Source organism: Pseudarthrobacter sp. rb, assembly GCF_056389225.1.
This window is the reverse complement of sequence record NZ_JBWJAR010000007.1, coordinates 227759-275384: the sequence shown is the minus strand read 5'-3', so window position 1 is coordinate 275384 and position 47626 is coordinate 227759. Positions and strand designations below refer to the sequence as shown.

Annotated in this window: 43 protein-coding genes (1 of these 43 only partly in view); 29 read left to right on the top strand and 14 right to left on the bottom strand. The window is 62.1% G+C overall.

What is annotated here, in order from left to right:
- Positions 1 to 488: 488 nt before the first annotated feature.
- From ACWRN3_RS12150 to ACWRN3_RS12105, 10 genes are all read left to right on the top strand, one after another.
- Positions 489 to 1259 carry an IclR family transcriptional regulator gene (locus ACWRN3_RS12150; protein WP_026266071.1) on the top strand — a complete coding sequence of 257 codons (771 nt, stop codon included), beginning with the start codon at positions 489 to 491 and terminating at the stop codon, positions 1257 to 1259.
- A 518-nt stretch (positions 1260 to 1777) separates the two neighbouring features.
- Positions 1778 to 2854 (top strand): 2,3-butanediol dehydrogenase, encoded by a 1077-nt coding sequence (locus ACWRN3_RS12145; protein WP_476740772.1) that lies wholly within the window; start codon positions 1778 to 1780, stop codon positions 2852 to 2854.
- Between the two features lie 607 nt (positions 2855 to 3461).
- Positions 3462 to 4820 (top strand): ABC transporter substrate-binding protein, encoded by a 1359-nt coding sequence (locus ACWRN3_RS12140; RefSeq protein ID WP_476740771.1) that lies wholly within the window; start codon positions 3462 to 3464, stop codon positions 4818 to 4820.
- Between the two features lie 63 nt (positions 4821 to 4883).
- Positions 4884 to 5840 carry a carbohydrate ABC transporter permease gene (locus ACWRN3_RS12135; protein WP_476740770.1) on the top strand — a complete coding sequence of 319 codons (957 nt, stop codon included), beginning with the start codon at positions 4884 to 4886 and terminating at the stop codon, positions 5838 to 5840.
- A complete protein-coding gene (locus ACWRN3_RS12130; RefSeq protein ID WP_476740769.1) occupies positions 5837 to 6715 on the top strand; it encodes a carbohydrate ABC transporter permease in 879 nt (292 codons plus the stop codon). Before ACWRN3_RS12135 ends, ACWRN3_RS12130 begins: the two co-directional genes overlap by 4 nt.
- A 124-nt stretch (positions 6716 to 6839) precedes the next feature.
- Complete coding sequence (locus ACWRN3_RS12125; RefSeq protein ID WP_476740768.1) at positions 6840 to 7346, top strand: VOC family protein; 507 nt, start codon at positions 6840 to 6842, stop codon at positions 7344 to 7346.
- A gap of 892 nt (positions 7347 to 8238) precedes the next feature.
- Entirely contained in the window at positions 8239 to 10446 is a 2208-nt protein-coding gene (locus ACWRN3_RS12120) for an alpha-ketoacid dehydrogenase subunit alpha/beta (protein WP_476740767.1), read from the top strand.
- 31 nt (positions 10447 to 10477) lie between these two features.
- Entirely contained in the window at positions 10478 to 11842 is a 1365-nt protein-coding gene (locus ACWRN3_RS12115; RefSeq protein ID WP_476740766.1) for a pyruvate dehydrogenase complex dihydrolipoamide acetyltransferase, read from the top strand.
- Between the two features lie 86 nt (positions 11843 to 11928).
- On the top strand, positions 11929 to 13581 hold the full coding sequence (aceB, locus tag ACWRN3_RS12110) for a malate synthase A (RefSeq protein ID WP_476740765.1): 1653 nt from the start codon (positions 11929 to 11931) through the stop codon (positions 13579 to 13581).
- Between the two features lie 65 nt (positions 13582 to 13646).
- Positions 13647 to 13892: a hypothetical protein gene (locus ACWRN3_RS12105; RefSeq protein WP_018770807.1), complete on the top strand. Its 246-nt coding sequence runs from the start codon at positions 13647 to 13649 to the stop codon at positions 13890 to 13892.
- 656 nt (positions 13893 to 14548) lie between these two features.
- Here ACWRN3_RS12105 and ACWRN3_RS12100 read toward each other — a convergent pair.
- The 6 genes from ACWRN3_RS12100 to ACWRN3_RS12075 are packed head-to-tail and all read right to left on the bottom strand — an operon-like array spanning position 14549 to position 20101.
- Positions 14549 to 15496 (bottom strand): aldo/keto reductase, encoded by a 948-nt coding sequence (locus ACWRN3_RS12100; protein WP_476740764.1) that lies wholly within the window; start codon positions 15494 to 15496, stop codon positions 14549 to 14551.
- A 23-nt stretch (positions 15497 to 15519) separates the two neighbouring features.
- The gene (locus ACWRN3_RS12095) at positions 15520 to 16299 is read right to left on the bottom strand and encodes an aldo/keto reductase (RefSeq protein WP_141181460.1); all 780 of its coding nucleotides are present in this window, start codon (positions 16297 to 16299) and stop codon (positions 15520 to 15522) included.
- Positions 16296 to 17516, bottom strand: a complete 1221-nt coding sequence (locus tag ACWRN3_RS12090) for an MFS transporter (protein WP_476740763.1) — start codon at positions 17514 to 17516, stop codon at positions 16296 to 16298. Before ACWRN3_RS12090 ends, ACWRN3_RS12095 begins: the two co-directional genes overlap by 4 nt.
- Positions 17516 to 18640 (bottom strand): SDR family oxidoreductase, encoded by a 1125-nt coding sequence (locus tag ACWRN3_RS12085; RefSeq protein ID WP_476740762.1) that lies wholly within the window; start codon positions 18638 to 18640, stop codon positions 17516 to 17518. The genes ACWRN3_RS12090 and ACWRN3_RS12085 overlap by 1 nt, the downstream gene beginning before the upstream one ends.
- Positions 18633 to 19346 carry an SDR family oxidoreductase gene (locus ACWRN3_RS12080; RefSeq protein WP_018763830.1) on the bottom strand — a complete coding sequence of 238 codons (714 nt, stop codon included), beginning with the start codon at positions 19344 to 19346 and terminating at the stop codon, positions 18633 to 18635. Before ACWRN3_RS12080 ends, ACWRN3_RS12085 begins: the two co-directional genes overlap by 8 nt.
- Positions 19347 to 19390: 44 nt before the next feature.
- Positions 19391 to 20101, bottom strand: a complete 711-nt coding sequence (locus ACWRN3_RS12075) for a GntR family transcriptional regulator (protein ID WP_324645022.1) — start codon at positions 20099 to 20101, stop codon at positions 19391 to 19393.
- 71 nt (positions 20102 to 20172) lie between these two features.
- On the opposite strand from ACWRN3_RS12075, the gene ACWRN3_RS12070 reads away from it, so the two are divergent.
- The 17 genes from ACWRN3_RS12070 to ACWRN3_RS11990 all read left to right on the top strand — a co-directional run bounded on the left by ACWRN3_RS12070 (position 20173) and on the right by ACWRN3_RS11990 (position 38063).
- A complete protein-coding gene (locus ACWRN3_RS12070) occupies positions 20173 to 20520 on the top strand; it encodes a cupin domain-containing protein (protein WP_476740761.1) in 348 nt (115 codons plus the stop codon).
- A 153-nt stretch (positions 20521 to 20673) separates the two neighbouring features.
- Complete coding sequence (locus ACWRN3_RS12065; protein ID WP_476740760.1) at positions 20674 to 22092, top strand: DHA2 family efflux MFS transporter permease subunit; 1419 nt, start codon at positions 20674 to 20676, stop codon at positions 22090 to 22092.
- A 12-nt stretch (positions 22093 to 22104) separates the two neighbouring features.
- On the top strand, positions 22105 to 22746 hold the full coding sequence (locus tag ACWRN3_RS12060; protein ID WP_285245902.1) for a GntR family transcriptional regulator: 642 nt from the start codon (positions 22105 to 22107) through the stop codon (positions 22744 to 22746).
- Between the two features lie 181 nt (positions 22747 to 22927).
- Positions 22928 to 23800 carry a fumarylacetoacetate hydrolase family protein gene (locus ACWRN3_RS12055; RefSeq protein WP_476740759.1) on the top strand — a complete coding sequence of 291 codons (873 nt, stop codon included), beginning with the start codon at positions 22928 to 22930 and terminating at the stop codon, positions 23798 to 23800.
- On the top strand, positions 23797 to 24705 hold the full coding sequence (locus ACWRN3_RS12050) for an alpha/beta fold hydrolase (protein WP_476740758.1): 909 nt from the start codon (positions 23797 to 23799) through the stop codon (positions 24703 to 24705). Before ACWRN3_RS12055 ends, ACWRN3_RS12050 begins: the two co-directional genes overlap by 4 nt.
- A 44-nt stretch (positions 24706 to 24749) precedes the next feature.
- Entirely contained in the window at positions 24750 to 26027 is a 1278-nt protein-coding gene (locus tag ACWRN3_RS12045) for a metal-dependent hydrolase family protein (protein ID WP_476740757.1), read from the top strand.
- A 185-nt stretch (positions 26028 to 26212) separates the two neighbouring features.
- The gene (locus ACWRN3_RS12040; protein ID WP_476740756.1) at positions 26213 to 26701 is read left to right on the top strand and encodes a DUF1097 domain-containing protein; all 489 of its coding nucleotides are present in this window, start codon (positions 26213 to 26215) and stop codon (positions 26699 to 26701) included.
- A 111-nt stretch (positions 26702 to 26812) separates the two neighbouring features.
- On the top strand, positions 26813 to 27118 hold the full coding sequence (locus ACWRN3_RS12035) for a ribosome maturation factor RimM (RefSeq protein WP_018770794.1): 306 nt from the start codon (positions 26813 to 26815) through the stop codon (positions 27116 to 27118).
- Positions 27119 to 27133: 15 nt separating this feature from the next.
- A complete protein-coding gene (locus tag ACWRN3_RS12030; RefSeq protein ID WP_476740755.1) occupies positions 27134 to 27643 on the top strand; it encodes a flavin reductase family protein in 510 nt (169 codons plus the stop codon).
- A 121-nt stretch (positions 27644 to 27764) separates the two neighbouring features.
- A complete protein-coding gene (locus ACWRN3_RS12025) occupies positions 27765 to 28148 on the top strand; it encodes an MFS transporter (protein ID WP_324645011.1) in 384 nt (127 codons plus the stop codon).
- 1534 nt (positions 28149 to 29682) lie between these two features.
- The gene (locus ACWRN3_RS12020; protein ID WP_255175352.1) at positions 29683 to 31077 is read left to right on the top strand and encodes an FAD-binding oxidoreductase; all 1395 of its coding nucleotides are present in this window, start codon (positions 29683 to 29685) and stop codon (positions 31075 to 31077) included.
- Positions 31078 to 31139: 62 nt separating this feature from the next.
- A complete protein-coding gene (locus tag ACWRN3_RS12015; RefSeq protein WP_324645009.1) occupies positions 31140 to 32792 on the top strand; it encodes an ABC transporter substrate-binding protein in 1653 nt (550 codons plus the stop codon).
- On the top strand, positions 32789 to 33742 hold the full coding sequence (locus ACWRN3_RS12010; RefSeq protein ID WP_255175349.1) for an ABC transporter permease: 954 nt from the start codon (positions 32789 to 32791) through the stop codon (positions 33740 to 33742). The genes ACWRN3_RS12015 and ACWRN3_RS12010 overlap by 4 nt, the downstream gene beginning before the upstream one ends.
- Positions 33739 to 34593: an ABC transporter permease gene (locus tag ACWRN3_RS12005; RefSeq protein WP_255175348.1), complete on the top strand. Its 855-nt coding sequence runs from the start codon at positions 33739 to 33741 to the stop codon at positions 34591 to 34593. Before ACWRN3_RS12010 ends, ACWRN3_RS12005 begins: the two co-directional genes overlap by 4 nt.
- A gap of 1 nt (position 34594) precedes the next feature.
- The gene (locus ACWRN3_RS12000; protein ID WP_324645008.1) at positions 34595 to 36259 is read left to right on the top strand and encodes an ABC transporter ATP-binding protein; all 1665 of its coding nucleotides are present in this window, start codon (positions 34595 to 34597) and stop codon (positions 36257 to 36259) included.
- On the top strand, positions 36256 to 37455 hold the full coding sequence (locus ACWRN3_RS11995) for an aminotransferase-like domain-containing protein (RefSeq protein WP_255175346.1): 1200 nt from the start codon (positions 36256 to 36258) through the stop codon (positions 37453 to 37455). The genes ACWRN3_RS12000 and ACWRN3_RS11995 overlap by 4 nt, the downstream gene beginning before the upstream one ends.
- Positions 37456 to 37679: 224 nt before the next feature.
- Positions 37680 to 38063 (top strand): rhodanese-like domain-containing protein, encoded by a 384-nt coding sequence (locus ACWRN3_RS11990; protein WP_255175345.1) that lies wholly within the window; start codon positions 37680 to 37682, stop codon positions 38061 to 38063.
- 103 nt (positions 38064 to 38166) lie between these two features.
- On the opposite strand, the gene ACWRN3_RS11985 is transcribed toward ACWRN3_RS11990, so the two are convergent.
- Together ACWRN3_RS11985 and ACWRN3_RS11980 are read right to left on the bottom strand one after the other, a co-directional pair.
- The gene (locus ACWRN3_RS11985) at positions 38167 to 39183 is read right to left on the bottom strand and encodes an LLM class flavin-dependent oxidoreductase (RefSeq protein ID WP_255175344.1); all 1017 of its coding nucleotides are present in this window, start codon (positions 39181 to 39183) and stop codon (positions 38167 to 38169) included.
- A complete protein-coding gene (locus ACWRN3_RS11980) occupies positions 39180 to 40745 on the bottom strand; it encodes an MFS transporter (protein WP_476740754.1) in 1566 nt (521 codons plus the stop codon). The genes ACWRN3_RS11985 and ACWRN3_RS11980 overlap by 4 nt, the downstream gene beginning before the upstream one ends.
- Positions 40746 to 40981: 236 nt before the next feature.
- Here ACWRN3_RS11980 and ACWRN3_RS11975 point away from each other — a divergent pair, with 236 nt between their 5' ends.
- The gene (locus tag ACWRN3_RS11975) at positions 40982 to 42403 is read left to right on the top strand and encodes a PLP-dependent cysteine synthase family protein (protein WP_476740753.1); all 1422 of its coding nucleotides are present in this window, start codon (positions 40982 to 40984) and stop codon (positions 42401 to 42403) included.
- Here the strand turns inward: ACWRN3_RS11975 and ACWRN3_RS11970 are convergent.
- From ACWRN3_RS11970 to ACWRN3_RS11945, 6 genes are all read right to left on the bottom strand, one after another.
- Positions 42370 to 42807 carry a hypothetical protein gene (locus tag ACWRN3_RS11970; protein WP_476740752.1) on the bottom strand — a complete coding sequence of 146 codons (438 nt, stop codon included), beginning with the start codon at positions 42805 to 42807 and terminating at the stop codon, positions 42370 to 42372. The genes ACWRN3_RS11975 and ACWRN3_RS11970 overlap by 34 nt on opposite strands.
- 5 nt (positions 42808 to 42812) lie before the next feature.
- The gene (locus tag ACWRN3_RS11965; protein ID WP_255175340.1) at positions 42813 to 43100 is read right to left on the bottom strand and encodes a hypothetical protein; all 288 of its coding nucleotides are present in this window, start codon (positions 43098 to 43100) and stop codon (positions 42813 to 42815) included.
- On the bottom strand, positions 43097 to 43615 hold the full coding sequence (locus ACWRN3_RS11960) for a flavin reductase family protein (protein WP_255175339.1): 519 nt from the start codon (positions 43613 to 43615) through the stop codon (positions 43097 to 43099). The genes ACWRN3_RS11965 and ACWRN3_RS11960 overlap by 4 nt, the downstream gene beginning before the upstream one ends.
- Before the next feature lie 130 nt (positions 43616 to 43745).
- Positions 43746 to 44918 (bottom strand): LLM class flavin-dependent oxidoreductase, encoded by a 1173-nt coding sequence (locus ACWRN3_RS11955; RefSeq protein WP_255175338.1) that lies wholly within the window; start codon positions 44916 to 44918, stop codon positions 43746 to 43748.
- Between the two features lie 28 nt (positions 44919 to 44946).
- Positions 44947 to 45609 carry a methionine ABC transporter permease gene (locus ACWRN3_RS11950; RefSeq protein ID WP_324645000.1) on the bottom strand — a complete coding sequence of 221 codons (663 nt, stop codon included), beginning with the start codon at positions 45607 to 45609 and terminating at the stop codon, positions 44947 to 44949.
- Positions 45606 to 46697 carry a methionine ABC transporter ATP-binding protein gene (locus tag ACWRN3_RS11945; protein ID WP_324644999.1) on the bottom strand — a complete coding sequence of 364 codons (1092 nt, stop codon included), beginning with the start codon at positions 46695 to 46697 and terminating at the stop codon, positions 45606 to 45608. The genes ACWRN3_RS11950 and ACWRN3_RS11945 overlap by 4 nt, the downstream gene beginning before the upstream one ends.
- Before the next feature lie 248 nt (positions 46698 to 46945).
- On the opposite strand from ACWRN3_RS11945, the gene ACWRN3_RS11940 reads away from it, so the two are divergent.
- Positions 46946 to 47626, top strand: the 5' portion of a protein-coding gene (locus ACWRN3_RS11940) for a MetQ/NlpA family ABC transporter substrate-binding protein (protein ID WP_324644997.1). The gene runs 204 nt beyond the window's last position; the window shows 681 of its 885 coding nt (coding positions 1-681); its start codon is at positions 46946 to 46948; its stop codon lies off the right edge, out of view.

Sequence of the window (47626 nt, the reverse complement as noted above, 5' to 3'; positions counted from 1 at the left end):
ACGCGTTACGGTGGGACACGAGGACCTCCTGGTTTGTGTTCGCTCTCGACAAGCACCACACAACACCCGGAGGTCCTCTTATTGCGTCAAATCCGTCCCCGAGTCACCAACCTGCCGGGACAGTACATCTAGTCATGGAGCATCATTGCTTTCTCAGTGACGGCAGCTGGCAGGATTGCGGGAGTAGCCTTGTCTCTATCTTGAATTCATTTCAAATAGTAGCGCCATATGCGCGACATGTGAACCGCAGCACAACGAAAAGGTGGAGCTGGGCGCGCGTAGCGGGGACGCTTGCTCACGGGGCCGGTTGGTTTGCAGGCCCTTGTGAACCCTGTCGGCGACCCCTGCCCCGGTGAAGTGGCCAAGTTGCGGCGGCCGCAGCACAAGGGCTGCATGCGACAAGGCAGGAACCCGAACGCCGGGCGTCCAGACGGCACCACGGAACGGGACATGAAGCAATTCAATATAGTGAAAGGTACACTAGGGCTGTGGTTACAAATATGGGAGATCCCGACCTCAAAAGTCAGACCCGCATTCAGTCGGTTAGCCGTGCGGTGCAGATTCTGCTTGCTGTTGCTGAATCTGAGGGCCTTCAAGCCAAACAGGTGTCCGAGCGCTTCGGACTGTCCCTCCCCACTACTTACCACCTGCTCACCACGCTTGCGGCTGAGGGTATGGTGACAAAGGACGATCGGCGCTACTTCCGTCTTGGACCGAGGGCGGCGATCATCTCCGACGCGTATGCGCGGGCGGACGTTGTACCGGCCAGCTATGCACGGGCCATCAACTCCCTGGCGCAAAGCACTGGGGAAACCACCTATCTGAGCGTCTGGCGCGGTGGTGCTGTGAAGGTGCTGGCCACCGCAGAGGGTGCCCATGCAGTCCGCGTTGTCGGTTTGGACACCGGCTACTCCGACAATGTTCATGCTCGTGCCAGCGGCAAATTGCTGTTAGCTTTCGCACCAGTGGATGTCCGGGAGGCAGCAATAGAGCGGATGCGCTTTACGCCTCTCACCCCGAACACCATCACAAAGAAGAAAGAATTCCGCCAGGAACTCGAAGCAATACGTGAGCGCGGTTATTCTTTCGATCGACAAGAGTTTCAACTCGGAGTGGACTGCGTTTGCTTTCCGATCTTTCAGGCCGAGCACGTAGTTGCCTGCATTACGATCTCATCGCCTTCCACCAGGTTTGTGGATACGGAGCAAGATCTTATCGCCAAGCTCGCTGAAATTACCGCCACACTCAGCGTCAACTGAGGCGCACGTGCCCTATCGAGCCAACAGCAGTGGTGGGCCAGGGTTCTTGAAGCGTTTGTGCCCTTGCGGCCACCGCCAAACTTCTAGGGGCCAGTAGAGGTTTCTGCACGATGGAACCGATTTTGAAGAGTTTGGCCCTGCATTTTCCTTGCTGAGTAGCAAATGTATCCGTTACGCTGTGGCGCGGACGCGGTTGCGTCTGAGTGAAGCATTTATCGGAAGCCCTCAGCTCCTTTAGCATTTACCCCCAACTCCCCGCCGACGGCATTGGGCGTTGGGGCGAGCCAAGTTGCGCATGTACCCGAAACTTGTTGTAAAGCATGTCCAGCCAGGCACTACGACCTGCGGCGAGGGCCAGTTGACCGGCAGTTAGCAACAACAGGCATAGCCCGACTCTGCTTCGATACTTTGCGATTTGACGACAACAGCTTCCCCGATGGGTTCCGAACAACGCAGCCCACCCCACCAACTCCCCTATCCCTTAGCGCCGTCGGCGCAGGACCATAACGAGGAAAATTATGAGAGCAGCACGCTATTACGGCCGCGGGAATATTCAGATCGATGACGTTCCTGAGCCGGACGTGGCGCCAGGCACCGTAGGTATTGATGTCGCATGGTGCGGCATTTGCGGCACCGACCTCCACGAGTACCTTGAGGGACCCATTTTTTGTCCCCAGCCCGGTGAGCGACACCCTGCGTCCGGAGAATCTTTGCCTGTTACCTTGGGCCACGAGTTCGCGGGAACCGTATACGCAGTAGGTCAGGGCGTAGACGATATTGTCCCAGGCCAGCGAGTCGCGGTGGAACCATATATCGCACGCGACGACGTCAATACCGGACCTGACAGCACGGATTATCACCTTTCAGAAGGCTTAGGTGTAATCGGCCTAAGCGGCGGAGGCGGCGGGCTCGCAGAGAAAGTCGCGGTTCCACGCCGCTGGGTGCACCCCATCCCCGACTCTGTCCCCCTTGACCACGCCGCTCTGATCGAACCGCTGTCCGTGGGATACCACGCCGTAGAGCGATCCGGGGCTAAAGCCGGACAGGTTGCCCTCGTTGGGGGCGCCGGCCCGATCGGTCTGCTGACGTCCGCCCTGCTAAAGGCTTTGGGCGTCACCGTCATCGTTTCAGAGCTCAGTTCCCTGCGCCGGAAGAAGGCCTCGGACGCGGGGGTCGCCGATCACGTTTTGGACCCGAGGGAGGTCGACGTAGCCGAGGAAGTGCGCCGGCTAACCAAGGGCCGGGGCGCCGACGTGGCATTTGAGTGCAGCAGTGCACAAGCAGTTCTGGACACCCTTATTGACGCTGTCCGCCCGGCCGGAACCCTAGTCGTTATCGGAATTTGGGGAGATCGGGCGGCCATCGACTTATTTAAACTTGTCGTAAAGGAAATCGATCTACGTGGTGCCTTCGCGTACGTCAATTCCTACCCCGCCGTCATCGAACTGCTGGGTTCGGGAAGGATTGACCTTGAGCCGTTCGTGACGCATAAGATCGGCCTTGACGGGCTGATCCAAGAGGGCTTTAACACCTTGATCCACCATGGCGAGACTGCCGTAAAGATTATTGTTTCGCCCTCGGGCAAGGGACTCTGAGACCGCAATCCTGTTCCCTCCGCTGGTCCCGCAGAGCATCCCCATGCAGCCTAGGGCGTGGAGTTATACCACACCACAAATGTGGCTTTTGGTGGCGCACGAGCGTGTGAAAGCTAACGAAAATGGCGAGGCTGCTGGCGCATGCATCCGCATGGGAGGCACTCAAGGCGGCTTGAAGAGTCTCCTGCCAACCAAGTTGCGGCCCGTAACGCCTTGAGGTGTTTCCCAAGGCCAGGCGAAAATCTCCTCCGCCAGTGGAGAGTGATATGGGCCTTTTCAAGGCCCTGCCTGGCTCTTGCTGCATCGACATGGTCCGAACCGGTGACGGTGAGCACGGGACCCGATACCGGGGATGGGCGCCGACGCCGATGAACCGGTCCGGGCAGCAGAAAGGCGGCCTTCCCAGTTGTCTGTTCGACCTTCTCCCCCTCTCCGGTCCGCGTGGTCAGAGCTGTGCAATCCGTGCGGCTTGGAGCCCAAATTCCTTGCTTCGCAGACAGTCGTATTTCATATTATGAAAGAGCTTCAAAATAGTGATTGTTATTACAGTCTTTTCCCAGTATCGTGACAGCACGAGGGCGCCTGCCCTGCACGTAGAGAGGATTCAATGAAGAACCTACGCTTCACAAAAATCGCCGCTAGCAGCCTCTCAGCGGTGTTTACCGCCGCATTACTTACGGCCTGCACCGGCGCCGGAGGCAGCGGCGGAACGACTGGCGACGTCACCCTTAATCTCGCCACGCCAAGCTTCTCCCAGATGAAAGACATGGAGAAGCTTGCTCCGGAATTTGAAAAGTCCCACCCGGGTATCAAGGTGAAATTCACTTTCCTCGAGGAGAGCGATCTTCGTGACGCCGTCACCAAAGACGTCGCCACGAAGGGAGGCCAGTATGACGTCGTCACGATCGGAGCCTACGAGACTCCAATCTGGGCCGCGAACGGTTGGCTCTCTGACATTGGCGCCCGCGCAGAAAAGACCGACGGCTACGACGTCAACGACATCTTCCAGCCGGTACGGGATGGCAGCTCATACGAAGGGAAAATGTACTCAGCCCCGTTCTACAGCGAGTCTTCCTTCCTGATGTATCGAAAGGACCTCTTCGAAGCTGCTGGCTTGACTATGCCTGCACACCCCACCTGGGACCAGGTTGCCAGCCTCGCCGCCACTCTGAACGACCCCGCCAAGGGCGTTTCGGGAATTATCCTCCGAGGCAAACCAGGATGGGGCGAGTCCCTGGCGCCCCTAAACACGGTAGTCAACACCTTCGGCGGTCAGTGGTTCGATAAAGACTGGAATGCCAAGCTCACCTCTCCAGCGTTCACCGAAGCGACGAGGTTTTACGTCAATCTGCTGAAGTCGGCTGGACAGCCGGACCCGGTCTCGTATGGTTTCGCAGAGTCTCTCAATCTTTTCACGCAAGGAAAAGCGGCAATGTGGTACGACTCAACGTCGGCCGGTGGAGTCGTTGAAGACCCAGCTACTTCAAAAATAGCCGGCAAGGTGGGCTACGTACACGCACCCACCAAAAAGACCGCCGAGTCTGGCTGGTTCTGGTCGTGGAATCTCGCTATCCCCGCAACTTCAAAAAAGCAGGATGCTGCATGGGACTTCATCTCATGGGCGACTTCAAAGGAGTACGTGAAGCTGGTGGGTGAAAAAATCGGCTGGACCCAGGCTCCTCCTGGAACCCGGGAATCAACCTACTCCATCCCTGAGTACCTCAAAGCCGCAGGTTCCTTCGCCCCGCTGACGAAAGAAGTAATGCTCAACGTCAACACGCTGCAACCCGGAACTGAGCCCCAGAACTGGGTCGGCGTGCAATACGTCGGTATTCCGGAGTTCCAAGACATAGGCAACCAAATCTCCCAAGGGTTCGCCGACGTTATATCCGGCAAGACTGATGTTGACACATTCTTGGCGAACTCGGAGAAAATCGCCCAAGCCGCGGGCGACACCCACAAATAGCAATCGTGCGAGAGGGTCCCGAAGCATTCGGGACCCTCTCCAAAACCCTCGAAGACGAGACCAATGACTTCCCTTACTATCCCGCTCGCCGATCCTCCCTCTGAGGGCCCCGATGACGACAAGATCGTAGTTAAAACCCCTCGTGCTACCAGTAGGAGAGGTATCGGACTTGCTCGGGCACTGCTCTGGCCAGCCCTCACGGTGTCGATCGTTCTCACCCAGCTCCCTTTCCTGTTTACGATCTACTACTCGTTCCAGTCCTGGAATCTGCTGAAACCCACTCAGCAAGGCTTTGCGGGCTTCGCGAATTATGTGACCGTTTTCTCTAACGGCGTGTTTTTATCTTCGTTGTTCAACACAGCCCTTATCACGGCGGCTGCTGTATTGCTCTCATGCTTCTTCGGTCTGGTGCTCGCTGTGTTGCTGGATCGCCCCTTCCGAGGTCGAACCTTAGCTCGTACACTCCTTATCACGCCGTTTCTTATCATGCCTGCCGCTGCAGCATTGATCTGGAAGTGGTCCATGCTTGAAGCAAGCACCGGCATAGTCAACTGGTTCACCGGGCTGGCAGGCATCCCGCCCGTAGCTTGGAACACCGATATCCCAGTCGTTACGGTCATCATGGTGCTCGCCTGGCAGTACACGCCATTCTTCATGCTGATCATCCTTGCCGGGCTGCAGTCTCAGTCGAAAGAGGTGCTCGAGGCGTCAGCTGTCGATGGGGCCGGACCCTTCCGGACCTTTGCCTTCGTTACCCTCCCGCACCTCCGGCAGTACATCGAAATCGCTGTACTGCTGGGGTCGATCCAACTTGTGCAGGTCTTCGACCCAATCGCCATCATGACGCGTGGTACTGGCGGAACAAAAACCCTTGCGTATCTAATTTACGAGCGTGCATTCGTCGGCCTCGAAGTCGGTGAGGCGGCCGCGTACGGGGTTGTCACGGTCATAATCACCCTCCTCATAGCAAGTGTCGCCCTTCGCACGCTGTTTAAGATCTTCACGGAAGGAACGAAATGATATCCTCCGTCACTTCGACCAATGCACGCACCACTCGCGTCGGTGCACAGTCCGGCCGCGCCAAGAAGCGCATTCGGGGGTCGGCCGTAACTCTTTTGACCTGGTGCTTTGTGATGCTCTTCTTCTTCCCCGTCCTCTGGATGATTCTCACGTCCTTCAAACCAGAGACCCAAGCCGCGACAAGCCCGCCTACCTTTTTTGCTGACTGGACGATGGAGAACTTCCAGGCCGTATTCTCCAGCGAAATGGCACCATATTTGATCAACTCGTTCAGCGCCTCGCTGGTATCGACCGTGATAGTGCTAATGCTGGCTATCCCTGCGGCCTACGCCCTGAGCATCCGTCCAGTGGTAAAAGTACGCGACGCTCTTCTCTTCTTCATTTCGACAAGATTCATGCCCGTCGCGGCATCCATCATCCCCGTATACCTGATCCTGCAGTCACTCGACCTGCTTGACAACATCACGGCCCTAAGTGTGCTCTACGTGGGTGTCAATCTTCCGATCGCGGTCTGGATGATGCGCTCCTTCTTCTCAGAGGTGCCAATCGAGATCGTCGAGGCTGGGCAAATTGATGGCGCCAACCTACGTACAGAGCTATTTAGGATTGTGCTGCCAGTCGTCCTACCTGGTGTGGCTGCGGCAGGCCTCATCTGCTTCATTTTCGCTTGGAACGAATACTTCTTGGCGAACCTGCTGACGTCCTCGATGGCCCGAACTGCACCCCCGTTCCTGTCGAGCTTCGTTGACGGACGGGGACTATTCCTATCCGTACTTTCCGCAGCTTCAACGGTGGCCGTCCTCCCGGTGGTCATCGCCGGTTGGTTCGCACAGAAGCAGCTAGTGCGCGGCCTCGCAATGGGAGCTATTAAATAAGGAGGCACACTCCCCCAAACGTCGTTAGGACCCCAACAAGGAAATTTGCACGAAGGGCATAGGCGGCCAACTGAGCTGAAACGGCTCATCCTGTATTCGGACCGGAAGTAAGGATTACAGCACGATGGCAATCAATGAAAATCTTATCCAAGGTCTCGTAAAGGCACTCGGCCATGGGGTGGACCAAGTGGCCCTTTTAGTTGAAGACCTGGATAGCTCCCTCGAACTGTGGACTGGCCTGGGCATATCTGACTGGCGTATCTACACCTACAGCCAGGACAACATTGCCACTCCGACGTACCGCGGTAAGCCAGGAGAGTTCAAGTTCCGTTTGGCACTTGGTGGCAGCTCTCCCCAGGTGGAGCTTATTCAACCGTTGCGAGGGCCGAGTATCTACCACGACTGGATCGCCGAACATGGATACGGGCTTCATCACCTAGGCTTCTTCGTGCCATCGATCGAAAAGTCAATCGAAGAATTCAAAAACGCTGGTCTTGACGTCATCCAGTCGGGCCGGGGATACGGGGTGGACCTGGACGGAGGCTTTGCCTATATAGACCTTCCAGGCTCACCCCTGGTCTTGGAAGCGATCGAAGTACCAAAACGACGCCGGCCGTCGGAAAGCCTATGACCACGCAGTCAATCCCCTCGATTCTGAACGTTGAGGACTAGGCAACAACAATCGCCAATGGTCCCGGCTAACGGAGCCGTTCTTTGTGTCTAAAGAGCTTGGCGAGCAGGATCTGCCCGCTCTCCTGTTCCTTCGTCGATCTTGTCAGGTGGATCGTCTTCCGATGAACTCGTCTGCTGCTGAGGGAAATTCCGTGTGATTCGACCCGGCTCCTGTAGGCAGGGCGCGGTTCAAAGGACGACAAAGTCGCCGCTGGTCTGGCATGCGTGGTGCAGGGGCCGGACCACGATTTCCGTGGCCGGGGCATGAGTCCGTCGAAGTTGGCCTCGTGGAGATTCGAGGAGATCGCGGCTGAGCGTTGTTTCTAGTAGGCGGCGTCCACGACTCTCCTGAGTCCTTTGGCGGCGTCGGTGGCCATTGGGAGGAGCCCGAGGTCATCGACAACGACGAGTTCGCCGCGGAGGATTCCCGTTAAGGCGTTGGTGACGCTGTCGTCGGTGGGTGTGCAATTCTCGCTTCGGCTGGGGAAGTTCCGACGCTCGCGCTGCCCTGTGCCCAGCCGCGTCTGCTAGCGCGTGATGGAGCGAACCTGCCATTCGTCCAAGACAAGTCCCTAAACCTAAACTTTCACCAAATGAATTTAATTCCATATGTTGACCATAATCCTTGGTCCATGCGAGTATTGATTATCGGCCAATGAGGCACGTATTAGGGCCCTCAAGGATGAGGAACACAGAATGCCGCCCGCCGACGGACCCATTCGGTACTCCGCTTCTAGACCTACCCGTTAGCTGGTGTTTGCAAGCGGGCAAACGGAGGTCACGGGCGCTAAATCCTCGTCTTGTGCGCTAAGTCATGCCGTCCGAGGACTTTCATACCCGTGGAGAAATCAATGTCACGCAGCAAACCCCTGACCCCTGATGTGGAATGGCTCGAGTTGGCCACCACGGCCCAGGACTGGAAAAAAGCTGATCCGTCCTTGCTGAAAACGATGCTCGTACAAATGCAGATCATCCGATCTTTTGAAGAATCTGTGCTGGAGCTGGCTGCCGAAGGACTTGTCCATGGCCCCGCACACTCAAGCATTGGGCAGGAAGGTGGCGCTGTAGGCTCTGCAGTGATGCTGCGCCCCGGCGATGGCGTCAACGGTTCTCACCGCGGCCACCACCAGTTCCTCGCCAAAGGGCTTGCTTATCTGGCGCGCACCACCGGTGGCACCATGGATCCGGTGGACCCGGTAAGCGCAGAGGTCCAGGCATATCTTCAGCGGACCTTGGCAGAAATTCTCGGCCTTGACCAGGGTTTCAGCCATGGACGAGGCGGATCCATGCACCTGCAGTGGATGGAATCGGGGGCGCTTGGCACGAACGCCATTGTCGGCGGAGGTGTCCCCCTAGCGGCCGGTAACGCCTGGGCGCAAAAGCATGCCCCTACATCGGACGCAGGGACCGACATTACCGTTTCCTACTTCGGTGACGGGGCAACGAATATAGGTTCCGTCCTGGAAACCATGAACCTTGCAGCGGCTTGGAAGTTGCCCCTTTGCTTCTTTATCGAAAACAATCTCTATGCCGTGTCCACGCATGTTTCGGAGGTCACGGCTGAATCACGTCTCTCCGGACGAGGCCCAGGATTCGGAATCCGTTCCTGGCGTGTAGACGGTATGGATCCCTTGGCTGTGCACCTTGCGATGTTACAGGCCACTGCGCACATGCGCTCAGGTGGAGGTCCTACGCTCATTGAGGCCGAGGTATACCGCTACTTCCACCAGAACGGCCCTTTCCCTGGCAGTGCCTTCGGATACCGCACCAAGGACGAGGAGAACGCATGGCGTAAACGAGATCCCATCGTGCGCGTGACGAAGGAATTGAAAAAGCTCGGGTATCTCGATGATGCAGTCATCACCCGAATGACAGACAAGATCAAACAAGCCTGCACCTTGGCCGTAACGGAACTGACCGAACAGGACCCGGACGGCAAGATCGGAAAGCGACGCATCCGACCAGCTCTATGGCCTGACCCATCCTTCGTCGATATCGGGATCCGCAGCGATCTTTCAGAGCTAGAATCTGCCAGGACGGAGGAAGAGTCCTCCTTCACGGGTGAGCTCGCGAAGGGCAGGTTCATTGATGCGGTAGCCGATGTCATGCAGGCGCGCATGGACGCCGACAAGTCGATCGTGGTCATAGGCGAAGACGTCCACCGCCTCAAGGGTGGAACCAATGGCGCAACCCGCGGGCTCAAAGAAGCACACCCTGAACGGGTTTTGGGGACACCTATCAGCGAAAACGCGTTTGCCGGCCTGGCAGGTGGCATTGCTATGGACGGCCGATTCAAGCCAGTAATTGAATTCATGTACGCCGACTTCATGTGGGTCGCCGGCGACCAACTCTTCAATCAAATCGCCAAGGAAAGGCACATGTTCGGCGGCAGAGGTGAAATGCCCCTCGTCCTTCGCTCTAAAGTGGCCATGGGAACCGGCTACGGTTCACAACACTCCATGGACCCGGCCGGCATCTTCGCTACATCTGCCGGATGGCGAATAGTAGCCCCCTCCACGCCCTTCGACTACGTCGGGCTTATGAACGCCGCTTTGGCAATCAACGATCCAGTGGTGATCATCGAACACGTTGACCTCTACACCAGCACCGGGACAGTACCGGTCCAAGACTTCGACTTCCAAATCCCCTTCGGCAAGGCCGCCATCCGTCGGACCGGTAAAGCCTTGACGATCCTGACCTACGGTGCGATGGTCCACCCCACCCTTGATGCCGTCGGTGACACCGGAACGGACGCGGAGGTCGTCGATCTCCGCTGGCTCGACAAGGCAAGCATCGACTGGGACACCATTGCGGCCAGTATTAAAAAGACGAACAACATCCTTATTGTCGAGCAGGGCACCCGGGGGACGTCGTATGGCGGCTGGCTCAGCGACGAAATCCAACGACGGTACTTTGACTACTTGGACTACCCGATCCAGCGGGTCTCAGGCGGAGAAGCCTCCCCCAGCATCTCAAAAGTTCTGGAACGGGCGGCCTTCGCCGGACGACCCGAAATAGCTGCAGCCCTGAAGACCATCAAAAAAGACCAGAGCCTCTAAGCAGAGCCCCAAGAAATCACTGGAGAAAATAATGCCCGCATTGATGAATATGCCAGAAGTCATGGCGAACGCCACGGAGGCGGCGCTGTCCACTTGGCTGAAACGCGAAGGCGATAAAGTTTCCGTCGGCGAATCGATAGCAGAAGTGGAAACTGAAAAAGCCACCGTCGAAATCGAAGCCGAGTCCGAAGGAATTGTCGCCCGGCTGCTCGTGGAAGAAGGAACCAACGTCGACGTTGGTGCACCAATCCTCATTATTAGGGCTAGCGGGGACACCGACGCAGAAGTTGCTGCGCTCCTGGAGAGCGTCCAGAACCCGACCGACAGCACTGATAGCCCCTCCGGTACTGCCCCGCAAGTCCCAAGCGAAACGACCCCCGCTGAAGCGACAGAAACCAACACACCCATTGTAGAAAGCCCCATAACTCAAGAGCGAGATGTCACTCCTCCCCCTGTCAACACCGGCAACGTCCACGGGCGCATCTTTGCTTCGCCTCTTGCCCGGCGCGTTGCAAAGGACAACGACCTCGATGTAACCTCCATCGCCGGAACAGGTCCGAATGGTCGAATCATACGACGCGACGTCGAAAAAGCGGTTCAATCCAAGACATCCCCAACAGTTGATGAGGGCGCGGGAACCACAGCTTCCCCCACGAGCACTGTGACCCCCGACGCCGCACCGCAGCATGCCGGAGCAGAGCAACCCCGCCCAGGAGCAGGACCCGTATCTGTCCCCCACACCAGGATGCGTCGAACCATAGCCCGGCGTCTCACCGAGTCGAAGAGCACCGTCCCCCACTTCTATCTCACCGCTGACGTCAAGATGGATGCTCTCCTGGCACTGCGGCAGCAGATCAACACCGCCGCCACACGGCGCATCACCGTCAACGACCTCGTCGTCAAGGCGGCCGGCCTTGCCCTACACGATGTCCCGGAGGCCAATGTAAGTTGGACGGAGGACGCCCAACTGCAATACGCTACCGCAGATATTTCCGTTGCCATCGCAGTGGACGGCGGCCTGCTGACGCCGGTCGTAAGGGCTGTGGAATCGCAGCCCCTCATCAGCATCAGCACCACCATTGGTGATTTCGTCGAACGGGCCAAGGCCGGCAAGATCCGCCAAGATGAACTGGCGGGCGGCAGCTTTTCGATCACCAACCTCGGCATGTTTGGTACCAAGCAGTTCTCGGCGATCCTCAACCCGCCGCAGTCAGCAATCCTCGCCGTGGGGGCGGCGGAACCCCGAGCCGTAGTCAATGATGGGGAACTGGTCATCGCCAACATTATGACCTGCACCCTTTCAGCAGATCACAGAGTCATCGATGGGGCCGTAGCGGCGCAATGGATGAACGCCTTCAAATCGCGCGTGGAAAACCCCTTGACGATGCTCCTATAAATCCGCCGTTGGACGGACGAAGAGGGTCAGTTCCACTAAATACGACACTTACTGCTCCCCGATTGGCCCCTGCCCAGGAGAATAAGATGAACAGCTTTACTGACAGCCTCACGATGAGTGGCATCATCTGCACCGGTCAACCCGTGCGCCGGCAGGACGAGGTGCTGACGCCGGAGGCCCTGAGGTTTCTGGCCGAGCTGCACCGGGCTACTGCTCAGCGTAGGCAGGAGCTGCTTGCGGCCCGTCCCGCACGCCGGGCCGCGATAGCGGCGTGGCAGGATCCGCGGTTCCTGCGCGAGACCGAGCACATCCGCAACGACCCGTCCTGGCGCGTCGCTCCCCCGGCGCCCGGCCTGGAGGACCGCCGCGTCGAGATCACCGGCCCGGTGGACAAGAAAATGACCATCAACGCCCTGAACTCCGGCGCCAAGGTCTGGCTTGCTGACATGGAAGACTCCTCCACCCCCACCTGGCGGAACGTCATCAAGGGCCAGCTGAACCTCACCGACGCCCTGGAACGCCGGATCGACTTCACCACCGAAGAAGGCAAGGAATACAAGCTGAAGGCGGACGGCGACCTGCCCACCATCGTGGTCCGCCCCCGCGGCTGGCACCTGCCGGAAAAGCACATGCTCATCGACGGCCAGCCCATCGCCGGCGGCATCGTGGACTTCGGCCTGTTCTTCTTCCACAACGCCCGCCGCCTCCTCGCCCAGGGCAAGGGCCCCTACTTCTACCTGCCCAAGATCGAGAACCACCTCGAAGCCCGGCTCTGGAACGACATCTTCATCCTGGCCCAAGACCTGCTCCGCATCCCCCAGGGCACCATCCGCGCCACCGTGCTGATCGAAACCATCACCGCAGCGTTCGAAATGGAGGAAATCCTCTACGAACTCCGCGACCACGCCGCAGGCCTGAACGCCGGCCGCTGGGACTACATCTTCTCCCTGATCAAGAACTTCCGCACCCGCGGCCCCCGCTTCGTCCTCCCGGACCGCAGCCAGGTCACCATGACACAGCCGTTCATGCGCGCCTACACCGAACAGCTGGTCAGGGCCTGCCACAAGCGCGGCGCCATGGCCATCGGCGGCATGGCCGCAGCCGTTCCCAACCGCAAGGACCCCGAAGCCAACGCCAACGCCCTCGAAAAGGTCCGCGCAGACAAGACCCGCGAGGCCAACGACGGCTTCGACGGCTCCTGGGTAGCCCACCCCGACCTGGTGCCCGTCTGCCGCGAAGTGTTCGACAGCGTCCTCGGCAGCAAGCCCAACCAGCTGGACCGGCTCCGCGAAGACGTCACCCCCGATGACCGCGCCCTGATCAACGTCGCTGCCACCACCGGCACCATCACCGAGCAGGGCATCCGGAACAACATCGAAGTGGGCATCCGCTACATCGAATCCTGGCTCCGCGGCAACAGCGGCGTAGCCATCCACAACCTCATGGAGGACGCCGCCACCGCGGAGATCTCGCGCTCCCAGCTGTGGCAGTGGATCTACGCCCGCGCCATCACCGACCAGGGCGAGATCATCAGCCACGAATGGGTGGAAGAACTCCTGGACGAGGAATTCGCCCGGCTGGAACGCTTCGACGGCGACCGCTTCGAGGACGCCCGCGACATCTTCGAGGAAGTCACCCTCAGCCGTGAGTTCCCTTCCTTCCTCACCCTCCCCGCCTACGCCCGCTACCTGACCGAAGCCCGCGAAAAGGCCACCGTCGAGGAACTCGCCGCGGCATAGCAGGAAATCACACTTCAACGAACCATGGACCGTGGCCGTGTGGTCCGTCCAGCAAAGGAGAAATTGTGTCCAATGCTCCGCTTCTCGGCTCGGACCTTATGTCGAACTCGGTGCTTCCGCTTTCCCTTGAAGTGATCGTGAAGGAGTCCGCAAGCAGGGATGAACAGCTCAACCGTGCCGTCAATGTGCTCATACCCGGCGCCCTAGAGCGGGGACAGGGCATTGCCGTGATACAACGCGACTATGACAAATACACCGTCCGCGTTGATGAGAAAGTGCCATGCGGAACGATACATGAATCACGTCAGTAGACCTCGAGGAACTTGGTGCCTGGTGAATGCATGAAATAGGTAAACCATATGAATGCGCCGCAAAACACCTTTCTTTGTTCGGCAGGCTCTCTAAACGTCGATTAACCCAAGAGGCTCATGAGATCGGAGTGCGCCCCTGATGAGCTACACCTCAACCCAACGTTATAGCGCCTGATTAGGACTGATTCGCCTGCGGTGGAGTCCCAGGCTGCTTGCCAGACAGGTGCAGGACCGCCAGAGTTGGCATGGCGGGGCCAGCCCCCACTGGTTACAGTCAAACCCCACACTTCGGCTATTTCACTTATGGCTTGGCGGGTTCACCCCTCAGCTTCCTGCCCCTCGAACTGTCAGTGTGGGATCTCTGAGAACAGTTGAGCGGCTGTCAGTGAAGCGGATTTGCACGCAATTCTGACGCAAACGTTGGCTCATCGAACGACATCAGGAAACCTCGCAGGGTACCGGCACGCACCTTTCGGCTAATTGACGGAATCTGCATTATCAGCCTTTGAAAACAGACAAGGGAGTGCTCGGTAGGGCTACTTCCGGCCGATATCGTGACGGTTTCTGCTCAAGCTCTCCCAGTCCAAACTGCCCCGCCCTGCGTCTAGCCGCCGGGCGGGGCCACGACCAGGCCGCGAAACGCTCCCTTTTGTTTATCAGGCCGGAATGAGGGAGGACATCTCGTCGAGGCGTTGGATTTCCAGTTCCGTGAGGGTCAGGGAGGCTGCTGCCATGAGGTCGGGCAACTGTTCCGCGGTGCGGGCGCTGGCGATTGGGGCGGCGATATTGGGTCGGGTGAGGAGCCATGCGAGAGCTGCTGTCGCAATAGTGGTGCCTCTCTCCTGTGCGATGTCGTCGAGGACGGAGATGACCCGCAAGCCTTCGGTACTGAAGTAACTGCCTGCCATCCGTTCTCGGGGTGTGCCTACGAGGTCTTCACGGGTCCGGTATTTGCCGGTGAGGAATCCGCTAGCGAGGGACCAGTAGGGGATGACCCCGAGCCCGTTGGCAGCAGCCAGTGAAGCGAGTTCGCCCTCGAAGCCGGTTCTGTGTACCAGGTTGTAGTGCGGCTGGAGGGCCATGGGACGGGCATAGCCGTTGTCGTCCGCGATCCTGATCCATTCCCTGATCCGGTCCGCGCTGTAGTTGGAGAGGCCGACGTGACGGACTTTTCCGGCGATGACGAGATCATCGAAGGCTCCGACGGTCTCCTCCAGAGGCGTGGTCTCGTCATCGAAGTGCGCATAGTAGAGGTCGATGTAGTCGGTGCCGAGGCGTCGCAGGGATGCTTCGGAGGCTGCCACGATGTTTTTTCGGGACAAGCCGGGAAAATCGGGGTGCTGGCTGACTTTCGTTCCGATGATGACCTGGGACCTGTTGGAGCGCCGTGCCATCCAGTCTCCGATGATGGTCTCGGATTCCCCTCCGGTGTTGCCCTCGGCCCAGGCCGAGTAGCTGTCTGCTGTGTCGATGAAGTTGCCGCCCTGCTCAGTGAAGGCGTCCAGGACAGCGCGGGACTCTGTTTCATTGGAGGTCCACCCGAAGGTGTTTCCGCCCAGGGCGATCGGAAAGATGGTCAGGTCGGAATGACCAACGGTAGGCATGAGGTGTCCTTGAGGTGTCGGGGTCAGTCGGAGAGCGCGTCGATGGCTTCCATCTCGGCCGTGTTTAGGGCGAACCCGTCCAGGTCGAGGTTTTCGACGATCCGTGCGGGATTGGTTGAACGCGGGATTGTCACGATCTGCTTTTGGAGCATCCAGCGAAGGACGATCTGGGCGACGCTGACGTCATGGTCTTCGGCCAGGTAAAGCAGTGTCTTGTTATGCAGGACCGGACCCCCCTGACCCAGCGGTGACCAGGCTGTCGTGACGATGCCGCGTGCGGTATTTTCCGCGACCAGGCTCTTGCGCTGCCGTAGAGGGTTTAGTTCGATCTGGTTTACCGCGGGGGTGACGTCCGAGTGCTGGGCCAGCAGGTCAAGATCGGCGGCTTCGAAGTTTGAAACACCGATGGAGCGGACGGTTCCGCGTTCCAGGAGTTTTTCCATGGCCCGCCAGGTTTCGGTGATCAGGCGGGAGTCCGGCTGGGGCCAGTGGATGAGATAGAGGTCGATGACGTCGGCATCGAGCAGGCGGCGTGAGGTTTCGAACGCCTTCAGGGTTTGAGCGTAGCCCATGTCGCCGCGCCATACCTTGGTGGTGAGGAAGACGTCTTCGGGGTTTAGCCCTGCGTCCCGGATCCCCTGACCTACGGCCTGTTCGTTCGCGTAGAAGGTTGCGGTGTCAAAGGCGCGGTATCCGGCGCGCGCGGCGGCGGCAATATCGGCGCGGGCGGTCTGCCAGCACCCGTATCCGACCGGCGGGATGCTCGCTCCGGTATTCAGCCGGATGTTTCCTGCGGTGGTCATGTTGTGATCCTTTCCTTGCCAGGGTTTGGTGTGGTGCGTTTCTGGTGCGTTGCGGACGCGAACCAGATAACGAGGGCTATGAGAACGAAGGCGCCAGCCTGCACGCCGACGAGGGGCATCCCTCCGGCGCTGAAGGCGACCGTGCCCGTGAAGGCTCCGGCTGAGCCGCCCAGGAACACTGCGAACATGAAGACCGTGTTGGCCTGGGCTGATTGGACCGGGTTCGCCGCCAGGGTCCGGGCCTGGTTAGCGGAGAGGATTGTCTGGTTGGCCCAGGTGATGACGAACATGCTCGCACCAAACAGGACGGCCGACGAGGGATCTATGATCACCGACAGCACGCCCAGGAGCAGGACCAGCAAGAACACGAGACCGACCGGAAGGGGCCCGAAACGGTCAACGAAGCGACCGCTGAATGGGGTAGCGATTCCGGCGGCAAGTCCGACGGCCCCGAAAAGGCCGGCCGAGAGGACGCTCCAGCCGAAGCCAGGTCCGGTGAGGTGGAGCACCGTGACCGTCCACAGGGAGTTGAAGGTGGCGAACACGAAGAACTGCATCAGCGCAGACTGGATCAGTTCAGGGCTCCGCCGGCTCAGCTGAAGGGTCGAGGCCAGCAGGTGCCGGTACTTGCCGCCGGCGGCGTGCAGCTCGAGCTCTGTGGCCAGGGCAGTGCGCAGGAACGGCAGCACGGCCAGGACCAGGACGGCGAAAGACAGGACGACCCACCGCCATCCGATGGTCTGGACGAGCAGGCTTGCGATGATCCGGCCGCCAAAAATGCCGATCAGCAGGGCGCCGGCCACTGTTGCCAAGGCAGCGCCCTCCTTCCCTTTGGGGGCTAACCGGCTCGCGGCCGGGATGAGGATCTGGGCAATGTTTGCCACCAGGCCCACTGCCAGGAATCCCAAGGTGACTCCCACAATCTCGGGCAGCACCGCCGTTACCGCAAGGGCCGCGGCAAGGAGAACCGACTGAATCGTGACCTGCCGCCGGGGCTGAACGCGGTCAGCGAGGGGAACCAGCAGGAAGATGCCGATGGCGTAACCGGCCTGAACGCTGGTCGCGATGACACCGGCCGCTGCCGGGGCCACGCCAAAACCAGCCGCCAGCACCGTCAGCATGGCCTGTGGCAGGTAAATAACGCTGACCGCTGTAGCTGCGGCGACCGCAAGAACGGTCAGTCTGGCGGCCCAGGACCATTCCCGCGCATTGCCCATCAGGGCACGTACCTTTCAGATGACTGGCTGCTTAGCACAACGGGCGGAATGATCCGATCGGCCTCAAGTTCACGGAAGAGTTCCAGGAACCGGTCTTCGCTGTCGAGGCAGTCGGTGAAGCCGGCCTGGCGGGCCTTAATGGTGGAGGAGACGTTGTCGAACCCGGACCGCAGCAGGAAGTCGCCGAATTCCCATCCGACCAGGTCTTCATACGGAGTCGGGACCAACGAGTGCCGGGCCACCAGCCGCTCCCAGACGTTTTTGAGCTGAGGCATCGCGTCAGCCAGGGGCACCGGCTGGGGTTCGGCGTAATCCATGCCGAGGTGACGGGCGAAGGCCGGCCACAGCTGGCGCCAACGGAACTGGTCACCGTTGGTGATGTTGAAGACTTCGCCGGCGGCCTGTGGATCCGAGCCCGCCCATACTGTGGCCCGGGCAAGCAGCCCTGCATCGGTGACCTGATAGAGGGCGTCAAAGGCGGCAATCGTGCCGGGAAACCGTAGCGGCTGGCCCAGTTCACGACAGATGCTGGCGTAGACGGCGATCACCATCAGCAGGTTCATTGGGTTGCCGACAGCGTAACCGACTACCCCTTCGGGACGCAGGATGGTCAGGTCAAAGCCGCGCTCCGCTGCGGTTTGACGCAGCAGGTCCTCCTGGTCGTAGTAAAAGTTCGGCTGCACGAGGCGCGGGTCCCGCTCCTTGGCCGGTGTGTTGAAGTAACCCGGATGCGCCCCGTAGGCCTTTCCGCCCTTATACAGGGTGACGTGACGCAGTGGGGCACCGGCGCTGTAAAGGCCGTCAAGGGTATTGCGCAGCAATCCGACGTTGGCCTCTGAAAGCTCCCGGGACGTCGGGCGCTCGGCGTAAGCGCCGAAGACCAGATGCGTTGTGTCTTCGGCCTCAGCCAGACCTGACGCGGAGGCTGCGGGATCGCTGAGATCTACCGACAAGTGGTCCCAGCCGGCGCCCTGGACGGGGCGCCGGCTGATGCCGCGAACCTGCCAGCCCTGACGTGCATACTCATCGGCGGCATGCCGTCCGATCACTCCCCCGGCCCCGGCAACAAGCACGCTGCCCTTCCGGCGGGGCTGGTCCGGATCCCTGAGGTGCTGCTCAGACAAGGCGGGCTCCGCCGTCAACGTGGTGGATTGTTCCGGTCGTGAAGCCGTTATCGATCAGGTGCAGGACTGTAGAGGCGAGATCCTCAGGACGTCCGATGCGGCCGGTCGGCAAGGATTTGGCCTGCTGTTCAAAAGCTGCTGCTTTTTGGTCGTCGGGGAGGTGGGACCAGCCCTCGGTGTCGGTCATGCCCGGGCTGACGGCGTTAACCCGGACGGGAGCTAGTTCGACGGCGAGAGAACGGGTGAGGCCTTCGACGGCGGCATTCACTGCTGTCACGGCGACCGTGCCGGGCGCGGGGCGGTCGGCGGCGACGCCGGAGAAGAAAGTGATGCTGCCGGTGTCCGGCAGCAACGGCCCGAAGACCTGGACGGCGCGGTAGTAACCCCAGAATTTTGCTTCGAAGACGTTCCGGGCGTCGTCGATGGCAAGTTCCCGGAAAGGGGCATAGGCCAGGGCGGCGGCGGAGAGGACCAGGTGGTCGATAGGGCCTGTTGCCGCAGCGGCTGCCCGGATGCTGTCCATGTCAGTGAGGTCAATCTCGAGGCCGACGGCGCCGCCGCCAATGTCCCGGGCCGTGGCCTGCGCGCGGGATTGCGTGCGTCCGGCAACGATGACCGCGTCACCGCGTGATGCCAGCAGTTTCGCGGTGTCGCGACCTATGCCGGAGGTTCCGCCGATAATCAGTACTGTCTGCGAGGTGCTCATGCCGATGTTCCTTTGGGTTCGGGCCGTGAAGGCAAATTGGTCAGTTACGGGGTGGTGCACAGGGCGCCGGTGGAACCCGGATCCCTGGTGACGTATGAGCAGGCATGGCTTTTCAAGAGGCGGGCCGCCGCGGCGGCTTGACCCGCTTCGAGGGCTGCCATGATTGCGGCGTGTTCTTCCACCGAGTTGGGGAAGCCAACCTGGTCGTGGGCAGCGCCTACGAGGGTGAGCATTTCGATTCCCAGGGCGTTCCAGGCCCGGGTGAGTGCATCGTTGCCGGCGCTTTCAACGATGTGGCGATGGAAGCGTGTGCTGTGGAAGCACAGCGCGATGAGATCGCCGTTTTCCTGCGCGGCCCGCATTCCGTCCAGCGCGCTGGCCAAGTCCGTTGTCTTGCCCTTCAGATGACGTGCAGCGGAATGTCCGGCGATTTCCTCGAGGGCGGCCCGGACGGGGTGGGCCTGTCGCAGGTCCTCGCTGTCCAGTTCCCGAACGCGGCAGCCCTTATTGGGTTCGGACTCTACAAAACCCATGCCCGCAAGGTCCCGCAGCGCCTCCCGCGCAGGTGTCTGGCTGGTGCCCAGGCTCCGGGCTATCTCCAGTTCTGTCAGGCGCTGGCCCGGGACGTAGGTCCCATCCACGATCCTGGCCGCGATGTGGTCGCGGACGCGGACGCGCAAGGGCGTGGCAACCAGGGGGCCGCCGGAAGAGGAGTCCGGATCCTTCACGGTGGACTCCCCCGCTGTCACTGTCATTTGTTGCTTACCTCCCTTAGATGAGCCTTACCAACCTAGATAATACATTATCGATAATGGATAATTGATTTGTGACTGAAGAAGAGATCGATCCCACGCTCACCGACCATGGTCCCGCGCCTTATGTCCTGGACATCGAGAGTGCTACGGAGGCCAACGATGACTACCGAAGGACAATCTGGACGGGCGGCCGGCTGCAGGTCACCGTCATGGCCATTGCCCCGGGGGACGACATCGGACTGGAAGTGCACCAGGACGTGGACCAGTTCCTGCGGGTGGAGAGCGGACAGGGCAAGGTCCAGATGGGTCCGGCAGCCGGGAACCTGATCCATGAATGGGACGCTCGGGACGGCGATGCGATCTTTGTTCCGGCCGGAACCTGGCACAACGTCACAGCCGTCGGCGCTGTCCCCCCCTAAGCTCTACTCGATCTATTCACCACCGGAACACCCGCACGGCACTGTGCAGACCACAAAATCCGATCCCGAATAACTGACCACACATCGATCGGACGCCTGCGGCGGATCAACGTCCGACAATGCGGATCCCGATCCGAAAGGAACGCCAAGCTAATGCCTGAAAGAAGCATTTCCCGGCTGACGGCCGTGGCCGTGACCCTGGCTGTCGTCATGGACCTGCTGGATACCACCGTGGTCAATATCGCGGTGCCTACCCTTCAGGAGGAGTTCGACGCCGGCCCTGGGCCGGTCCAGTGGGTGATCACCTCCTATCTTTTGGCGATCGCGGTGTCACTGCCGATGAGTGGCTGGATCAGCCGCAGTCTGGGCCAGGGCCGGGCATTCCTGATCGCGCTGGGAATCTTCGGGATGGCCTCGGCCCTCACTGCCTTGGCATGGTCCCTGCCGGTCCTCATCGCGTTCCGGGCTCTACAGGGTCTCGGCGGAGGGTTGATCCTCCCGATCGGCATGGCCATGCTTTTCGCCGCGTTCCCCGCCGACCAGCGGGCGAAGGCCTCCGCGCTCATTTCGGTGCCGGCGGCCCTCGCCCCGGTCCTGGGCCCGCTGATCGGTGGGTGGTTTGTGCAGGACATCGGCTGGCGGTGGGTCTTCTGGCTTAACGTGCCCATCGCCCTCGCCGCCATTCTGACCGGCCTGCGTTTGCCGGCGCAACGGCCGGCCACCCCCGGTGCCCGGTTCGACGGCGTTGGCCTTGTACTTGTCTCGGCAGGCCTTGTGCTTTTTGTGCTGGGTCTTACCGGAGCCGAAAACGGATACCCCGCCGCTCTGCCCCTGATCGCCATCGCCACCGCAGTGCTGCTCCTGGCCGGATTCGCCGTGCGGCAGCTCCGCCGCGAAGATCCCCTGCTCAATGTCCGGCTGCTCGTCAATCGGGAGATCTGGAGCAGCAACCTCGCCTTCCTCCTGACCGCCCTGTCCTATGGGGCGCTACTGTTTCTGCTCCCGCTGTATCTCCAGGGCCACGGCGGGATGTCCCCGCTGGACAGCGGATTCATGACATCCCTGCATGCCGTCGGCATCCTGCTGGCCACCCCGGTCACCACGCGCCTTACCCGGCGCACGGGCCCGCGTGCGCCGCTGGCTGCAGGATTGGGTCTCATGGCAGCGGGAGCGGGGGCACTGTCACTGGCGGGCCAGACAACGCCGGGGTGGCTGTCGGCAGCCGCGATTCTGGTTGCGGGTGCGGGTTTCGGCACAACCATCGTCCCGCTGCAGACGGCTACCGTCACCGGACTGCACGGTCCGGAGCTGGCCGACGGTTCGACAATCGTGAACATGGCCCGGCAGATCGGCATGGCGGTCGGCGTGGCCGCCGCCGCTGCTGCCCTCAATGCCTTGAACAGCACCAACGGCCCCGGTTCCGGATATGCCGGCGCGTTTCTCCTCGCCGCGGCCCTGGCAGCGCTGGCCATTGTCCCCAGCCTGGCCTTCAGGGACCCCAAGCCCGCACCGCGAGATCCAGAACATGCCCCGAAACGGCCTGAACGGACGGGCGCCACGAGAGCATCATGAAAGACTGGGGAAATGGCGGTATCAGCAGCATTTGAGAACGAGAGCCTCTCGGAAAAGGTCAAGCGCACCATCGTGGACAGGGTCGTTGACGGCACCTACCCTCCCGGTATGCGCCTCGTGGAGCTCCAGCTCGCCAAAGAATTCGGCGTCAGCCAAGCGCCGGTCCGCGAGGCCCTGCGGGAGCTGTCCTCCACACGGCTGGTCGAAAACATCCCCCGCCGCGGAACCTTCGTCCGGTCCGCCTCCCAGGATGACCTCGCCGAAGTCTACTTCGTCCGCCTCGCGCTCGAGGGAACCGCCGCCGCCGCCGCATATCCGGCACTGCACGCCGACCCTTCGCCCCTGCGCAATGCGTTGGCGGGTATGCGTGAGGCCGCGGCGACGAATGACGCCCACGGCATCGCCAAGTACAGTACCGACTTCCACCGGGCTGTTGTGGTTGCGACCGGGAACCGGCTGATGCTGGAGATCTGGGATTCCCTGTATGTTGAGGCCCGCACCATGGCCACCGTCGTGCGCGGCCACGTCGACCTGCACGCAGCGGCCGAAGCCCACGTCCCGATCCTGGAAGCCTTCGAGAGCGGCACGCCGGACCTCTGCACCAAGCTCGTCATCGAACACCAGCACGAGTACTCCATCCTCCCCCAGGAATAGGCCCTTCATCCTCCCCCAGGAATAGGCCCTTCATCCTCCCCCAGGAATAGGCCCTTCATCCTCCCCCGGAAGGGCCCGCACCCCTTCCAAAAGAAATTATCGATAATCGCTTGTGATGCCAGTCACGGTCGTGTAGAGTCAGCTCATCAATTATCGATAATCGATTCGAAGGGGAATCACTTTGAAACTCGTTACGTTCCGCCACAACGGCACCCAGCAGACCGGCGTCCTCAACACCGACGCCACCACGGTGACTGCAGTACCGGGCGGGCAGGACCTGCTCTCACTCATCGACAACTGGGACAGCGCAGCTGCCCAGCTCGCCGCCGTGACCGGGGAAGCAGTCCCCGCGACCGACGTCGAGCTGCTGGCCCCCATCCCGCTCCCCCGCCGCAACATCTTCTGCGTGGGCCGCAACTACGTCGAACACGCCAAGGAATTCGCCAACTCCGGCTACGACGCAACCGCAAGCGCCACACCCCAGCCGGAATACCCGGTGGTGTTCACCAAGGCACCCTCCACGGTCATCGGCACCGGCGCGGAGGTTGACCCGCACACCGGCGTCACCTCCGAACTCGACTACGAAGCCGAACTCGGTGTCATCATCGGCACGGGCGGCCGCGGCATCAGCAAGGCCGACGCGCAGGACCACGTCTGGGGCTACACGATCATCAACGACGTCACCGCCCGTGACCTCCAGAAAGACCACAAGCAGTGGTTCCTGGGCAAGAGCCTCGACACCCACTGCCCCATGGGGCCCTGGGCCGTAACCCGCGATGAAGTCGGCGACGGGCCCCTGGACCTGCTCTGCACCGTCAACGGCGAAACCCGCCAGAAGGCCACGACAGCGGACCTGATCTTCGACATCCCCACCATCATCGAAACAATCAGCGCCGGCATCACCCTCCAGCCCGGCGACATCATCGCAACCGGCACCCCGGTCGGCGTCGGCATCGGCTTCACCCCGCCGCGCTTCCTGACCAGCGGAGACGTCGTCGAGATCACCATCAGCAAGCTCGGCACCCTGCGGAACCGGATCGGAGAAGGCCGATGAGCACCGCGACCATCCCCGCAGGACTGACAGCCGTCGGAACCCAACACCTCTTCGTCGAAACCACAGGCACCGGAGAGGATGTTGTCCTGGTCCACGGACTGGGCGGCACCACCAGCTTCTACGAACCCCTCGTCGCCTCACTTGCCGAACGCTTCCGCGTCACCCGCTACGACTTCGCCGGACACGGCCGCTCGCCCCGGGTGGGGGAACTTAGCCTGGAATCCCTGGCCGCCGAATTGGCCCTGGTCATCGAATCCCAGACCACGACAGGCCGCGCCCACCTTGTTGCCCACTCGATGGGAACCCTCATCGTCCAGCAGCTGGCCTCAACACGTCCTGACCTGGTCCGGGAAATCGTCCTGCTCGGCCCGGTCCGCGAACAGGCCCAGGCAGCCAAGGAAGCCACCCGGGCACGCGCGGCCCTCGTCCGCGAAAAGGGCATGGCCGCGGTGGCCGACACCGTCGCGACCGCCGCCACGGCCGATCATGCAGCGATCGGGAACCCGCTGGTGCGCCCCTTCGTCCGCGAACTGCTCCTGGGCCAGGACCCGGAAGCCTACGCGCAGGCCTGCGAAGCCCTGGCCTCAGCAACCAACCCGGACCTGGCCAGGATCCAGTCCAAGGTGCTGCTGCTGACCGGCAGCGAAGACAAAGTCAGCACACCGGAATCGAACGAGGCCATCGCAGGGGAGCTGGGCCAGGCCGAACTCCTGGTCGCCCCGGGCACCGGCCACTGGACGGTGCCGGAGGCGCCGGACTTCGTCACCGCCGCGGTCCTGGACTTCCTCACCGGTTCCACGCTCAAGCCGGAGACGAAGAAGACGTGTGCCTGCAGCAGCTCCAGCCCCGGCTGTCAGTCACGCCGCCAGCAGACCATCACCATGCAGATCCGCAAAGCCCCCTAACAACCGCACCACCGTCTCCAACTCAAGATAAGGACAACGAAGTCATGTCGAAAACCCTCTTCACCAACGTCAACATCCTCGACAGCACCGGCGCCCAGCCCTTCCTCGGCGAAGTGCTCGTCGTCGATGAGCGCATCACCGACGTCCGTCCCGGCACGGGCAACCTGCCCCGCGAAGGAGCCCGCGTCATCGACGGCCGCGGCCAGACCCTGATGTCGGGCCTGTGCGACGCACACACCCACTTCACCTGGAACGACGGCGACCTCAACAGCCTGGAAACCATGAACGTTGAGGAACACCTGCTGCACACCGTCGAGTCCGCCAAGTACTACATCGACTACGGCTACACCATGTGCTTCGGGGCGGCCAGCGCCAAAAAGCGCCTCGACGTCGTCGTGCGCGACGCCATCAACGCCGGCCGGATCCCCGGCCCCCGCTACCTGGCCAACGGCCAGGAAATCGCCACCACCGCAGGGGACCTCGTGCCCGGCATCACCCAGATCGCCGACGGCGTCGAGGAAATGCGCAAAGTGGTCCGGGAAACCATCGGGCTCGGCGTGGACCAGATCAAACTCAGCATCTCCGGTGAGGAAATCACCGGCACCAAGGCAGCCACCGACACCTACATCACCGAAGAAGAACTCCAGGTCGCCGTCGACGAAGCACACCGCCGGCACGTGCGCGTATGCACCCACGCCCGCAGCCGCGACTCCGTCCTCATCTCCCTGAAAACCGGCGTCGACATGATCTACCACGCCTCCTACATCGATGACGAAGGCATGGACCTCCTCGAGGCCGCCAAAGACCGCGTCTTCGTCGCCCCGGCCATCAACTGGCTGGTCGCAACCCTCCAGGACGCCGAAGCCTTCGGCTACTCCCACGAGGCAGCCGAACAGGCAGGCTACGCCCGCGAACTCGACATCGCTGTCAAAGCAATGCAGGAGATGCGCCGCCGCGGCATCCGCGTGCTGCCCGGCGGAGACTACGGCTTCGCCTGGACACCCCGCGGCACCTACGCCCGGGACCTGGACCACTTCGTGAAGCTCTTCGGCTACACCGAAATGGAAGCCATCATCGCCGCCACCGCCCTCGGCGGGGAACTCTTCGAAAAGCCCAACGAACTCGGCAAGGTCCTGCCCGGCTTCTACGCCGACATGATCCTCGTCGACGGCAACCCGCTCGCAGACATCACCATCCTGCAGGACATCAACAAGATCACCGCAGTGATGAAAAACGGCGAGTTCCACCGCGCACCGGTGGAACCCACGCCTGCGACTCCCGACAACGCGGACCCCGCCGACCTTGCCCTGACCCACCTCTAAGACACTCCCCACGTAGTACGGCCCCGGCGTCCTTGCCGGGGCCGTACCGCCAGATTCACCCGCACCCGAAAGTGCTAACACCCGCTCCGCGTTCTGCGCACTTCAGCGAAGCCTGCACATGCACACTCCCTCAGCTTTCCTTTTCAAAAAGACAATGACGCCATTTTGACCCTAAGGAACTACCCATGAAGCCCCTTGTCATCATCGGAATCACCGCCGGCATCTTCGCCGGGCTCTGGACCCAATTCAGCACACCCCTGGGCCTTATAACCTGGGTCGGATTCCTCTCCTGGGCATGCTTCTTCGCAGCCGGCGGAAAACGTGCCGGACTCCTCAAAACGATCCCTGCCAACCTCTCCGGAGTCCTCTGGGGCGCCATCATCGTCTGGGGAGCGGCGAACCTCCCCATCCCCGGCGCGCTCGGCATCTCCGTCGCCATCGCAGCGTTCGCCATGTGCGTCCAGGCCCGCTGGAGCCTCCTGGGCTTCATCCCCGGAGCGTTTGCCGGATGCGCCGCCTACTTTGGCGCCACCTTCGACGCGGCCGGCACCTGTCTGGCCTTGATCGTCGGCGCCTGCCTTGGGTGGCTCTCCGAATACACCGCGGGGCTCCTCACCTCGGCTAAAAAGGACCAGGCATCCGTCCCGGTCGCGGACACGCAACCCGTCGCCTGAACCACAGCAAGCCTGCTCGACCCGCCAACCCCTCTCAGGTGCCACCGGCCAGCTCCCCGGCGGTCGGTGGCACCTGACCCCACCCTGCCCGCCGCCACCTAAGGAACCGTGATGAACGCACCAACAGCCCATGCTGCGGCCGGGTCCTTCCCGATCGAACGCAGAACCTTCACCCCCCACCCGCCACAGTCCTACCGGCTCGATGACTGGTTCCATCTCCCGACAACAGCAACAGTGGAAATCCGCCGAAACGGCACATACGTCAGAACCGCACGCATCGAAGATGCCACCCCCGACTCCCGAATGCTGTGGCTCGCACCCGAAGGCGTCGACTCACGCATCCTCATCGACAAACTCGACGGATACGAAGTGTGGATTGACGCCGAGCAGCTCTACTACATCCAGCAACACCGGTAACCGAAGGAGGCAGCCATGACTATCGTTACCGAACGGCCCGGCACTCTCGATCCCACCCACGTGCGGGACACCATGTCCATGGTGCCCACCAGCGTCGCCGTCGTCGCCGGACAGTCTGAACTCACCGGTGACCGTGCCGCCATGATCGTCGGATCGTTCGTCTTTATCTCCGTGGACCCGTGCCTGGTCGGCTTCTTCATCGGCCACGAGTCTTCCAGCTGGCCACAACTCAACAAGGCCACCGTGCTGGGCATCAGCGCTCTTGCATCAACACAGGCGCAGTTCTGCCGCAAGCTGGGTAAAAAGGACGCGGACCGCTTCGATGACAGCTTCTGGATCCAAGGAGCATACGGTGCCCCTCTGGTCGCAGGCGCAGTCGCGGCCTTGGAATGCCAAATCGAGAACGTCACGCCCATCGGGGACCACGCCTTTGTCCTGGCCAGGGTCCTGGGCCTCAACACCGGGAGCGCCAAAGATCCCTTGGTCTTCCAAAACCATGAATTCGCGGGACTCCTCCCCCGCTAACGCCCTTTGCGTCCGCGCGCAGCAGCTTGAAATGCATTCACCTCGCACTAGGCCAGGGCACCGGACGCCGCCGGAGGGAAAGGCAGGGGCACGATGGTCCACACGATGGAAGCCGGCCTGAATGCCTCTGCCATCAGCTTCGCCGGAAACGTCAACTAAATGCCAACGACGGATCAGTTACCCGACAATCCAGGCCGAGCTGTTCCCGGCCTCTGTCCGGGTCTCCGGAATCGGCTTCGCACACCAGATCGTCATCGCCGTCTTTGGCGGCACCGCACCACTGATCGCCGCCGCGTTCGTCGGCGCCGGACAGCCCATGTTCGTCGCGGTATACATGATCGCCATCGTCGCCCTCTGCCTCGTCGTTTACTTCACACTCCCCGAGACCGGCAGCCGGGGCGGACGTGCCACCGTCGCTCCCGCAGACCCCGAAGTGCTGAAAGGTGAGCACCTGCTCGTCGAGACTCCACACAGCGGGATGCAGGCGCATAATTCCAAGCCGTAGACCTCCATTTCCTCCACAAGTCTGGACGTGAGGAAGGCCCTCGACCGACTCCGGTCGAGGGCTTTCCCCTTCCCCGCTAGGGCCGGCTCCAAGATGGAGTTAGACCCTAAGTTGACGTAAGGCCGCACGTCAGGCAGGGCTTGAATGAGGTGTGGTCGTTCATTTCCCACGTTGTCTTGGAAAAGCTCTTGGATCGAACCCTGCCACTTCTGTCTTAGCGCAACGTTGACCCCGTCGGGTCCCGATTACTGCAAACTGCAGCGCGGAGTCTCTCGAGCCGGGACGACCGTAGGCCCAATCCCCGGCGCTTGGTCCAAGCACTCGGTGTGTCAGAAGGCCGCGCCCGTTCCTGGGCGTCGTAGTGGCCCGCTCCCCCACAATTTTGTGCGACCTGCAGCCAAGCCTGCTTCGCCTTTATCCTTCTGCTCTTCACTGGGCCGTTCCCCGCCGCAGTCAGGGCGGCACATGGCGCCCTTGATCCGACATGCCCTTCCGTGCTCCTAGCCAGCAGGGACTCTCATAAAGCAGACGTAAGTGTGGACACTGTCCACACCCAATTTGGCAGGACAAATCGAGCGCATACGGCTCCGGCGGCGGTTGCAAGGAGCCCTTCAATAAAATTGCCGTACCAACGGCGGCTACGTCATGTTGTACCCGCTACCTCGGACCATGAATAGGTGTTGGACAACCACGCCCACCACACAGAACCGAAACGAGGAAGCATCTAACCGCACCACAGCAGGCGGAAGGCCCACCAGCCAGGGACTTGAACCCGCCGCCCCACACAGCCCGCGACCCAACCCGTCAGATGACGCGACCGCAAGCTTTGTCAACACGTCAAAGCAAAATCGCCCCTGACGAGGGAATACTTCGTGCCCGAGGTGGGACTCGAACTACATTCCAGCCATTGCAAACACTGGGAACCGGCGAAAATATGCGGAATTCGAGCCAGTCCGACGGAAGAATCACCGAATCAGAAGCGGAGAGTGTGGACAATGTGCACACTCCTACTTTTGAGCAAGTTACGCCCTGTCGAGGCTGACAGAGTCTCCATTGTCGGCGTTACCTAGAAGATCGCAATGGACCGCAAGAAGGAGAAGGCCATAACAGGCAGCTTGTTCATGTATGGCCCTTCCAGCCTCTGTTCACCGCCCGAGGTCCACACCGCGTCCGTCTACAACGATGACTGCGAGCGTCATGTGTCGATCTTCCTAACGCGATAGCCCCCCTTGTAAAGCACGCTCATAAGCGCACAGCGATCCAGTCGGCTTGGGCCCCGTCACATGACGTTTTGCGTGCACCCACAAGGAAACATGGCGTCCTAAATCGTCGCGATATAACGAAAATGGAATCACCGCGTCGCCCTGTTGAGAACTGTTTATCGAAGTTTCACGGAACTCGCATCCGAATTCCGAAGGCAGGTAATTTCTAATGACCCAGCCATTTAGCAGGCCGGGATAATCATCAAAGCCTTTGGGTGCTTCGCTGCAGGGAACCTCTGTCTTGTCATGCACCCGGACAGAAAGAAACCGGCATGACAATCCAGCAAACCGAGGCATCAACCATCCACGCCTACCTTGGGCAGCTGCAAAATATCGAGGTCATCAAACCTGGCCCGCAGACAACCCGCTACAGCCACGACGCCGCCACCGCCAAAACCGCCTCTACAGCGCAAACGGAAGGTCCCGCCGTCGTGCTTCCTGCGACAGCAGCCGACGTGCAGCAGGCCGTGAAGCTCGCCGCGGAACTCGGCATCACGGTGGTCCCCCGCGGTGCCGGCAGCGGTCTCTCGGGGGGTGCAACTGCTACGCCACACCAAGTGGTCATTTCCACGGAAAAACTCAATCGCATTATCGAAGTTTCCCCACTGGATGAAGTAGCCGTAGTTGAACCGGGCGTTATCAACGCAGAACTCAACAAACACCTCGAACCCTACAACCTTTTCTATGCACCGGATCCCGCTAGTTTCGACATTTCCTCAATCGGCGGCAATATTGCCACCAACGCCGGCGGACTTCGGTGCGCCAAGTACGGGGTGACCCGTGAATCGGTCCTGTCACTCGACGTCGTACTCGCCGACGGAAGTCTCATCACTGTCGGTCACCGCTCCATCAAGGGCGTCACCGGCCTGGACCTGACCTCGCTGTTTGTCGGTTCCGAGGGCATCCTGGGCGTCGTCGTAAGCGCAACGGTGAGGCTGCGACCCATCCCTGTGGCGCGCAAGACTGTGAGCGCCTTCTTCGACAGCACCGAAGAGGGAACGGCAGGTCTCGCCGCAATCACACTTTCACAGGTACGCCCGGCCGCGATCGAGTTCTTCGATACCCCGAGCCTTCAAAACATCGACGCGCACTCCGGCACCACCCTTCGTGACCGCGGCGCCGCGTTGATCCTGATCGAGCTGGACGGTTACGGCATCGACGACCAAGCCGCAGACCTCGCAACCGCCCTGGCCGCCGTGGCCGGACGGGTCACTGTGGAAGCGGACGACGACGCTGTGCGGCTTTGGGAACTGCGGCGCAGCGGCCGAGGACTCCCGTCGGAAAAGTGGTACATCGGCGAGGACATCGCCGTGCCAAAGTCCCAACTAGGCAAGGTCTACGCCGCTTTTCCAGCGCTCGAAGCCCGGTTCGGAGTCGACATTTCTGCGGTGTCCCACGCCGGCGACGGGAACCTTCACCCACTCATCACCTTGGACAAAACGCCCGACGACGGCCTCAACCCACCAGCCGCCCTGCTGGAAGCATCCACTGAACTCGTCAAGGTGGCGCTTTCGCTTGGCGGAACCGTCACCGGTGAACACGGCGTGGGCACCATCAAGAAGGAATGGGCCGCGCTTGAACTGTCCCCGCGAAGCCGCGAACTCCAACACGCCATCAAAGCAGCGATCGACCCCCAACAGCTGCTTAATCCGGGCAAGGCCATCTAGGACCGGCCAGGAAACCCCAAAACAACCCCACGCAGTCCCCCAAACGCATCCAGGAGCACTCCATGAACTCGTTCAACACCCCTGAATTCCGCAGGCGCGCCTTCCTCGCGGGTCTGGGCGCCCTGTCCACCTCTGCCCTGATCACTGCCTGCGGCGGCCCTGCGGCCAGCACCGCCGCGAACGGCGGAACACCGGTGGAGGGCGGCAACATCACCTTCCTGATCCAGGGCTACGACACCGGCTGGGTCCCCAGCAAGACCGCAATCTCCAGCTACGAGGGCAACCTTTGGGGCCAGATCACGGACAAGCTGGTCTACGTCAATGAGAGGGGTGAGCTCAGCCCGTGGGTTGCCGAGAAGTGGGAGGAACTTAACGGTGCCAAGGACTTTGTCCTGCACCTGAAGGAAGGTGTGACCTTCTCCGATGGGACCCCGCTGGACGCGGCAGCCGTGGTTGCCAACCTGAACGCCTGGGCAAAGGGTGACTCTGCCCGCGGCATCAGCAAGGTCGGCCTGTTCCCCTCCACCAACTTCGTATCCGCCGAAGCCACCGATCCGAAAACAGTCAAGGTCAGCTTCTCCTCCCCGGCCCTCGGCTTCATTGCCACACTGGCCTACCACGGCTGCATTCTCCTCTCCCCCAAGACCCTGGCTTTGCCGGTCGAAGCCCAGGCGGACCTCAGCCAGGAAATCGGCAGCGGTCCGTTCGTGGTCAAGTCGTGGAAGCAGGGCGACAGCTACGTGCTCGAGAAGCGCAAAGACTACAACTGGGGCCCGGCGGCACTCGGCCACACCGGCCCGGCACGTCTGGACACCCTTACCTACAAGGTCATCAAGGACACCTCGGTCCGCACTTCCACTGTGGTTTCCGGCCAGGCGGATGTCGCCTTCAACGTAGAGCCGCAGGAAATTGAATCCCTCAAGGCCCAGGGCTTCACCGTCGGCACGCCCCGCTATCTTGGTTTCGTCGACGGATTCCAGGTGAACACCACGGCCTTCCCCACCAACGAACTCGCCGTCCGCCAAGCCATCCAGCACGGCATCGACCGCGAAGAGATCCGAAAGACGGTCTACACGGACGACTGGAACGCCGCCACCACATTCATCCAGGGCAACGTCCCCGAAGCCGGCGACTTCAGCGACTCTTTCAAGTTCGACCCCGGGAAGGCCAACAAGGTGCTGGACGAGGCCGGCTGGACCAAGGGTTCCGATGGGTACCGCGCCAAGGACGGCAAGACCCTCGAGTTCACGCTCACGCCCAACCCTTACGTCCCCTCCACCAAGGCCGAGGATGAACTCATCGCCCAGCAGCTGAAGAAGGTAGGCATCAAGGTCAACCTCAAAGTGGTGGACGTAGCCGGCTATGCAGCAATCCAGGCCAGCAAGCCGCCGCTGTTCCAGACCTCGCGCAGCTTCGTCGATGTTGGAACGGTCGCTGGTGTCCTGACGAGCCAGAACAAGGGCGAGGACTGGTTCAGCGTTGGCACCAGCGACCAGAAGCTGAACGACCTTTCGACGGCGATCGCCACCGCCTCGGACAGGGCTTCCCGTGAGAAGGTTGCCGACGAACTGCAGAAGTACGTCTTGGACCAGGCCTATTTTGTTCCCCTTAATCAGCTGGTCCAGCGCCTGTACCTGATCAGCCCGAAGCTCAAGGATGTCCAGTACAACGGCCTGGCCTACGCGAACTTTTACACCGCTTGGATTTCACAGTGACCGGCGATTACAAGCGCTTTGCCCTCACACGTGTGGGTCAGGCGGTCCTCGTTGTCCTCCTCGCCTACGTCCTGACGTTCCTGATCATCAGCGTGCTTCCCGGTGACGCGATCACCAACACACTCCGGGACCCGCAGCACGGCCTCAGCGAGGAGGACATCCAGCGGATCGTGGCCTTCTATGGACTCGATCAACCGGTGATCGTCCAGCTCCTCCTGTCACTCAGCCGGTTCCTGACGGGTGAACTAGGGTTTTCGCTGCAGTCCAACCTCCCGGTGAGCCAGATCGTCGCGGATGCCCTGCCCTCCACCCTCACACTGGCGTCGAGTGCACTGGTCATCGCGATCGTCTTCGCCCTAGCCATCGCGTACGGCGCCCAGTACCTTCCCGCAAAATGGGCTGCGATTGTCCGCTCCATCCCGTCGTTCTTCCTGTCCGTGCCGAACTTCGTGATCGGCCTGGTCCTGATCGAGCTCTTCGCTTTCCGGCTCCATTCGTTTACCACCACGGATCCGAACAGTCCCGTGGCCACACTCTTCGCCGCCATCACCTTGGCAATCCCCGTCTCGGCTCCGCTGGCCGAAGTGTCGATTGCCAGTCTGGACCACGAATCCCGGCAGGAGTATGCCGTCGTGGCCCGTTCCCGTGGACTGACGGAAGCCAAGCTTTTCGCCAAGCACCTGGTGAAGCCGTCGGCCCTTCCGTCTGTGGCGATGGTGGCACTGATCGTGGGCGAACTCCTTGGCGGCTCGGTCATCACGGAAACCATCTTTGGCCGCGACGGGATCGGAACCGTGGTGCAAAAGGCCGTGACGGGTGAGGACCAGCCCGTTCTTCAAGCAGTCGTATCCCTTTCGGCCGTGGTGTTCGTGGTCTTCAACCTCCTGGCAGACCTCGCCTCGCCGCTGCTGGATCCGCGCGTCAAACTCCGGGAGAAGGTAAGCGCATGACCGCCCTCCTCAGCAACCCCCAGTTGAACCAGGCAGAACCCACGAAGCGCAAACTGACGGACGGCCTTCCGCCGGTCACAGTGATCCTGTCCTTTGCCGTGGTTCTCCTCGTCATCCTGTGGTCCCTCTTACCGGGTATCTTCACGCACTACAGTCCGATTGCCGGCGACACCGCGAGCAAACTGGCCGCACCCAGCACAGAACACTGGTTCGGGACAGACTACCTTGGCCGGGACCAGTACGCCCGCGTGGTCTCCGGGACCGCCTCCTCGGTAACGAGCGCCTTGGTCGCGGTCCTGATCGGCCTGGTGGTGGGCGGCATCATCGGCCTCGCCACCGGGTTCCGCGGCGGCTGGACCGACTCCGTCCTTGGCCGCTTCGTCGACGTGCTTCTTGCCATTCCGGGCTTCCTCCTGGCCGTGGTCATCGTCAGTTCCCTGGGTTTCCAGACCATCAACGCGGCCATCGCAACCGGTGTATCCGCCGTCGCGGTTTTCGCCAGGCTGATGCGTGCGGAGGTGATGCGCGTCCGCGGGGCCACGTACGTCGAAGCCTCCTATCTGGAAGGCGGCAACCGCCTCCACGCCCTGCTGGGACACATCCTGCCCAACGCCTACCGCTCCGTGCTGGTCCTGGCAGTGCTCCAGTTCGGCACGTCCATCCTGATCATCGCGTCACTGGCTTTCCTCGGCTACGGCGATCCACCCCCCGCCTCGGACTGGGGTTTGCTGGTGGCCTCCGGCAAGACTTACGTCACCGCGCCGTGGCTCGTGTACGCGCCGGCGTTGGTCATCGTCATTACTGTCTTATCCGTCAACCGCATCAGCCGCTGGCTGCGAAAGGCGAAGTGACATGAGCTCCCTACTAACAGTGCAAAATGTGTCGATCGCGTATGACCGTGCCGCCGTCGTCCATGATGTGTCGTTTTCACTCGCCAAGGGCGAGAGCCTCGCGCTGATCGGCGAGTCCGGTTCGGGCAAGTCGACCATCGCGAAAGCCATCCTCCGGTTGCTTCCCCACGGTTCGTCTGCCACCGGCACGGTGGAGCTGAACGGCAAAGATCTCCTGTCCCTGCCGGAGAAGCAGTTCCGGCAGTACAGGGGCCGGGAACTCGGGTTTATCCCGCAGGACCCGGCTTCGGCGCTCAATCCGGTCCGTACCATTGGCGCACAAGCGCACGAAGCAGCCGCGTTGCTCGGCGAAACCGAGCCCGCGGTACGGCGCCAAAAAATCCTTCGGGTGCTGAAGCAGGTGGGCCTGCCGGATCCTGCCCGGGTATACGACTCCTATCCTCACCAGCTTTCCGGCGGGATGCTGCAGCGCGTTCTCATTGCCCTGACGGTGCTGCCGCGGCCGTCTCTCATCGTGGCTGACGAACCCACCTCAGCCCTGGATGTCACAGTGCAGAAGCTGATCCTGGACATGCTGACGGAACTGCGCAGCGAGCTGGACATCAGCCTGCTCCTCATCACGCACGACCTCGCGATCGCCGCCGAGCGCGCTGATTCCCTGGTGGTCCTGAAGGATGGAGCGGTGCAGGAAAGCGGCACGTCCCGCGAAATCTTCGCGACACCCAAGACCGAGTACGCAAGGAATCTCCAAGCAGACGTCCCAGCCTTGCACCCGGACAGGTACCGCAACCAGCGGGTCACCGCTGATGCAGCGCCCGACGGCGGCTCCCGGCCTGGCGTTGCCGGCTCACCTTCCGTTCCGCCTGCACAAATTGACGTGCGCGAGGTCACCAAGCGCTTCACCGCCGGAGGCAAGGAAGTTCTTGCCGTTGACGGTGTCTCTTTCTCCGTGCAACGCGGACGCACCCACGCCCTGGTTGGGGAATCAGGATCGGGAAAGACAACGGCTGTGCGGCTGCTGCTCGGTCTTGAACAGGCGGACGGCGGGGAGATTGCAGTAGCCGGCGAATCGACGTCGGGCCGGTCGCGGGCCGAAGTCCGCGAGATCCGCCGCCACCTCCAGCTCGTGTACCAAAACCCGTTCACGTCCCTGGATCCCACCTGGAAGGTCAGCAGGATTATCCGGGAACCGCTGGACCAATTTGGCGTGGGGACGAACGTGGAACGCGCAGAACGTGTCCGGGACGCTTTGGAAGCCGTGGGCCTTCCCGAATCCGTGGCGTCACGCCGGCCTGCGAATCTCTCCGGCGGCCAGCGGCAGCGGGTCGCCATCGCACGCGCGCTCGTGGTGCGTCCCGACGTCGTGGTTTTGGACGAACCGACATCCGCACTCGACGTGAGCGTCCAAGCGGGAATCCTGGAACTGCTGTCCAAGCTGCAGCGCGAGCTTGGCCTGACGTATCTCTTTGTTTCCCACGACCTCGCATTGGTACGGCAGGTGGCCGACACAGTCTCCGTGCTGCGGCGCGGCCAGGTCGTGGAGCACGGCGCTGTAGAGGACATCTTCCTGCGACCGCAGCATCCCTATACACAGTCACTCTTGGACGCGATCCCGTTGGCCGCGCCTGTATCCGGAACCAAACAACTAGCGAGGGCATCAGCATGACCGTGAATCTGACAACTACCCGCAGGCCTGCCCTGATCGAGGCCTTCACAGCGCCCAAGGGTTTCGGTGATGCGACCCTGCGCGATAAGCGTCCGGACGCAATCGAACTCCTGGGCGGGATCCCGGACCCGGGCGTCCTCCCCACCGCGGAGATCGCGGAAGCAACGGCCCGCGTGCTCGCCACACCCGGAGTTCCGGCCCTGCAGTATTCGCGGACAGAGGGCATCTCACCACTACGCGAATGGATCGCGGAACGTGAAGGGGTGTCCGTTGACCGCATCCTGATCACCAACGGCGGCTTCCACGGCCTTTCCCTGGCCATCCAGGCCGTGGTGGAACGAGGCGACCTGGTGGCCGTGGATAACCCGATCTTCCCGCTGTTCCTGCGCGGCTTGCAGCTCTCGGACGCCAAGACCCTCCCAGTGTCCGTCGGTCCACGCGGGCTGGACGTCGACCAGCTCAGTGACCTGTTGCGGGGCGGCGCCCGTCCATCCGCCCTCTACACAGTGCCGGATTTCCACAACCCCTCGCAGGGCACCCTGCCAGGTGAATCCCGCGCGGAACTCGTGCGGCTCGCGGAGCACTACGGCTTCGTGATCCTGGCGGACAATCCCTACCGCGAGCTGCGTTTTGCCGGAGAGCAGGAAAGCGTGGCGGAGTTCAATAACTCGGACCACGTCCTGCACATCAACACCTTCACCAAGACACTCGGTCCAGGACTGCGGCTTGGATGGACCGTGACTCCCGAGCACTTGGCCCGCGACCTCGTGGCGCTTCGCAGCCGCCAGGACTCGCACAGCTCCACCCTGGTCCAGGCAATCATCGGCGAGCTCGTCACGTCCGACCCCGGAATCTTCGACGCCACGCTGAACAAGGCACGTGCCCTGTACCGCAACCGTGCAGAAACATTGGTTACTGCCCTGCACCGCGAAGCACCCGGAGCATTCGAGATAGTGCTTCCCGAAGGCGGACTGTTCCTCTGGCCCAAGCTTGCCGATGCGGCCATTGATGCAGACCAACTGGCTGCGGATGCGAGCACCGAGGGTGTCGAATACCAGCGCGGCTCATTCTTTCCGTCCGGCCCCGGCACCGATGCAGACCGCCACTTGCGCCTGGCCTACGGAGACGTCGATGAACCAAAACTGGAACAAGCAGCGGTCCGTCTGGGACGGGCACTTTCGCGCCAATGGAGGTAGTCGCCTTCAGCGAAAGAGCAGCACAAGCCGGTCCTTCGCATTCTGCCTCATGGCCTGCGACGGAATCCAGGGGGCATGCGAAAGGCTCCATAAGCCGAGGAACCGCATCACCAGCATCACCCACAGCCGGGCGCACCACCGCCGCCCAGAACTTCTGGCCGCGGAATGGGGCCTTGCCTGACGCTGCCAGACCACCACAACACACCCGATAGAAGGAGCACACGATGAGCGAGCAAAACATCCCCGACAACCAGTTGGTCAGCGCGCAGCAGGCCGCCCGCCTGATTGAGGAAGGCGTTCTGCTGATCGATGTCCGCAGTAACGCCGGCCGAGCCAGCACCGGAAGCGTGCCCGGCGCTGTCGTGGTGGACCGCGCGAACGTGGCAAAGGACTTCGGCCCGGAATCGGCCTCCCGGCTTCCCCAGATCACCGGGCCGGACCAGAAGATCGTAGTCTTCTGCGGCTCAGTGAACGGGTCCGGTCCCGTGGCGCACAAGCTCAAGCTGCTGGGCTACTCCCAGGCCGTGCACGTTGACGGCGGCTTCACTGCACTGCGCGATGCCGGCGTGGCCACGACCGGCCCGGCGGAGTTACCGGTCACTGCTTAGCGGCCCCGGGCCCGAAGGTCCGGACCAGAGCAAAAGCCCCGGCGGCCGCCGTCGTGATTCCATCGTTGCAGGGATTCCGACGGCGGCGGGCGGGGCTTTGTCGTTAGACCGCTGCGAGGTGCCGCGGCTGCCAACCCAGGGCGGGAGCCACGAGGGTGGCGAAGTCGCTAATGATTTGCCGGTAGTCCCCGATGGAAAACTCGTACGGCAGGTTGATCTGAAGCTCGGACGCGGAGGCCGTGACCGGATCGGCCAGCAGGGCCTCTGCGATGTTCTCCGAACTGCCCACCAGGTCGGGGGCGAACAGCGTTTGCCGTTCCCCCTGCGGTGCGAGCGTCCGCTGGTGCCGGCTGGCGGCGTAGGCCCCGTACCTGTCCCGCGTCTCGGCGTCAGCGCCGTCGACCGGAAGGATCACCCTGCCCACCACCACCCGCGGCTCGTGAGTGCCGCGGAAATCGCGCAAATAACGCGCCAGGTTGGCGGCCTGCGCGTCCGCGAAGACACTGCTGGCTTCACCGGAAACAATGTTCCCCACCACGAGGTTGACTCCGCTGGCGGCCGCCCAGTCCGTTGACCGGGCGGATCCGGCCCCGTACCAGATACGGTCGCGCAGGCCCTCGCTGTAGGGCTGCAGCCGCGGCCGCTGGGTATTGCCCGGCGAGTGGATCACCGTGTTCTCGTCACCGAGGAACCGGCCCTCCAGGTTCTCCAGGAAACGCTCGATCCTTCGGTGCGAGAAATCGAAGGTGCGCCAGTCGCCGTCGAACACCTTGGCCGCCAGGAGTTCTGCATGTGGAGGGACTCCCGCGCTCAGCCCTATTTGGAGCCGGCCTCCGGAAAGCACGTCGGCCGTCGATATATCCTCTGCCAGGCGGAACGGGCTTTCGTAGCCGATGGGGATGACTCCCGTGCCCAGTTCGATCCTGGACGTCCGCTGCGATGCTGCCGCGAGGAAGACGGTGGCGGAGGAGATGCCGTGCTCGAGGTGGCGCTGGCGTACCCAGGCCCCGTCGTAGCCAAGCTCTTCGGCGAGTTCGAACAGCTGCAGCGTTTCCTCAAGGCCTCTGCCGGGTGCGTGGTCAAGGTAATTGCCGGGGGTCAGGAAGCTGATCGATTTCATTGGATCTCCTTGGTGCGGTTACTGGATGGCAAGTTGGAAACTATTGGGGCGCTCCTTTTAGCGGCGGCCACCCGCAGCCAGTCGACGGCTCCGGCCAGGATGGCGGCGGCGGTGAGTGCCATACACAGGATGATGCCGTCACGAAAGGCAGCCCTGAAACCAGTGTCCGGCAGGGCGTTGAGGAACAACCCCGCGATCGCTGCAGAGCACAGCGCCGCGGAGAAACGCTGGCTGAGCTGGTAAAAGCCCGCGGCCACCCCGGCAGCACCGGTGGGGGCGTGACCCAAGGTGAGCGCCTGGTTCGGTGCTACCACCAGTCCGGTGGTCACTCCCTGTACCAGTCCAACTGCGGCAACCACCACGGCGGCCGCGGCGTCGTCCAGCCCCTGCACTGCGAGGTCTTTGGCGATAAGCGTGGCCAGTGACGCCGCCAGCGCGAGCACCACGCCTGCCCGGCCGAACCGGCCCAGAAAACGCCAGCTAAGGCTGGACGCCAGCAGCATGCCCGCGGCCTGCGGAGCGAGGATTGCGGCGGCGGCCAACGGAGCCAGTCCTGTCCCGGACAGGAAGTAGAAGGCGGTCAATGCTGCCATGGCGGCGCCGACGCCGAACTGGCACAGTGCCACCACCGTGCCCAGCAGATAGCCTTTTGACCGCACCAGTTCAGGGCTGAGCAGGGGCGTGCGCCCGCGGCGGTGGTACAGGAATTCCCAAGCGGCGAAGCAAAGAATGCTGGCCGGCCCTGCCGCCAGCCAGAGGGCCGATGCCCCCTGGGTCCCGTAAACGGTGGGGACGAGGAAGGTTGTGACGACGGCGCCGAGCAGAAGCGCCCCCAGGGCGTCAACGGAAGTACGACGGCGGGTAGTCTCCACTGGTTGGGATTCGGCGGCTTTGCCTTTCGGCAGGAGTTTGATGGCGAGCGGGACCAGGACGAGAACCAGCGGCACATTGGCGAGGAAGAGGAGGCGCCATCCGGTGTTTGGTCCGGCAGCGGACAGGATGACCCCGCCAATCAGAGGACCGCAGACGGCCGCGGATCCGCCGGCGGCCGCGTAGTAGCCCAGGGCCTTTGCCCGCTCCGCCCCCGTGAAGCGGTCCTGCAGGAGTCCGAGCACCTGGGGGTTGAGGCAGCCGGCACCCAGGCCCTGCAGGAGCCGGGCGACGATGACCAGCCAGGGGGCGGATGTCAGGCCGCCCACCAGGCTGAAGACGCCGAATACAAGAATCCCTGTGACGAACAGCGCCCGGCGCCCCAGGAGGTCCCCCAACCGGCCTGACGGGACCAGTGCGATGCCGAAGGCCAAAGAGTAACTGGCCAGGATCCATTGCACCTCCGCAGCGCCGGCCTCCAGGTCTGACGCCATGGCGGGTACGGCCAGGATGAATACTGACTGGTCCAGGAGTGTGATGAATCCCGCGGACAGGCAGAGCCACAGCACAGCGCGGGCCTTGCCGGTATCGACATCGCCCCGAAGTTCCCTGTCTGCGGGGGCTGTAGCCGAGGCACCCAGGCCGGCGTCTTCGGACTCCGGCGGCCTTCCTCCGGATGTTGTCGCCGCCATGCTCGTCCGTGTTGCCGTCCCCATATCGGGACTCTAAAGCGGCTTTCCGATTTGAAGCATATTGTGCGACCGCCGGTTAACCGCCATTACTGTCCGTGACGACGGCCAATTCAGCCCCGGCCGAATGTGTCCTAGACCGCGTGAAAGTGGGACACCCCCGGACACAAACCGACACCGCGCGACATGCCAATGACACGGCTTTGTGGCCGGAAGTTTCCCGGCCCTACCGTATGCCCATGACAGTTCGTGAGTCCGTGCTGGACGCAATCGGGTATACCCCCCTCGTGCGGCTGCGCCGCCTCGGTGAAGGGCTGCGGCCGACGATTTACGCCAAGCTTGAGTTCCAGAACATCGGCGGCAGCGTCAAGGACCGGGCTGCACTCTCCATGATCCGCGCCGCGGAACAGGAGGGCCTGCTGTCCCCTGGCGGCACGGTGGTGGAAGGTACCAGCGGGAACACTGGAATCGGGTTGGCCCTGGTGGCCGCGCACCTCGGATACCGGTCGGTGGTGTTCGCCCCTGCCGCCACCGCCACGGAGAAAATCCGACTGCTGCGCGCGTACGGTGCCGAGGTTCACCTGGTGGGCGATTATGTGCCCCGCAGCCATCCGGGCCACCTGGCCAACCGTGCGGCGGCTTTTGCGGCTGGAACACCGGGCGCGTGGCTCGCACGGCAGTACGACAACCCTGCCAATCCGGCTGCGCACGAGGCATCTACGGGCCCTGAAATCTGGCGTGACACCGCTGGCGGCATCACGCACTTCGTGGCCAGCGTCGGCACCGGAGGGACCATCTCCGGGACAGCGAAATTCCTCAAGAAGGCCAGCAGCGGCGCAGTACAGGTCGTTGCAGCTGACCCGGACCACTCCGTTTACGGCGGCGGAGACGGCGGCGCCAAGTATGTCGAAGGCGCGGGCCACGCCCTGCATCCGGAGTCATTGGAGGACGTTTGGCCCGAGGCGTTCGACACCGCACTGGTGGACCGATACATCCGGATTACCGACCGGGACTCCATCCTCACCGCGCGCCGCGCTGCCCGTGAGGAAGGCCTGCTGATCGGCGGGACCTCCGGCACGGCCCTGGCCGCCGCGCTGCGCCTGGCAGAGGAGCTTGATGAGAGCCACACCGTGGTGGTGATTATTCCGGATTCGGGCCGCAACTACCTTTCAACCTACTTCGACGACGAATGGCTCACTTCCGCCGGGTTCAGCGATCCGGCTGAACCAGCCCTGTCTGTGGGCTCGCTGCTGCCCGGACCGGCGGCGGGGGTTCCCATTTTGCCGGCGGGCCTGACCGTGGGCGAAGCAATCCAGGAGCTGGTCCGGCGCGGTGCAGATTGCAGCTTGCCTGCATTCCTGGCGCTGGATCGGGGCACCTCGTTCGGTGCCGTTCATCCACGTGAAGTGTCGGCTGCAGTGACCTTGCGTTCCCTGGCTGCTGCCGTGGAAAGCAATCCCCGGGCGGCATTATCTCCGGCCGCACAGCAGGGTGAGCCCTTCGCATCCGTGGGCATCGGAACCGCCGTGGCGGACCTCGCACAGCACCCAGGTCAGCTGCTTGCTGTCCTCGTGGATGGCAGGATTGCCGCGACCGCCCGGCAGCCGTTTGCTGGCCCTGACCGGTCTCAGGAGCCTGCTGCCTCCAGGGGAAGTATCTGACCTTCCCGGACCTTCTCGCTCAGGGCATAGTGGAAAACCCGGCCGTTGGGGGTCTCCAGGGCGCCGCGGGGTTCAACGGTGAACCCGTCGTCCCCGGCCACAGCGTGGGCCCAGGCATCTGCTTCCTCCCAGAACACCTGCCCGGCCCGGCTGTCGGGGTGCACGTGCATGGCAACTGAAATCACGAACGAAGCGTGCTCGAATGCGGCCTCGTGTGCGAAGCAGACGACGTCGATGCTGACGCCATTGGTCAGGCAGGACGGCTTGCGGGCCATGGCCGTGGCAGCGCCCTCCAAGCAGCCTTCACGGATCTCCTGCCATGCGAGCGAGTACATCTGCCGGCGGAACAAGGAAAGCTCTTCACGACAGGTGACCTGGATTCTGCGGGTAAGCATGTCGATCATGCTCCTCACGCTTCGGCTGCGCTCAGATGTACGCCCTCACGGTTGCCGTGCATCTGCCGGCCCGTACCGTCCAGGCTGACAACCCATACGATGGTGGAGTCAGGAGTCTTGGCATCAACCCGGCCCCGGTAAGCCGGTCCCGCGGCAGGGATAACCTCGACAGCTGACCCGACGTCGATGAGGGTCCAGTCCTGTGCAGAATAGGGCTGGAAGTCGCCGGTGGAATCGCCAGGGGCGCCGTCCCGGGCCGGGCGTCGGACGCGCCGGCGCGAGCCGGACTTGACCGGTGTCATGCGACGCCCTCCAGGTCCCTGATGCGCCGTTCAACTCCTTGGTGATAGTTGCCCTTGAAGAAGAGCAGTGGTTCCGTGTCTTGCCGGGCCTCCAGGGCGCGGACAGCGCCCACCACAATGGTGTGGTCACCGCCGTCGTATTCCTCATGCAGTTCGCAGTCCACCCACGCGAGTGACTTGTCCAGCACCGGATTGCCCAGCGGTGAAGCGGAGTATGTAACTCCTGCGAACTTGTCGGTCCCGGACCGGGCGAATTGGGCTGCCAGGTGCTGGTGGCCGGCGGGGAGGATGTTGACGGTGAAACGGCCGGCCTCGCGCAACTGGGGCCACGTGCTGGAGCTGCGGGCCGGACTGAACGTTACCAGGGCCGGGTCAAGGGAGAGGGAAGAGAAGGACTGGCAGGTAAATCCGGCAGGACCGTTCTCCGTGGCGGCGGTGATGATCGTCAGGCCGGAGGCGAAGTGGCCCAGGACGTGGCGCAGGCGCTGCGGACTGATGTCAAAATGTTCCGTCATGTTCGTTCCTTTCGTGGTCGGTGTCTCCAACCAACCACCCGTAAGCGTGCTGTTCAATCAGCGGTGAAATGCGCTGACGCCCTGGGCAACAAGCGTTCATATCCCGAAGCGCGGGGTAATGAACCCAGTACTAACCGGTTGCCCTGGCAGAAGTGGTCACTTGCGCCCGTGCTGCACTTTGGCGCTGCAACTGCGCAGCCTTCGTCGTGTGGGCTTCCCGATGGGCGACCTCTGCTTTGAGCTGCGGGATGACGTTTCGTCCGAACTCAATGGCGTCCGGGACGAAGTCGTATCCGCGAAGACCGAAGATTTCGAAGCCGAGGGCGTGGTAGTCGAGCAGGGCCGCGGTGACGGTGTCGTAGCTTCCCACCAGCGCAGTGGCGCTTCCCCCGCCGCCGGCCCCCGCCTTTGCCAGTGCTGTCCAGAGCGCCCGGTCGTGGTGGTCTGCCCTTTCCGCTGCGGCCAGCAGGCGCTGGGTCCCGGCGGCTTCCGGCTTGCCCGCATAATGCCGCACCCGGTCAATTACTTCCCCGTTCACCCGGCGGGCTTCCAGTTTCGCCAATATGGAGCGGGCCTTTTCCCACGCCAACTCATCGGTGGAGGCAACGATGGGGCGGAAGGCGATCTGCCAGCGGAGGGGTTGCGTACGTCCGGCAGCGGCGGCCCGTTGCAGGACTTGTTCCTGCTGCCCGGCAGCATCTGCAAGGGGTTCACCGAAGAGGGCGTAAATGTCCGCCTCTTCAGCGCCCACGCACCATGCGGCCGGAGAGGACCCGCCGAAGGAAATGCCGGGCCGCCGGCCCTCGTAGGGTCGCACGTCGCTGGTGAATCCCTCGAAGCGGTAAAACTCTCCCTCCCAGTCGAACGGTTCGGGGCTTTCCCACGCCCGGCGAACGATCCGGATGTATTCCTGGGTACGGCGGTAGCGGTCGTCCTTGGCCAGGTAATCACCTTCCCTGGCTTGGTCTGCCTGGCTGCCCCCGGTTATGAAGTGGACTGTCAGGCGTCCGGCCGCAACGTGGTCCAGCGTCAGGAACGAGCGTGCGGCAAGGGTGGGGTGGGATACGTTCGGCCGATGGGCAAGGCGTAACTTGATGTGTTCGGTGTTGGCCGCTACCCAGGAAGCATGGACAACAGGGTCCTGGGTGGCGGAGTTATAGGCGAAGAGGACGTGGTCCCAATTGTTCTCTTCATGGACTTTTGCGATGTGGACCGCGTAGGCGGGATCGAATTGGGCGGTGGATGGCGGCGTGGTTTCAGTGGCGTCGTTTCCGGCGCCCATGCCGAGGAATTCAATAGGCACTGTCTGCTCCTGTGGTGGTGGTCCGGGATCAGCGGCGCAGGATGCGCTGGGCCAGCCAGTTGCCGGCCAGCTGGGCGGCCTGGACCATGGCGATGATGATCACCACGGTGACGAGTGTGACTTCCCAGTTGAACTGCTGGTAGCCGTACATGATGGCGAAGTTGCCCAACCCGCCGCCGCCGATGTAGCCGGCCATGGCCGACATGTCCACGATCGCAATGATCATGAAGGTATAGCCAAGGATCAGCGGTGCCAGGGACTCGGGAATTACCACCGACCAGAGAATGTGCAACCGGCTGTCTCCCATTGCCCGGGCCGCTTCGACGACGCCGGGGTCTGAGGCGACCAGATTCTGCTCCACAACACGTCCGATGACTACTCCTGCCATCAGCGCCATGGGCAGGATCGCGGCAGTGGTGCCAATGGTGGTACCCATGATGATCAGCGTCACTGGGGCAATAGCCGTGATGAAGATGATGAACGGGATGGGCCGGACGATGTTGACGATGAAGTTCAGGACAGTGAAGACAGCCTTGTTGGCGAACAGGTTACCCGGCCGGGTGGCGTACAGCGTCACGCCGAGGGCCAGCCCGGCTGCACCGCTGAGGACAACCGTCACCGCAACCATATAAATGGTCTGCTGAAAAGATTCGCCCAGAACGGGCAAAAGCGTGGTCCAGTTGGTGGTCATGGTTTTTCTCCAACGGTGGCCAGGTGCGGGACGGCACCTTCGGCGGGTTGCGCCGTCGGCATTTGACGTTCGACGGCGGTGACGTCGCCCAGTTCGGCAAGCGCCGCGTTAACCGAAGCGTCGCTGCCAGTGAGCTCATAGGTGAGCGTGCCCAGGATGCGGTTCTGGATTTCGGTGACGCCACCGTAGACGACACTGGAGCCGACGCCGTGGCGCTCGAACGTTGCAGCCACCAACGGAGTGGGTGCAGCTTCGGAGATGCCAATCGAGACTAATCGTCCCGGATGGGCGGCGGAGAGGCGCTGGACCGTCTCGGGTTCCGGGGTTCCGTGCACTGCGGTGGAGACGAACCGCTGGGTGGAACTGCTTTGCGGGTTGGCGAAAACGGAATAGGTGGGACCGGACTCGACAACACGGCCGGACTCCATCATCACTACTGTGTCGCAGATCTCCCGTACCACGTGCATTTCATGGGTGATGACGACAACCGTGGTACCCAGTTCCTTATTGATCCTGCGGAGCAGGCGAAGGACATCGCGGGTTGTTTCCGGGTCAAGGGCACTCGTGGCTTCATCAGCCAACAGGATGTCAGGTGCAGTGGCCAGGGCACGCGCGATGCCCACCCGTTGCTGCTGGCCGCCGGACAGGCGCCGTGGGTAGGTTCCCGCCTTGTCAGCAATGCCCACAAACTCGAGCAGTTCCTCCACGCGGGGACCGATTCTCGCTTTGGGCCAGCCAGCCACTTTGAGCGGGTAGGCGACGTTTCCAAAAACAGTGCGTGATTTCAGCAGGTTGAACTGCTGGAAGATCATGCCGACGCCGCCGCGGACCTTCCGTAGGTCATTTTCGGAGAGGGAACTGATGTCCTGGCCTTTGACATGGACGTGGCCTTTGCTCGGACGTTCCAGACCGTTCAGGAGCCGTACCAGGGTTGACTTGCCGGCACCGGAGTAGCCGACGACGCCCACTACCGTTCCCTTCTCTATCTCCAGCGTGACGTTGTCGACTGCACTGACGGGCTCGGCCCGCTTGTTCCCCGGGACGGGGAACACCTTGCTGACGCCGCGCAGTGAAACGATCGCATCCACCGGCGCCTCCTTTTCCTTGGGAGCGACCTGCAGGGGTCGCTTTGGGTTTGGTTTGAGTGCTTATTCCAACAGTGCAGGCCGGCTCTCTCCAGCCCGGTTAAGGCCTGTGACCTGCGGTTTCCTTTGAAGAAGATCCAAGACGGCGTGTTTCGTTCGCGTTGGTTTGCCGCCCATGACAATGCCTAGCGTGAGCCCCGGGAATAGCCCGCACCTTCAATTCGCATCAACCATTTGCACGGAGTCGCATCATGAAGAACCGCCTGTTAGTTGCCGCTGTCGGCCTTGTAGCCGCCCTGTCCCTCTCGGCATGCGGAGGTGCAGCAGGAGGGACTTCCGCCCCCGGAAACACCAAGGTGGTTATCGGCGTGGACGACGGCGCGGAGGAGCACTGGACCATCCTGAAGAACAAACTGAAGGACCAGGGTATTGACCTGGAGGTCAAGAACTTCACCGACGGTGCACAGATCAACACCGCCACCCAGCAAGGCCAGGTGGATATTAATCTGTTCCAGCACCTCAAGTACTTGTCGCAGTTCAACGTGAACAGCAACGGCACCTTGGTCCCAGTGGGTGCCACTGCGGTCTATCCGCTGGCGCTGTACTCAGAAAAGTACAAGTCGGTCAGCGAACTCCCCGCCGACGCCCAGATTGCCATCCCGAACAACCCGACAAACCAGGCGCGTGCGCTGCTGAACCTCCAGACGGCAGGACTGCTGCAGCTCAAAGACGGCGGCAATTCACTGTCCACGCCTGCGGAAATCACCTCGAGCAAGATCAAAGTGGTTCCCGTGGACAGTAATCAAACCGTCAACGCACTCAAGGGCACCACGCAGGCCGCCGTCGTCAATAACACGCAGGCCCAGAAAGGCGGGCTGGGCGATGACCGGATTATCTTCAAGGAAGACCTGAACTCCGAAGCCCTGGCCCCC

What these genes read in the sequence shown, in the direction of transcription:
- ACWRN3_RS12080 (WP_018763830.1), bottom strand. Translation starts at nt 19,346, where the DNA reads ATGAGCACCTCGCAGACAGTACTGATTATCGGCGGAACCTCCGGCATA.
- ACWRN3_RS12125 (WP_476740768.1), top strand. Translation starts at nt 6,840, where the DNA reads ATGGCAATCAATGAAAATCTTATCCAAGGTCTCGTAAAGGCACTCGGC.
- ACWRN3_RS12145 (WP_476740772.1), top strand. Translation starts at nt 1,778, where the DNA reads ATGAGAGCAGCACGCTATTACGGCCGCGGGAATATTCAGATCGATGAC.
- ACWRN3_RS12135 (WP_476740770.1), top strand. Translation starts at nt 4,884, where the DNA reads ATGACTTCCCTTACTATCCCGCTCGCCGATCCTCCCTCTGAGGGCCCC.
- ACWRN3_RS11985 (WP_255175344.1), bottom strand. Translation starts at nt 39,183, where the DNA reads ATGAAATCGATCAGCTTCCTGACCCCCGGCAATTACCTTGACCACGCA.
- ACWRN3_RS11980 (WP_476740754.1), bottom strand. Translation starts at nt 40,745, where the DNA reads ATGGCGGCGACAACATCCGGAGGAAGGCCGCCGGAGTCCGAAGACGCC.
- ACWRN3_RS12075 (WP_324645022.1), bottom strand. Translation starts at nt 20,101, where the DNA reads ATGACAGTGACAGCGGGGGAGTCCACCGTGAAGGATCCGGACTCCTCT.
- ACWRN3_RS12030 (WP_476740755.1), top strand. Translation starts at nt 27,134, where the DNA reads ATGACTATCGTTACCGAACGGCCCGGCACTCTCGATCCCACCCACGTG.
- ACWRN3_RS12100 (WP_476740764.1), bottom strand. Translation starts at nt 15,496, where the DNA reads ATGCCTACCGTTGGTCATTCCGACCTGACCATCTTTCCGATCGCCCTG.
- ACWRN3_RS11990 (WP_255175345.1), top strand. Translation starts at nt 37,680, where the DNA reads ATGAGCGAGCAAAACATCCCCGACAACCAGTTGGTCAGCGCGCAGCAG.
- aceB (WP_476740765.1), top strand. Translation starts at nt 11,929, where the DNA reads ATGAACAGCTTTACTGACAGCCTCACGATGAGTGGCATCATCTGCACC.
- ACWRN3_RS12130 (WP_476740769.1), top strand. Translation starts at nt 5,837, where the DNA reads ATGATATCCTCCGTCACTTCGACCAATGCACGCACCACTCGCGTCGGT.
- ACWRN3_RS12020 (WP_255175352.1), top strand. Translation starts at nt 29,683, where the DNA reads ATGACAATCCAGCAAACCGAGGCATCAACCATCCACGCCTACCTTGGG.
- ACWRN3_RS12040 (WP_476740756.1), top strand. Translation starts at nt 26,213, where the DNA reads ATGAAGCCCCTTGTCATCATCGGAATCACCGCCGGCATCTTCGCCGGG.
- ACWRN3_RS12115 (WP_476740766.1), top strand. Translation starts at nt 10,478, where the DNA reads ATGCCCGCATTGATGAATATGCCAGAAGTCATGGCGAACGCCACGGAG.
- ACWRN3_RS11970 (WP_476740752.1), bottom strand. Translation starts at nt 42,807, where the DNA reads ATGATCGACATGCTTACCCGCAGAATCCAGGTCACCTGTCGTGAAGAG.
- ACWRN3_RS12045 (WP_476740757.1), top strand. Translation starts at nt 24,750, where the DNA reads ATGTCGAAAACCCTCTTCACCAACGTCAACATCCTCGACAGCACCGGC.
- ACWRN3_RS12095 (WP_141181460.1), bottom strand. Translation starts at nt 16,299, where the DNA reads ATGACCACCGCAGGAAACATCCGGCTGAATACCGGAGCGAGCATCCCG.
- ACWRN3_RS12140 (WP_476740771.1), top strand. Translation starts at nt 3,462, where the DNA reads ATGAAGAACCTACGCTTCACAAAAATCGCCGCTAGCAGCCTCTCAGCG.
- ACWRN3_RS11965 (WP_255175340.1), bottom strand. Translation starts at nt 43,100, where the DNA reads ATGACACCGGTCAAGTCCGGCTCGCGCCGGCGCGTCCGACGCCCGGCC.
- ACWRN3_RS12005 (WP_255175348.1), top strand. Translation starts at nt 33,739, where the DNA reads ATGACCGCCCTCCTCAGCAACCCCCAGTTGAACCAGGCAGAACCCACG.
- ACWRN3_RS12015 (WP_324645009.1), top strand. Translation starts at nt 31,140, where the DNA reads ATGAACTCGTTCAACACCCCTGAATTCCGCAGGCGCGCCTTCCTCGCG.
- ACWRN3_RS11995 (WP_255175346.1), top strand. Translation starts at nt 36,256, where the DNA reads ATGACCGTGAATCTGACAACTACCCGCAGGCCTGCCCTGATCGAGGCC.
- ACWRN3_RS11975 (WP_476740753.1), top strand. Translation starts at nt 40,982, where the DNA reads ATGACAGTTCGTGAGTCCGTGCTGGACGCAATCGGGTATACCCCCCTC.
- ACWRN3_RS12090 (WP_476740763.1), bottom strand. Translation starts at nt 17,516, where the DNA reads ATGGGCAATGCGCGGGAATGGTCCTGGGCCGCCAGACTGACCGTTCTT.
- ACWRN3_RS12050 (WP_476740758.1), top strand. Translation starts at nt 23,797, where the DNA reads ATGAGCACCGCGACCATCCCCGCAGGACTGACAGCCGTCGGAACCCAA.
- ACWRN3_RS11950 (WP_324645000.1), bottom strand. Translation starts at nt 45,609, where the DNA reads ATGACCACCAACTGGACCACGCTTTTGCCCGTTCTGGGCGAATCTTTT.
- ACWRN3_RS12025 (WP_324645011.1), top strand. Translation starts at nt 27,765, where the DNA reads ATGCCTCTGCCATCAGCTTCGCCGGAAACGTCAACTAAATGCCAACGA.
- ACWRN3_RS11960 (WP_255175339.1), bottom strand. Translation starts at nt 43,615, where the DNA reads ATGACGGAACATTTTGACATCAGTCCGCAGCGCCTGCGCCACGTCCTG.
- ACWRN3_RS12000 (WP_324645008.1), top strand. Translation starts at nt 34,595, where the DNA reads ATGAGCTCCCTACTAACAGTGCAAAATGTGTCGATCGCGTATGACCGT.
- ACWRN3_RS12065 (WP_476740760.1), top strand. Translation starts at nt 20,674, where the DNA reads ATGCCTGAAAGAAGCATTTCCCGGCTGACGGCCGTGGCCGTGACCCTG.
- ACWRN3_RS12120 (WP_476740767.1), top strand. Translation starts at nt 8,239, where the DNA reads ATGTCACGCAGCAAACCCCTGACCCCTGATGTGGAATGGCTCGAGTTG.
- ACWRN3_RS12060 (WP_285245902.1), top strand. Translation starts at nt 22,105, where the DNA reads ATGGCGGTATCAGCAGCATTTGAGAACGAGAGCCTCTCGGAAAAGGTC.
- ACWRN3_RS12035 (WP_018770794.1), top strand. Translation starts at nt 26,813, where the DNA reads ATGAACGCACCAACAGCCCATGCTGCGGCCGGGTCCTTCCCGATCGAA.